Source organism: Buchnera aphidicola (Symydobius americanus) (genome assembly GCF_964059135.1).
Lineage (GTDB): Bacteria > Pseudomonadota > Gammaproteobacteria > Enterobacterales > Enterobacteriaceae > Buchnera_L > Buchnera_L aphidicola_AJ.
The window spans coordinates 288,358-346,028 of sequence record NZ_OZ060393.1; the positions used below are offsets into that span (position 1 = coordinate 288,358).

Genomic DNA, 57,671 nt, shown 5'->3' on the forward strand with positions numbered 1-57,671 from the left:
CAATCATGAAATACACCGCACATAACACTCCTTTTACTTTATCACCAATCCTAATATTTCTGATTGATAACATATCTGATCTATATATAACAGCTTCTACAAATTCTCTCACCAATAAAATAATATATGTATTTTTAATTAACTTGACTGTACCTATAATAATTTGACCTTTCTGATTATAAAATTCATCAAGCATGATTAACTGTTTTTCTTCTTGAACTTTTTTAAAAATAATTTTTTTAGCTTCTTTAGTATTTATGTGATGTAGGGTTATTGAAGTGATTTGATCTTGTATGAAATCATTTAATTTTATTTTTTTTTTTTGGATTTTTGCTTTTTTAAAAGCTATTTGTCGATCTGGTTGAATAACTTTTGAAACGACCATCCAACGACGAAAAACATTAAAATCACCATTTATTTTATTAATAAATAATCGAATATCCTTAAAATACGAATACTTACATTTAATAGAAATAGACAATGCGTTTTCTAAAACTTCAAAAATTTTTTCTTGAGATAATAATTCTTTATCAGAAATAGACTTTACAAGAAATAAAATTTCTTTATTCATTAATAACCTCAAAACACTAAAATATAAAAAATATCAATACAAAAAAATACATATATCAAATCGAAAAAAAATAATTCTAAAAATAATAAAATCATAATTTATAAAAATAAAAATTAATTAATGATATTTTGAAAATATTTTATACCGAGAATGGGATTTGAACCCATAAGCTATAATCAATAGCACTACCCCCTCAAAGTAGCGTGTTTACCTATTTTCACCATCTCGGTATAATAATAAAGTTAAATAACACAATAAAATATTCAAAATAATGCAAAATAATCTTATATAATTATCATTAAAATAATTTATTATGTTTTAAATAATATAAAATATTTCATATATTTAAACAATTAATGAAAATTTTTTAAATATTTTTAATTTTATCAAAAAAAAAAAAAAAATAATTTAATATTATTAAACTCTATGACTGTTTAAAATGGATATTAAAAAACACAAAATCAAAAAACATGCTGCAAAAATGTTTTTTATCTTATAAATTAAAGTATTTTTAAAAATAGATTTATTTAACGATTGCAAATGATGATTATTTAAAGAATAAGATAAATTATTATTTCTTTCTGAATTGCATACAATTAAAAAAATTAAAGAACATGAAATAAAAACAAATAAAAATAAAATTATATTATACATAATTGTATTATAATATGCTAATGGAATTAAAATAATTAATATATGATATTTAAAATTTTAAAATATATAAATATTTTTTAAAAAATCTTTTTTTTTAATAAAATAATTATATAAAAAATTATAATTTTAAGGAAAATAATTTTAAAAAAACTAATTAATATTTAATTCCCAACCTATGGGATCTTTAATTGTTTTTCTAGACATTAAATCATTAATTTGATTAGAATCAATAGTTTCATATTTCATTAACGCATCTTTCATAGCATGCAAAATATCTAAATTTTCATGTAACAATTTTTTAGCTCGATTATAATTTTTTTGAATTAATAATTTGACTTCTTCATCAATAATTCTAGATGTTTCATTAGATAAATAGCTTGCGTATACAGATTGACTAAAAAATAGTTTATTTTCATCATCATCAGAATACAATAATGGACCAAGCTTTTCTGAAAAACCCCATTTAGTTATCATATTACGTGCTATTCGAGTTGCTACTTTAATATCATTCATTGCTCCGGTAGATACTTTATAGGGTCCATAAATAATTTCTTCTGCTAATCGACCGCCATATAAAGTTGATATTTGACTTTCTAATTTTTCTCTACTGATACTAACAGCATCAAATTCTGGTAAAAAAATTGTTACTCCTAAAGCAAGACCTCTTGGAACTATGGTTACTTTATGTGCCGGATCATGTTCTGGAACTAACCTTCCAATAATTACATGACCTGACTCATGATATGCAGTTAATTCTTTTTGGGTTTCAGTCATAATCATAGAACGTCTTTCAGACCCAATAATCATTTTATCTTTCGCTTTTTCAAAATCTGACATAGAAACAATTTGATGGTTTGATCTTGCTGCAAATAAAGCAGACTCATTCACTAAATTAGATAAATCAGCTCCAGAAAAACCAGGAGTTCCTCGAGCAATAATCATAGGATCTACATCAGGTGAAACAGGAATATTTTTCATATGTACTTTTAAAATTTTTTCTCTACCCCTAATATCCGGAAGTGAAACTATCACTTGACGATCAAACCTACCAGGTCTTAATAAAGCAGGATCTAAAACATCAGGTCTGTTTGTTGCAGCGATTAATATAATTCCCTCATTACCTTCAAATCCATCCATTTCAACTAACATTTGATTTAAAGTTTGTTCTCGCTCGTCATTTCCACCTCCTAAAGCACTACTCCTTTGACGACCAACAGCATCAATTTCATCAATAAAGATTATACAAGGTGCTGATTTTCTAGCATGATCAAATACATCTCTCACTCTAGATGCTCCTAAGCCTACAAACATTTCAACAAAATCTGAACCTGATAATGTTAAAAATGATACTTTTGCTTCTCCTGCAATAGCTTTTGCTAATAAAGTTTTACCAGTTCCTGGGGGACCAATCATTAAGATTCCTTTTGGAATTTTACACCCTAATTTTTCAAATCGTTTAGGTTCTTTAAGATATTCAACTAATTCCCTAACTTCTTCTTTAGCCTCATTACACCCAGCAACATCAGCAAAAGTAGTTTTAATTGGATTTTCAGAAAATATGTGCATTTTACTCTTCCCAAAAGAATTAGAATTCTTAAGGTGATTTTTTTTTACATGATTAAGCAAATAAACCCATATCCCAATTAATAACATGGTTGGAAACCAAGAAATAAAAATAGATAATAAAATATTTGTTTCTTTTGGAGCACGACCAGTAACAGTAATGCCATGTGATAATAATTGATTCAGTAATTTGCTATCATGTAATGGAATATAAGTAGTATATGTACTTTTGTCTTTTTTAATAATATCAATTAAACTACCATCTACATAAATTTCTTTAATTTCGTTTTTATTTATAGAAGATATAAATGTAGTATAATCAATATTATGATTTTTTTTATCAATTACATGAATACCAAAACATATAAGTATAAAAAAAAAGATTGTTATTAACCAAAAAATAAAACTTTTAGATATTTCATTCAAAAGATTAACCTCATCATTGTTATAATTATTAAAAAACACTTAAAAATTATTTTTTTTATTCATTGCTAATATAAATAATTCACGCGAACGATTTCGAGAAGCATGAGGTTTACAAATTTTTACTATTTTAAAAATAGAACGTATTTTATTTAAATAATTTTTGAATTTCTCTCCTTGAAAAATTTTAATTAAAAAAACACCTGTATTTGACAATATTTTTAAAGTAATATTAAGCGCAAAATTCGATAAAGAAAAAGCATTAGGTATATCAATTGAAGATATTCCTGTAATATTGGGAGACATATCCGACATAACTAAATCAATTTTACGAGATTTTAAAATATCTAATAAAGATTGAAATACTTCTGGTTTCGTGATATCACCATGTAAAAAAAATACTCCTTTTATTTTAATCATAGGATTGATGTCACAGGCTATAACTAATCCTTTATTTCCAATTTTTTTAATTGCATATTGTGACCAACTTCCAGGAGAAGAACCTAAATCTAAAACATATGCACTTCGTTTAAATATATTGTATTTTAAATTAATTTGATCCAACTTAAACCAGGCTCGAGAACGAATTCCACACAAATGAGTATGTTTCACATAAACATCACGAAAATGCTCCGATAACCAACGATTTGAACTATAAGATCGTTTTTTTTTCATACTTGTAAAATAAATTAAAAAATAATAATATTTATATTTTAAAACGAAAATCTTAAAATTAAATATTGATATGAATATTAAAAAATATTATTGAATAATAAAATATGAAATATTAAATATATTTAACACATAATACTTTATAATTTACTAAGCCTGATGGAGTTTCTATTGAAACAATATCAGATTCCATGGTTCCAATTAAACCTCGAGCTAAAGGGGAATTAATTGAAATTAAGTGATTTTTAAAATCAGCTTCATCATCTCCTACAATACGAACCTCTAAAAATTTATTAGTATCTATATTTAATATACTAACAGTGGAACCAAATATTACTTTTCCGTTAAATGGAATATTTTTAATATCAATAATTTGAACTGAATTTAATTTTAACTCAATATTTTTAATTTTTCTTTCATAAAACGCCTGTTGTTCCCTTGCTGCATGATATTCAGCATTTTCTTTTAAATCACCATGTTTTCTAGCTTTTGAAATCTCAGAAATAATTTCCGGTCTTTTATATCTTATAAGTTGATGTAATTCTTTTTGAAGTTTTTTGAAACCTGATAAGGTAATTGGGGTTTTAAACATAAATAAAATCCTACAAATATAATTAAAACATATAAATATAATAGACATATATTATCGAAAATAATACAATACTCTATATAATTAAATATATTTAACAATCTCAAATTAAAAATAAACCACTAAAATATCAAACATGTCATTCTAAAATAAAAAAATATTGATATAAAAAAAATCAAATAATTTATCTATAATAATTTAAAATCTTTTAATTGGTTGAAATATGAATACTTTAGAAATAGAATCTTGCATAAAAAAAGCAGTAGAATTAAATAATATATATATCATAGGTGACTTAAATCATATAAAAATTATTGCTATAGGAAATATATTTATTGGTATGAATAATGTTCAAAAACAACAAATTATTTATAAACCAATTACAAAATATATTATGAAAAAAAAAATTCATGCGATCTCGATTTATACTTTTACACTAAAAGAATGGGAGAAAAAAAAGGGTAATTTTTTTGTAAATTGATTAAATTAAATTAAGATGTAATTAATATAATTTTTATAAAATATTATATTAATAAAAGAAGGATAATAAATAGATATATCGTGTTACAATAAGTTAATTAAATGAAAAATGTGTAAGATTAAACAGAGGAATATAATGTATGTATGCAATATTTTCTAATGGCGGAAAACAATACCAAGCCAAAATCGGTCAAACTATTCGTTTAGAGAAAATTAATCTCAACCAAGGAAAACAAATTAAATTTCATAATATTTTGATGATAGTAGATAATAATAATATCCAAATTGGAAAACCAAAAATATTAAATTCTTTTGTTTTAGGAGATATTATACAACATGGAAAAAATAAAAAAATAAAAATCATTAAATTCAATCGCAGAAAACATTATAAAAAAACACAAGGACACAGACAAAATTTTACAGATATAAAAATTATAAGTATTCAACACTCTACAACATAAAAATACAAAGGAGAACGTATGGCGCATAAAAAAGCAGGTGGTTCAACAAGAAATGGAAGAGATTCAAGATCTAAAAGATTAGGGATTAAACATTTTGGGGGAGAACAAATTAAATCAGGATCAATTATTATTAGACAAAGAGGAACAAAATTTCATCCTGGAAATAATGTAAAAATAGGAAAAGACCATACAATATTTGCAACAAAATCAGGAAAAGTAAAATTCGAAATTAAAGGATTAAAACAAAAAAAATACATTAGTATTATTTAAATAAATCATTTTTATATTATGATATACCAATAAGATATATTATTATTCTTAAATAATAAAATAAATTAATTAAATATTAATAATTCATTATATAATAAAATGTAATAATATTACTTAGTATTAATTGCTATATAAAAAAATATCGTGAGACCTAAGTATTATGAAATTTCTAGATCAAATTAATATTCGTGTTATAGGTGGAAACGGAGGTAATGGATGCATTCACTTTAGAAGAGAAAAGTATATCCCTAAAGGTGGACCAGATGGTGGAAACGGAGGTAATGGAGGAAATATCTGGATACAAACCGATCAAAATTTAAATACATTAATTGATTATAGATTTAAAAAATATATTATTGCTCAAAATGGAGAGCATGGAAAATCAAAAAATCGATCTGGAAAAAATGGAAAAGATATTATTCTAAAAGTACCTCTCGGTACTAGAATAATCTCATTAGAAACCAGTGAAATTATTTCAGATTTAACAAAAAATAACCAAAAAATATTAATAGCAAAGGGTGGTTATAAAGGTATTGGAAATGTTCGTTTTAAATCTTCTACAAACCGTACCCCGTATCAAAATACTTTAGGAAAACCAGGAGAAAGTCGCGATATCAAGTTAGAATTAATTCTTATTGCAGATGTTGGAATATTAGGTTTACCTAATTCAGGGAAATCCACATTAATACAATCAATTTCTCAAGCTAAACCAAAAATAGGAGAATATCCTTTTACAACTTTGATTCCAAATTTAGGAACAGTTTATTTAAATAATCAAAAAAAATTTATTATTGCAGATATTCCGGGTATAATAAAAGGAGCTTCTTTAGGATTAGGTTTAGGTATAAACTTTTTAAAACATTTAGAAAGATGTCATGTAATATTACATTTAGTAGATTTTTCACCTAAAACTAATATTATTTTAAAAAACATCAATATTATTGAAACAGAACTTAAAGCATACAGCATGAAATTATATAATAAAATTCAATGGATAATTTTTAATAAAATTGATAAATTAACACCAAAAGAAATTAAAAAAAAAATTTCATGTGTAGAAAAAAAAATTAAAAAAAAGCCAAATATGTTCTTTATTTCTGGAATAAATAAAATTGGAACATATGAATTATCTGTTAAAATATTTCAATATCTCAAAAATGAATAAATATAACATTTTTATATAATTGATCTTTAATGATTTAAAATCCGGATAATCTAATATTCCGGATTATATAAAAATATATGAATGAATATAATGTTATCTTTTTGAAAATTGTGGTTTTTTTCTAGATTTTTTAAGTCCAATTTTTTTTCTTTCTACTTTACGAGAATCTCGAGTAACAAAACCCGCTTCCCTTAAGCTTGATCTAAATAATGAATCGTATTTTATTAAAACACGAGTAATTCCTTGTCGGATTGCTCCAGCTTGACCAGAAGTACCACCACCTTTCACTGTAATATATAAATTTATTTTATCTAACATATTAGTTAATTTTAATGGACTTAAAATCACCATACGAGTAATTTCCAGAGGAAAATATTGTAAAAAAGATCTTTTGTTAACTGTAATATTACCTAATCCTATTTTTAAAAAAACACGAGCAGAAGAACTTTTACGACGACCTGTAGCATAATATTGAAAATTAATCATTTTATAATATACCTAAATTATATATCTAAAAATTTGGGTTTTTGAGCGTAATGATTATGCTCATTAAAAGCATAAACCTTCAATTTACTAAATATTATTCGTCCCAATGGACCTTTTGGTAACATGCCTTTTACAGCATGAGAAATAATTCTTTCAGGGAAATTCAATAACATTTCTTGAAAAGATATTTTTTTTATACCACCAACATACCCAGTATGTCGATAATAAAATTTTTTTAGTTTCTTATTACCGGTGACTATAATTTTTGAAGCGTTTAAAACGATAATATAATCTCCAAAATCAAGATAAGGAGTATATTTTGTTTTATGTTTTCCTTTTAAATAATAAGCTATCTTTGAAGCAAATCTTCCTAAGATTTTATCAGTCGCATCTACATAATACCATTTTTTTTTAATATCATTACAATCGTTTGAAATAATTTTCATAATAACCACCTAAAATTCTTAAAATCAATAAATATTAAGTATATAAAATACATTTAAAATATTAAACACAATATATTTCTTTAAATTACAAAAAATTAATTAAATAGCGCTTTGATCAATAAATATGATACAATCAATATTTTCAAATTAAACAAAATATAAAACATATTATTTTAAAAAAATATATTTAAAATCAAAAAAAAAGAAATAAATAAGTATATTAATATAAAAAATAATATTTAAAACTTTACCGTTCTATTAGGTACAGAAAAATATGAACCTTAAAAATACTTTACTTGAATTAAGAAAAAAAATTAATATTATTGATAAAAAATTACTAATTTTATTATCTCAAAGAAGAAATATTGCAATTCAAATAGCAAAAAATAAAATTATTAATCAATACCCTATTCGAGATAAAAAAAGGGAAAAAGAATTACTTGAAAAATTAATTATTTTTGGAAAAAAAAAATTACTTTCTAAAAATTATATCCAAGAAATCTTTGAAAGAATTATTCAGGATTCTGTTATAATACAAAAAAAAATACAAAAAAATATCAATATATATGAATATTTAAAAACACCAACATTTTCTATTCTTGGACCTAAAGGATCTTACTCTTATATTGCTGCTACACAATATGCAAAAAAAAAATATGAAAATTTTCAAATTATTGAACATACCAATTTCTATAAAATTTTTCAAGCAGTAGAAAATAAACAATCAAATTATGGAATTATCCCCATTGAAAATCGTTCTTCTGGTTTTATTCAAGAAGTATATGATCTACTATATAATACCAATCTATATATCGTAGAAGAATTAATAATTCCTATTAATCATTGCTTACTAGTAAAACCAAGCACATATATTGAAGATATAAAAATTGTTTATAGCCATAGTCAACCATTCCAACAATGTAAAAATTTTATGGAAAAATTTCCAAACTGGAAAACGGAATATACTGAAAGTACTTCATGTGCAATTGAAAAAGTTTCTCGAAGCAAAAAAAATAATACTGCTGCAATCGGTAATGAAAATACTGGAATAATTCATGGATTACAATCTATTCGTAAAAACATTGCTAATTATCAAAACAACCAAACTCGTTTTATCGTGCTCACTAATGAAAAAATTCATACTGCTTCAATGAAGACATCAAAAATAATACTTATGATAAATATCCTTAAAAAACAATATAAATTATCTAATATATTACTATTATTTAAGATAAATAAAATATCGATTCTAAAAATCGAATCAAAAAAATATATTAATAAAAATTTTATAAAGGAAACATGCTATATTGAAATTCAAAAATTTCTAAAACAAAAAACCCTAGAAAATATATTATTTTTATTAAAAGAAAAAAATATATCTATAAAATTTATAGGATGTTATCCAACATAAAAATATTGTATTCCAAAATTTAAGGAATAAAATTAAAATATAATAATTATCATCATCATTGAGTAATAATTATGTTTAATAATATTAAAAAAAAATTTATATCAATAATTAAAAATATTTCTGGTCAAGGTAGAATTACAGAAAAAAATATTCAAAATACTTTAAGAGAAATTAGAATAACTTTATTAGAAGCAGATGTTCCATTAATAGTAATTAACAAATTTATAAAAAATGTAAAAAAGTTTGCAATTGGAAAACATGTTAATAATAGTTTAACTCCCGGTCAGGAATTTATTAAAATTATTAAAAATGAATTAATATCTATTATGGGAAAAGAAAAAAATAATATTATTTTTTCCAAAAAAAAAATATCTATATTTTTAATTATTGGATTACAAGGATCTGGAAAAACAACTACTGTAGGAAAATTAGGAAAATTTCTTAAAATTAAACATAATAAAAAAATCTTAGTTAGCTCTGCAGATACTTATAGACCGGCAGCAATAGAACAATTAAAAATTTTATCAAAAAAATCAAATATTGATTTTTTTCAACCAAAACAAAATAGTAATCCTATTGAAATTAGCAAGCAGGCTGTACAAGAAGCAAAAAATAAATTATATGATATTCTAATATTAGATACAGCTGGTCGATTACATATTGATAATAATATGATGCATGAAATCAAAAATATTCAAAATATTATAAAACCAACAGAAATCTTATTTGTATTAGATGCTATGATGGGACAAGATGCACTTCATACAGTAAAAGTATTTAATCAATTTATTTCAATATCAGGTATAATTTTAACTAAATTAGATAGTGATACTAGAAGTGGATCTGCTTTTTCAGTAAACTATATTGTGAAAAAACCCATTAAATTTATCGGTATAGGAGAAAAAATTAATGATTTAAAAATTTTCGAACCAAAAAAAATCGTTTCTCGTATTTTAGGAATGGAAAGTGTTTTATCTATTATAAAAAAAATCGATAAAAAAATCAATCGTCAAGATATAAAAAAAATAAATGAAAAAATTACAAAACAATATAAATTTAACTTAAATGATTTTAAATTACAGATTATACAGATGTCTAAAATAGGAGGTATAAAAAATATTATAAAACAATTGCCTATGAAATTATCAAACAACTATCAAATGCCAAAAAACCAAGAAAAAAAATTTTTAATAAAAATGGAAGCTATCATTAATTCAATGACACCACATGAAAGAAATAATCCAAATATTATTAAAGGATCAAGAAAAAGAAGAATAGCTAATGGATCAGGAACTAATGTACAAGAAGTTAATCAATTATTAAGAAAGTTTGATGAATCAAATAAAATGATGCAACATATAAAAAAAAAGGGAACACGAACAATATTACAAAATTTTAAAAATATTATCAAAAATATATTTTAATACATATTAAAATATAAAATTTTTTAATATTTTATACAATGTAAAAATATCTATCAAACAGAGGAAATATGGTAAAAATTAGATTAGTTTTACAAGGTTCTAAGAAAAAACCATTTTATAAAATAGTTGTAGCGGATAGTAGATTCCCAAGAAATGGAAGATTTATTGAACAAATTGGTTTTTTTAATCCAAATACCAAAGATCAAACAAAGAAAATTCATTTTAATGTTAATAGAATTCAATATTGGATTAAAAATGGAGCTAAATTGTCTGATAGAACAAAATATTTAATTAAACAAAATAATCTAATAGAAAAATAATCATATTAAAATATGGATCAATTAATTAAACCAATCATTATCGGAAAAATAGGAACTTGTTATGGAATTTTAGGATGGAATAAATTAACTTCTTATACTGAAAATAAAGAAAATATTTTAAAATATAATAAATTTTTTATACAAAAAAATAATCGATGGAAAAAAATAAGTATATTAAAAAAAAAAATACATTATAATACAATAATTATAAAAATTGATAACATTAATAATAGAGAAGATGCTAAAAAAATTACTAATAAATTAATTGCAATTGATGAAAAAACATTACCTGATTTAAAAAAAAACGAATATTATTGGAAAGATATTATAAATTGTGATGTATTTACAATAAATAAGAAATATTTAGGAAAAGTAGATTATATTATTCGAGAAAAAATTAATGATTTACTTAGTATAAAAAAAAATAAATACCAAAAAAATGCAATACTAATCCCATTTATTCAAAAAAAAATTATTAAAAATATTGATATTTTAAATAAAAAAATTTATATCAACCATCAATAATATATTATGAAATAATTACCTTAAAAGTTAAAAAATATGTGGATTGGAATCATCAGTATATTCCCAGAAATGTTTAATGCAATATTAAATTACGGAATTACCAGTAAAGCAATAAAAAAAAAAATTATTAGTATTAATATATGGAATCCAAGAAATTTTTCAAATTATAAACATCAAAAAGTAGACGATCGACCCTATGGTGGTGGATCTGGTATGTTAATGATGTTTGAACCATTAAAATTAGCTATTGCATATGCAAAATTAAAAGCTAAAAAAAAAGTAGTAGTAATATATTTATCACCCCAGGGAGAAAAAATAAACCAAAAAAAAATATATAAAATATCTAAATATAATAAAATTATATTAATCTGCGGAAGATATTTAGGAATAGATGAAAGAATTATAGAAAATGAAATTGATGAAGAATGGTCTATTGGTGATTATATACTAACAGGTGGTGAATTAGCTGCAATGGTTATTATCGACAGTATTTCTAGGTTACAACCGGGAATAATTAAAAAAAAATCATTGGAAGAAGAATCTTTTTCTAATGGAATACTAAACCATCCAAATTATACTCGACCAAAAAGCATTTTAGGAAAAAATGTTCCAAAAATATTATTATCAGGACATCATAAAAATATTAAAATATGGAAAATAACAGAATCATTAAGAAATACTATCATTAAAAGACCTGATTTATTAAAAAAAATAAAATTATCTCATAGGCAAAACAATATTCTAAAAAAATTAAAAAGTTATAAATAAAAATACAATAAAATATAAAACTCACATGTTATAATAAACTAAACAAAATACAATATGCAACCTAAAATAATCGAAGTTCTTGAAAAAGAACAAATGAATAAAAAAAATATACCAAAATTTCGGACTGGTGATACAATAGAAGTAAAAGTATGGGTTGTAGAATCCTCGAAAAAACGTTTACAATCTTTTGAAGGAATTGCAATTGCAATCAAAAAAAGAAATTTACAATCCTCTTTTACAATTAGAAAAATATCAAATGGAGAAGGAGTAGAAAGAGTCTTTCAAACTTATTCTAACATTATCGAAAGTATTCATATTAAAAAATTAGGTGCAGTACGAAAATCTAAATTATATTATTTAAGAAGCCGAATCGGTAAATCTGCTCGTATTAAAGAACGAATAAAATCAAAAGAATAATATTTAAGTAATTTTAACAAAAATAAATTATGCAGTCATGATATTGTATTGACTGCAAAAATGTAAAAATATAGTATAAATAATTATTTTATTCCACCGATAGTCAATTTATCTAATTTAATAGTAGGCTGACCTACTCCTACTGAAATTTGTTGACCATCCTTAATACAAATACCAGTACCATCATCCATTTTAAAATCATTCCCAACCATAGAAATTTGATTCATCACCTCTATTCCGGAGCCAATTAAAGTAACTCCCTTAATAGGAAAAGCAATTCTTCCATTTTTAATTAAAAAAGCTTCTGAAGTAGAAAAAACAAATTTTCCGGAAGTAATATCTACTTGACCCCCAGAAAAATTTACTGCAAATATTCCATAATCTATACTACTTATAATATCTGAAACAGATGAATTTCCAGGTAACATATACGTATTTGTCATTCTTGGTTTAGGAAGATGAGCATAAGATTCTCTGCGACCATTTCCAGTAGGTTTTTGATGCATCAACCTAGCAGTCAGCTTATCTTGCATATATTTTTTTAAAATTCCATTTTTAATTAATATATTATATTTTCCTGGAGTACCTTCATCATCTATATAAATTGATCCTCTAGTATTTAGCATAGTACCATCATCTACTATAGTACATAAAGAAGAGGTAATTTTCTGATTAATTTTTTTATAAAATATTGAACTTTTTTTCAAATTAAAATCACCCTCCAATCCGTGTCCAACTGCTTCATGTAATAATATTCCAGGCCAACCACATCCTAAAACCACCGGAAAAGTACCTGAAGGTGCATCTTTTGCAAATAAATTCGATACTGCAATTCGAACAGCTTGTTTTGTCCAAGTGTCTAATCTCATTTCTCCTAGTTCATTTTTTTCAAAGAAAAAATCATAACCTAACCTTCCCCCCCCACCGCTATAACCTTTTTCTATTACCCCTTGAGATTCTACAACAACAGAAATAGAAAGATACACTAAAGGTCTAATATCAGACGCAAATGTTTCATCCGTAGCAGATACCAAAATTTTTTCATCATAACCGCTTAAAATAGCATTTACCTTTATTACCCTATGATCTGTATGTCTCGCAATTTTATCTACATGATACAAAATAGATATTTTTTCGCTAACGGTTAATTGTTGTAATACAATACTATTAAGATAATTATTATTATTTTTATTTAAATTATTTAATAAACATGATGCATGTTTTTTATATTGTTTTTTCTTTCGCATAAAACTACATGCCATACTAAAACTATTTTGAATGGAATGTAATGTAATTTGATCAGAATATGAAAATCCTGTAGATTCTTGATGAATTACTCGTGCTCCAAAACCGGAATCAATGCTGTGTATTCCTTCTTTGATAATTTTATCATCTAGTATCCAAGATTCAGAAATAATAGATTGAAAATATATTTCTGCATAGTCTATTTTATACTTCATACAATCATATAAAATAGAAAATAAATCTTGATATTGAATTTTATTTATTTCTAAAAAGTAATCACTAACTAAATTAAATGACATATAATTTTCCAACAAATTTGAATTAATGAATTATCAATGAAAACCTTTACAAAAATAGTAAATATTACTAAAATGAATAATATAATTTTAATTAAAACTTATGTCATTTTAAATATGTCTCAATTTAACATTCTATTATTAAATGGACCAAATTTAAACTTATTAGGAACACGAGAATCCTTAATTTATGGAACCACTACATTAAATGAGATCATATATAAATTATCTCAAAGATCTAAACAAATTAACACCAATATTATACATTTTCAATCTAATGCAGAACATATGTTAGTTGAAAAAATACATGAATCCAAAAATATGGACTATATTATTATTAATCCAGCAGCATTTACGCATACAAGTATTGCGCTAAGAGATGCACTATTAGCAGTAAATATCCCCTTTATTGAAGTACATATTTCAAATATTTATTCTCGAGAAAATTTTCGTTCCCATTCATGGTTATCAGATATTTCTAGTGGAATTATTTCCGGTTTTGGAATTGATGGATATTATTGGGCATTAGAAACCGCCGTAAATCGATTAAAAAACAACTCAAAATAAATCTATTTATAACTTTATTAATATATAAAAATTTAAATCTTTCAAAATGTATAAAACGATCATTTTTGATAAATGTATATTCTGAATATCATTACTCAAAACTATACAAAATTGAAATTATAATTATATTAAAACATTTATATAATTATTAATAACTTTCAAATACTAATTTTAAAATATATTTAAATAATATAAATAAAAAACTATTATTTCAATATTAACATATATTTATTAAATTTAATATATCACTTGGTAAAGATATATTACAATCAATTAAAGTATAATTAATAGGATGAAAAAATTTAATTCGAATTGCATGCAATGCTTGTCTAGGAAAATTATAAACACTCTTAAATTGTTTTAAATCAATACCTTTAGGAATCAAATTTCTCATTTGATATATCCTATCTCCAATAATAGGATGTTTAATATGTAACATATGTACTCTAATTTGATGAGTTCTTCCAGTTTCTAATCTAATTTTCAGATGCGTATAATATTTAAATCTTTTAATAATTCTATAATGTGTAATTGATGGTTTCCCAGAAAGATGAGTCATCATACAAACTCTTTTCTTAAAATGTCTCATAATAGGAAAATTGATTGTACCTCCAGACAAAAAATTTCCTAATACTACTGCCTCGTACTCACGAATAATTTGTCTATTTTTTAATAAATAAACTAATCTGTTATAACTCAACAAATTTTTTGCCACAATCATCAAACCGGTAGTATTTTTATCCAATCTATGTAAAATACCAGCCCTAGGTATATTATGAAAAATCGAATCACGAAATAATAATGCGTTTAATAATGTTCCATGAGTATTACCAAAACCAGGATGGACTACCAAACCAGCAGGTTTATTTAAAATTAATAAATACTTATCTTCATAAACAATATCTAAAACAATATTTGAAAAAGAATCAATTGATTTTTCATTAATTAAAATAATTATTTCATCACCCAAACAAACACGTCGTTTAGGTATTTTAGTTATTATACAATTAACTAACACCTTCCCAGATAAAATAAGTTTTTTAAAAAAAGATCTAGAATATTTAGATAAAATATTCGATAAAAAAAGATCCAACCTTTTATTAAAAATATTATTTTCCAAAACTTTTAAAATAATTTTTTTTTTCATAATGTAAAAAATATTAAAATATTTAAAAAACAAAAAATTTTAAATATATTAAATATTATAAATAAATTAATTTGATAAAAATATAAATTATTATTAAAAAATCATAAAAAATACGTTATAAATATATTTAAATTTATAACTCATATAATATTTAACCTGATTCAGGAAATATATGCAATATACAACTAAAAAAATTCGTAAAATGTTTCTAGATTTTTTTAAAGAAAATAATCATAAAATAATAGAAAGTAGTTCTTTAATTCCTCAAAAAAATTCTAATTTATTGTTTACTAATGCTGGTATGAACCAATTTCAAAATATATTTTTAGGAAAAGAGAAATATCAATTTCAAAAAGTAGCAACTGTTCAAAAATGTTTACGAACAGGAGGAAAGCACAATGACCTGGAACAAGTAGGATACAGTCAATATCACCATACTTTTTTTGAGATGCTAGGTAATTTTAGTTTTGGAGATTATTTTAAAAAAGAAGCAATTTTATACGCATGGAAATTATTAACCGATAGAAATTGGTTTAATTTACCTAAAGAAAAAATTTTAGTAACCGTTTATCAAGACGATAATGAATCATATAATATATGGAAAAATTTAATTGGATTATCTGTAGAAAATATTATTCTGATAGGAAATACACCAAATAATCCTTATGTATCAGATAATTTTTGGCAAATGGGAGAAACAGGACCTTGTGGACCATGTACTGAAATATTTTTTAAAAAATCTAATGATATATTCAAAATATCCCATTTAAAAGATAAAAAAAAATATATAGAAATCTGGAATATCGTTTTTATACAATTTAACAGAATTAATCAAAATAAAATAATTCCTTTACCTATATTTTCTGTCGATACCGGCATGGGATTAGAGAGAATTGCTTCTATTTTACAAAATGTAAATTCAAATTATGAAATAGATATCTTTAAAGAATTAAAAAAATCAATTTTAAAAATTAATAACTTAAAAAAAATCAAACATACAAAATCATTAAATGTCATTTCAGATCACATTAGAGCATCAGTTTTTATTATACAAGAAAATATATTACCTGATAATGAACATCGAGGTTATGTATTAAGACGTATTATTCGAAGAGCATTAAGACATGGTGAAAAACTGGGCATAAAAAATCCATTTTTTTATAAAATAGTACCTGATGTAATAAAATGTATAAAAATATTTGGAGAAAAAATAAGATTCCAACAAAATAATATTAAAAATATCTTAAAAAAAGAAGAATTACAGTTTACAAAAACACTACAAACAGGACTAAAATTATTAAAATCTGAGATAAAAAAAATAAAAAATCATCAACTAGATGGAAAGACTGTATTTTACCTATATGATACAATAGGGTTCCCAATAGATTTAACCCAAGATATTTGTAAAGAATATCAAATTAATATCAACATAAATGAACTCAAGAATGAAATAAATAAAAAAAAAAGACAATCCAAACAAAATAAAAACAAAATCAAAAATCTTCCCAACGTCATTCAAAATACATATACTTCTACTTTTAAAGGATACAATCACAATAAAATTACTTGTATTGTAAAACAGATTTTCGTTAATCAACAAGCAGTAAACAAAATACTTCCAGAAGAAAAAGGAATAATTATATTAGATCGTAGTCCATTTTATGGAGAATCTGGTGGACAAATTGGAGACAGTGGAATTATTTACAATTCAAAATCTCTCTTTCATGTACAGAATACACAAAACTATGCAACTACTATTATACATATTGGTCAAATAAAAATAGGTTCATTAGAAATAAATGATCTTGTAACTGCCCACATTGACGAAAAAAAACGAAAATTAATTCAAAATAATCATTCTGCTACACACTTATTACAACATGCATTAAATAAAATACTAAAAAAAAATATTATCCAAAAAGGATCATATATTAGTGAAAAATACTTAAGATTTGATTTTTCTTACAATCAAGAAATTAGTATAAAAGAAATATTTTGTATAGAAAAATTAATTAATAAAAATATTCAAAAAAACATTAATATTTGTGATGACCATCTAAATTTTGAAGAAGCTAAGAATCAAGGTTATATTTTTTTTCAAAATAAAACATATAATTCTATAGTACGAACATTAAAAATAGGAAATATTTCAAAAGAATTATGCAAGGGAACACATGCTCATAATACAGGAAACATTGGATTATTTAAAATTATATACGAAAAAAGTATTTCAAGAGGGATACGTCGAATAGAAGCTGTTACAGGAAAAAAAGCATTAAAACATATTTATAATCAATATAAAAAAAATATTAATATTAATAAAATTCTAAAATCTAACCACGAATCTATTATTCCAAAAATCAAAAAATTAATTATAAACTATAAAAATCTAGAACAATCAAATAAACAATTAAATAAAAATATTATTGCAATTCAAACAAAAGAATTAATAAATAAAATAATACAAATAAAAAAAATTAATTTTTTAAATAGCGAAATTAAAATCAAGGATAGAAAATTATTAAAAAATATGATAGATCAATTAAAAAACAAAATACATACTGGAATAATTATTTTATTTTATAAAAAAATAAGCAAAAATATTTTTATGGTAGGAGTAACTAATAATTTAACTAATATAATACAATCCAATAAAATTATCGAAATTATTAAAAAATACGCTAACGGGTCGGGAGGAGGAAAAGCTGAAATAGCAGAATGTATTACTGAAAATATTAATAATTTAGATCAACTCATAAATTATATTAAAAAATGGATTGAACTAAAAATATAACCCTAGGAGTAAATATTTCAATAAATAATTAAAACTATAATTAATTATATAAATACATTATCATGCATCGTATTATTTAAAATTAAATATAATTTTGAAATTGTCAAAAAAAAACACCAAAAAATGGACCATGCATATTTTAATACTTCAGGGAAGAGAGAATGCTTATTTTAACTCGTAGAGTTGGAGAAACGCTCATTATTGGAAATGAGATAACTGTCACAGTACTCGGAGTTAAAGGTAATCAAGTTCGAATTGGTGTCAATGCTCCACAAAAAGTTTCAGTCCATCGTGAAGAAATTTATCAACAAATCAAAAACGAAAAATATAAATATAAACAATTTAAAACACATAAAAAAAAAATACATATATATTCATAAATATATATTTAAAATATATTATTAATTGTTAATAAAAAATAATATTGATATATTTTAAAAATACAATTACAATATATTGAAAACTTTATAAATAAAATTTTATTTATTAAAAAAATCATATTAGTGAGATGGCCGAGTGGCTTAAGGCGCTCCCCTGCTAAGGGAGTATACAATAATTATGTATCGAGGGTTCGAATCCCTCTCTCACTGTATAAAAATAAAAATCGCATCCGTAGCTCAGTAGGATAGAGCACTCGGCTACGAACCGAGCGGTCGGAGGTTCAAATCCTTCCGGATGCAAAAATTATTTTCATTTATTTATAATATTTAATAAATTTTTATTAAATATTATAAATAAATGAAAATAATAAAATATTAAAAATATAAATAATCAAAGAAAATAATTCATCAAATTCTATAAAAAAAATAATTCACTCCAAATGAACAAAAAAATCCCAAGAATTTTTTTTGAAAAAAAAATAAAAATCAATAATGAATATCTAATATTAAATGAAATGTATCACTACTGTGTAAACGTGCTACGAATTAAACTATATGAAATAATAGAAATATTTAATAATACAAATACAATATATTACGGAAGTGTCATAAAAATTTTTAATAAAAAAATGCTTATAAAAATCTTATCCAAAAAAAATATTAAATATCCGAAAAAAATTTACATACATTTAATTCAGGTAATATACAATTATGAAATAATGAAATTTATTATCCAAAAAGCAACTGAATTAGGAGTGAATGAAATTACTCCAATAATATCAAATAAATCTAATATAAAAATTACTTCAAAATATCATATTTCCAAAAAAATTAAACAATGGAAACAAGTAGCAATTACAGCATGTATACAATGTAAAAGAAATATCCTACCTAAAATTAATCAAATAACTAGTATGGAAAAATATGTCCAAATATCTAATAATACAAAAAATAAAACAAAAATTATTTTTCATCCTAACTCACAAATTCAATTACATGAAATAAAAAAAAAATATAAAAATATTGAATTGCTAATAGGTCCAAAATCAGGTTTTACCTTACAAGAAATCGAATATGCAATCAAAAATAATTTTATTAATATCTCTTTAGGAGAAAAAATATTAAAATCAGAAACTGCAAGCATAACAGCAATTGCGTTATTTCAATTAAAATATAAAAATTTATAATTAATTTATTAAAAAATTTAAAAATGATTCCATAAATATCAAGTATCTTTAAACATTTGAACAATTTATTATAAAAAATTAATTCATTAATTTAATACCAGAATACGTCCCAATTAAAGCTACATCTGCTGTTCTAGAAGCAAATAATCCCACCGTTACTACTCCCGATAAGGAATTAATATATTTTTCTATCATAACAGGATTATTTAAATTCAAATTATGTACATCTATTATAATATTTCCATTATCCGTTACAACTCCTTTCCGATATTTTGGAATACCCCCTAGTTTAATAATTTCTTGACATATATAAGAATATGAAAAAGGTATAACTTCTAACGGTAACGGAAAAGATCCTAAAATATTAACCTTTTTAGATTTATCAATTATACAAATAAATTGTCTAGCAGATGATGCAAGAATTTTTTCTTTAGTTAAAGCAGCACCTCCACCTTTAATCATTTGCATATCATAATTTATTTCATCTGCACTATCTATATATATCATTAAAGAAGGAATTGTATTGAGATCAAAAACTTTAATACCATATTTTTTTAAAATTATTGTAGTATCATTAGAACTTGAAACTACACCAAAAATATTTTTCTTGATATTACTTAACGCTTTAATAAAATATAATACAGTTGATCCAGAACCAATACCAATAATTGAATTATAAGAAATATAATCTAACACAGAAAACGCTGCATTTTTTTTTAATTGATCAAATTTCATAAAAATTATTTTAAATTATACAATTTAAAAATACCTACATTTTAGATAATATTGTTCTAATAGATTTATCGAATATAAGAAAAGAAAATTAATATTAAAAATATTTTTTCTGGGGTACCTGGATTCGAACCAGGGATGCCGGTATCAAAAACCGGTGCCTTACCTCTTGGCTATACCCCAAATATAAAATTTTAAATACGGGAGGCGAGATTTGAACTCGCAAACCTAAAAGGCGCCAGAACCTAAATCTGGTGCGTCTACCTATTTCGCCACTCCCGCTTTTATGGCTACGAAGGGAATTGAACCCATGACCCCAGCGTTATGAGTGCTGTGCTCTAACCAACTGAGCTACGTAGCCTATATATAAATTATGATTGTTAACTACATTTTCGTCAACAACTTTTTAAAAAATATTTTATATAAATATAATTTTACTACTTTTTAATTAAAATATATATTAATATATTTTTATCATAAACACTTAAAACATAATTATAACCAAAAATAGTTAATTAAATCAAATGAAATATCATAAAAAAAAAATAAATATTGGATTCATAGATAAAATAATTCAAAAATTTTTACATAATCATAATTCACCAATACATACTCGTTTCCCTCCTGAACCAAATGGATATCTCCATATCGGTCATGCTAAGTCAATCTTTCTTAATTTTGAAATTGCAAAAAATTATAACGGAAAATGCAACTTACGATTTGATGATACTAATCCTATTAAAGAAAATATAAAATATATTCATTCGATTAAAAGAGATATTCAATGGTTAGGATATCAATGGTATAAAGAAACAAAATATGCTTCTCAATATTTTCAAAAAATGTATGAATATGCAATTGAATTAATTAAAAAAAAATTAGCATATGTAGATCAATTAAATCAATTAGAAATTCGAAAATATCGAGGAACATTAGAAAAAGGGGGCATCAATAGCCCTTATAGAAATCAAACAATTGAAAAAAATCTAATATTATTCCAGGATATGAAAGAAGGAAAAATAAAAGAAGGTCAAGCTTGTCTAAGAGCTAAAATTAATATGAACTCTGCATGCATAATAATGAGAGATCCTGTATTATATAGAATTAAATTTAAAAAACATCATCAAACAAAAAATAAATGGTGTATTTATCCAACATATGATTTTGCTCATTGTATTTCAGATGCAATAGAAGGTATTACTCATTCTTTATGTACATTAGAATTTCAAGATAATAAAAAATTATATAATTGGATATTAGATAACATTAATATTAAACATCATCCAACTCAACACGAATATTCTAGATTAAACTTAGAATATTCAGTGCTTTCAAAAAGAAAATTACAAATACTAATTGATAATAATATCGTAAAAGATTGGAATGATCCTCGCATGCCAACTCTTTCAGGCTTAAGAAAAAGAGGATATACACCAACAGCAATAAAAAATTTTTGCAATAAAATTGGAATAACAAAACAAAATAATTTAATAGAAATGCAAATATTAGAATCTTGTATTAGAAAAGAGTTAAATCAAATAGCTTATCGTACAATGGCTATATTAAATCCTATAAAGGTCATTATATATAATCTTCCAAAAAATTATGAACAAAAAATTAATATATTAAATCATCCAAAAAATTTACAATTTGGAAAAAGAAAAATACATTTTACTAATGAAATATACATTGAAAAATCAGATTTTCAAGAAAAAGGAAATAATAAATATAAAAGATTAGTTTTAGGCGGAACAGTAAAATTAAAATATTCCTGTTTTATTACAGCTCAATATATACAAAAAGATAAAAATCAAAATATCAAAAAAATTTTTTGTACCTATCAAATAATAAATAAAATAAATTATAAAAAATATGGAATCATTCATTGGATTTCAAAAAAAAATACTATGCAAGCTGAATTTAGATTATATAATCATATATTTAATATTAAAAATCCTGATATAAAAAAAAATATATTATCATATATTAATCAACAATCGAAAATTATAAAATATGGCTTGATTCATAAATCAATAACTAAAAATCTAATGATAAAATTTTATCAATTTGAAAGAATAGGATACTTTTGTATCGATAAAAATTTTTGTTCTAATAAAAAAATCATTTTTCACCGTACTGTAACACTCAAAGAAAATTGGAATACATAATTTGAATATTATCAATAAAATAAGTACATATTTTAAAAATATTATATTTTAGGAAAAAAAATGTCAAAAATTAAAAAAATTACCGCAAGAGAAATAATTGATTCTAGAGGCAATCCAACAGTAGAAGCAGAAGTAGAATTAAAAGATGGATCAATTGGATTATTTTCTTGCCCATCTGGAGCATCTACTGGCTCAAAAGAAGCAATTGAACTTCGAGATTATGATAAAAATCGATTTTTTGGAAAAGGTGTATTAAAATCAATATCAATGATTAAAAACCAAATATTTTCAAAATTAAAAAATAAAGATGCAATGAATCAATTTGAAATTGATCAAATTATGTTAAAACTCGATGGTACTAATAATAAAAATTATCTAGGTGCAAATTCTATTTTAGCTGTATCAATGGCAACCGCAAAAGCGGCTGCAATATCTAAAAAAATACCATTATATGAATATATTGCAGAATTAAATAATACCCCAAAAGAATTTTCTATGCCATTACCAATGATTAATGTCATAAATGGAGGAAGTCATTCAAATAATAATATTGATATACAAGAATTTATGATACAACCCATTGGTGCAAAATCAATTAAAAAAGCAATTCAAATGGGTTGCGAAATATTTCATATATTAGGAAAAATTATAAAACAAAGAAATATGAGCACATCTGTTGGAGATGAAGGTGGATACGCTCCAAATTTACCATCAAATGAATCTGCATTAATCTTGTTAAAGGAAGCAATTGAACATTCTAAATATGAATTAGAAAAAGATATTACATTTGCAATAGATTGCGCAGCATCTGAATTATATAATCCAAATAATAAACAATACTGTTTAAAAAGTGAAAAGAAATCTTTTAATTCAAAAGAATTTAGTCATTTTATAAAAGATTTAACATTGAAATACCCAATTACTTCTATAGAAGATGGACAAAGTGAAAAAGATTGGAGTGGATTTTTATATCAAACTCAATTATTAGGGAAAAATATCCAAATAGTAGGAGACGATTTATTTGTAACCAATACTAAAAAACTTCAGGAGGGAATTGAAAAAGGAATAGGAAATTCTATATTAATTAAATTGAATCAAATTGGAACATTAACAGAAACATTATCTGCAATTAAAATGGCAAAAAAAGCAAAATATTCAGTAATTATATCTCATCGGTCAGGAGAAACAGAAGATAGTTCTATTGCTGATTTAGCTGTAGGTACAGCATCAGGACAAATAAAAACTGGATCTATGAGTCGATCAGACAGATTATGTAAATATAATCAACTAATTAGAATTGAAGAAAAACTAGGAAAATTTAATGCTCCATTTTTTGACATTAAATCAATAAAAAAATAAATACTATATTTAAAAAAAATAAAACTCTTAAAATAAAAACAATCAAATACTACACCGAAATATCAAATGTTTATTACCTAAAAATGTTTAAACCGGTGTAGTTAAAAATATAATAAGTAACAATTAAAAAAATACCCTATACGATAATATTTTAATATTAAGAAAAATTAAAAACTAATTAATGGAAATAAATAATATTTTAAATAATTAATATTTATCAACGATATAACATATTCCCTTAAAACATAAAAAATCAAATATAATATATAAAATAAAAAATAAAATACTTATACTTTAAATAATTACTTTTAAAATACTATGAATTTTTTAGATAATAAAAAATCTAATACTTTCTGAACAGAACAATCAGGAGATTGTATACCATCTAATATAATATCTGGATTCTTAGGTATTTCATATGCAGAATCTATACCGGTAAAATTTTTAATTTTAAAATTAACTACTTTTTTATATAAACCTTTTGGATCTCTTTTTTTACAAAGATAAATCGGAGTATTTACAAATATCTCTAAAAAACGATTTTTTTGTATCATATGTCTAACTTTTTCACGATCTGTTTGAAACGGAGAAATACAAGCAGAAATTACAAATAAACCAGCTTCCATCATAAGTTTGGCAATCTCCGCAATTCTTCTTATATTTTCTGTACGACCTTTATTACTAAAATCAAGATCAGAAGAAATACCCTTCCTAATATTATCTCCATCTAATAAAAATGTTTTTATACCTATTTTATATAAACTGCGCTCTAATAATTTAGCAATAGTAGATTTTCCTGATCCAGATAATCCTGTAAACCATAATAATATAGATTTATGACCATACAATTTTTCACGTTCAGTTGACGTAATTAATGAGTTACTCCATGTAACGTAAATATTATTAATATTACAGCTCATAAAAATATGCTCTAATTAATTGTTAATATTTTTAACATTCCAATCAGGAAAAAATTTACAAATTAATTTATTTAATTCTAATTCAAATGAATTATAGTAATTATTTTTTTTTGATGCAAGATGATAATTACATTTTTTTACCATACCTGCTCCAACTGTCATATTAGTTAAAATATCAATAAAAATTATTCCACCTAAATATTTATGGAGATAATAAGAATTAATAAATATAGGTTCTTCAAAAATAATTTCTATTAAACCAATAGAATTTAAAGATAATTGACTAGTAGTATTTTGTTTTAAAGTATCAGCATTAATCTCATAAAAAATATTTTTTATAATAATAGTAGTAATTTTCCCTAATATTTTAATTTTATATTTTTGATTTAAAAATAATGGGTTTTCAGACATCCAAATAATATTTAATAATGCAGATCGAGAAGTAATAAATTTTGCTGATGGATCAATTAATATGTCTCCTCTACTTAAATCAATATCATCTTCTAAAACTAACGAAATAGGAAGATATTCATCTACTGTTTGTAAATCACTATCAAAAGTAATAATTTTTGAAATTTTAGAATATGACTGAGTAAATAATGTTTTAATTTTCTTTCCAACAAATAATTTACCAGATAATAAAGTACCACAATAAAAACGATCCTTTTTATCTAAACGATTCACATATTGAATAGGAAAAATTAAATCTTTTTCATTATATCCAGAAAAAATATCAATACCTTCTAATGTATTAATTAATGTTTTTCCAGTATACCAAGGCATATTATTACTAATATTAATTATATTATCTCCTAATAATGCAGAAATTGGAACAAAATATATTTTAGGTATCACTGGTAAGTTTTTAGAAAAAATTAAAAAATTGCTTTTAATTTTCTGAAAAATATTTTCTTTAAAATTTACTAAATCCATTTTATTAATTGCAATAATAAAATATTTAATTCCTAACATAGACGAAATCAAACTATGTCTACAAGTTTGATTAGTTAATCCTTTTTGGGCATCAATTAAAATTACAGAAACATCAGAATGAGATGCAGCAGTTGCCATATTACGAGTATACTGTTTATGACCTGGACTATCTGCAATAATGAATTTCTTTGTATTAGTTGAAAAATATCGATACGCAACATCAATAGTAATACCCTGTTCTCTCTCTGCTTGTAATCCATCAACTAACAAAGAAAAATCAATCAATTCTTTTTGATTGTAATCAAATTTAAGATTGTTATTTAATGATAATAACTGATCGACATATACTTCGTTAATCTCATATAATAATCTACCAATTAAAGTACTTTTACCATCATCTACATTACCACATGTTAAAAATCTTAATAAACTTTTTTTTTGTTGTAAGGACCACCATTTCTGAAAATTAATTTTATTACTATTTTTTTCTTTCATAATATGATTCATATTGCACCTATTGCTTAAAAATACCCTTGTTTTTTCTTTGATTCCATAGAACTATTTTGGTCATAATCGATTGTTCTTCCAGAACGTTCGCTCGTATTAGAAATGAGAATTTCTTCTATAATTTCAGGAATAGTTTGTGCTTCTGATTCAATTGCATTTGTTAAAGGCCAACAACCTAAAGTACGAAATCTAATCATTTTATATTCAATTTGTTCATTTTCTTCTAAAGATATTCTATTATCATCAATCATTAATAAATTATTTTTTCTTTCTAAAACTGGTCGTAAACTCGAAAAATATAATGGTACAATTTCAATATTTTCAATAAAAATATATTGCCAAACATCTAATTCAGTCCAATTCGATAAAGGAAAAACCCTCATGCTTTCGCCAGAATTAATATTACCATTATAATTATTCCATAATTCCGGTCTTTGTTTTTTAGGATCCCAACGATGAAACGAATCTCGAAAAGAATAAATACGCTCTTTAGCTCGAGACTTTTCTTCATCACGTCTTGCTCCACCAAATGCTGCATCAAAATTATATTTTTCAATAGCTTGTTTTAAACTTTCTGTTTTCATAATATCAGTATATTTTCCAATATCATTTGATAACGGATTAATTCCTAAAGATAAACCCTGTTTATTTACATGTACAATTAAATTAGCTTGTAAATTATTTACAACTTGATTACGAAAATCATACATTTCACGAAACTTCCATCCAGTATCAACATGTAATAAAGGAAAGGGAAATCGAGCAGGATAAAAAGCTTTTTTGGCAAGATGTAACATTACTGAAGAATCTTTTCCTATGGAATATAACATCACGGGATTTTGAAACTCCGCAACTACCTCACGAAAAATATAAATACTTTCTGATTCTAATTGTTTTAAATGCGTAGAGCATTTTAATATCATTTTATTTTCCTATCATGTGTAATATCTAACAAAAAATAAATCGTTTAAATCACATTATTTATTATGAAACCACATACATTTTTTATGTAAATTGACTACATTACCAACAATCAATAATGATGGACTAGATATCTCTTTTGATAATATAAGCATATTTTTTAACTTTCCAATCAAAATTTTTTGCTGAAAGGTAGTACCTTTTTCAATAAATGCTATTGGTGTAGACATTGATTTTTTATATAAAATAAAATTATTATATATATTATTTATATTCATTTTACCCATATAAATTACTATAGTATCTTGATTTTTAGATAATGCTTTCCAATCAATATTACCCTTATTAATTACATGTCCTGTAATAAAAGTTACACTACTTGAATATAACCGATGAGTTAATGGAATACCAGAATATGCAGCAACACCAATAGCAGCAGTAATACCGGGGATAACTTGAAAAACAACACCAGCATCTTTTAAAGCTTCTAATTCCTCTCCCCCACGACCAAAAATAAAACCATCACCACCTTTTAATCTAACTACTTTTTTCCCTTTTCGAGCTAAAGAAATTAACATACAATTAATTTGATTTTGTGTAATACCACCCGCAACATCTAGACTTTTTCCTACAAAAACAAGTTTAGAGTCACGGCGGGCAAAATCTAAAATATCTTTATTAACTAATGAATCGTATAAAATTATATCCGCTACCTGTAATGCTTGTAATCCTTTTAAAGTTAATAAATCTTTATCTCCAGGACCTGCTCCAACTAATACTACTTGACCTTGATATTCATAATCCTTATGAAATGTTTTTTTTAAAATTTGAACCGCAGTTTCAGTATTTCCATTTAATATGTGATTTACAAAAATACTATTAAATAACTTGTACCAAAATTTTCTTTGAATAGAAATATTATGAAACTTTTTCTGTATTTTCTTCCTCCATTGCTGAGATACAATAGCAATATCTCCAAAATTATGTGGTAACATAGATTCTATCTTTTGTCTTAACATACAACATAAAACAGGAGCAGATCCTCCTGAAGATATAGATATTTTAATAGGATTACGATCAACAATAGCAGGAAAAATAATTGAACATTTTGATATATCATCAACAACATTAACTAATAAATATCTACGATTAGCTTGCTGAAAGATATAATTATTTAAAATATTATCACTTGTAGCTACGATAACAAAAAAAATTTTTTGCAATTGATTGGTATGAAAATTTTTACTAATCCAAAAAATTTTTTTTTGTTTATATAAAATATATAAATCGTTACATAATTCAAAAGCTACAATATTTATTATAGCGCCAGTACGTAATAATAAAAAAACCTTTCTAAATGCAACTTCGCCACCACCAACAACCAAAACTGGTCGCGATTTTAAATTTATAGAAATTGGGAGATAATTCACAAACACCTTTAAAATATATAAAATCATTATAAATATCAAAAAAAAAGAAAAAAAAAATAGATGTTATTTTGTATTAATCATCATGTAGACCGCATTCTCTTTTTAAACCAAAAAAACGAGTTTCTTCTTCTGAAATTCCGTTCGATTTACAAAATGTAGTATGAATATCCCCAACGGAAGAATATCCTTGCTTCAAAAGAGGGTGAAAATCTAAATGATTATTTTTAATATAATCAAATATATCTTGATCACTCCAATCTAATATAGGTAAAACCTTTAAAACATTTGAATGTATTTCAAGATAAGGTAAATTTTTTCGACTAATGGATTGCGTTCTTCTTAAACCTGAAAACCACGTACTTACTGATAATTTTTTAAAAGCTACTTTCATTGGATGTACTTTATTCATTACATTATAAAAATTAATACCATCGATACCTTTTTTCCATAATTTTCCATAGCGAGCTTCCTGCCAAGCCGGAGATAATGTAGAACGAAAAACTTTCAAGTTTAAATTAAATTTTATAATTAATTGATCAATAAATCGATAAGTTTCTGGAAATAAATATCCAGTATCAATTAATATAATAGGAATATTAGGACATTGCTGAATGATTAAATGCAAAGATACAATTGACTGAATTCCAAAACTAGAAGACAAAACATGTTGAGCTGGTAAATTTTTTAAAGACCATGCTATTCTTAACTTAGTAGGTAGTTTTTTTAACAAATTATTACATGCAGATAACATCATGTATTGGTCTTCCTTACTACAAGAAAATATACCTTTTAAATTTAATGTAGACACCTTTACCTCAATGAATTATTTACCAAAAATCAGAAATAGGATTTAAAATTTCTTTTACTATTTTAGAACGAATACAAAAATCGCCAAATCTTTCATTTATATTTCTTTCAGATGACCAACGATGAATTAAAATATCTAAATTTTTTATAATTTCTTCTGAATCAATATTCTCTAAATATAACTTAGCAATTCTAGTGCCAATATAATTACCACCAAGATATAAATTATATCTATTTATAGATTTCCCTATCAATCCTATCTCCGATAATAGAGATCTACCACATCCATTAGGACATCCTGAAATACGAAAAATTATATCTTCAGAAAACATATTATATTTAATTAAAATATGCTCCAAATGATCTAAAAAAAATGGTAATATTCGTTCACCTTCAGCCATAGCTAAAGGACAAGTAGGAAAAGACACACACGACATTGCGCTTAACCTAATTTTTGAATATTTTTGAATTAATCCGTAACTAATAGCAATATCATTAATTCTATCTTTTTCAGAGCTTGAAATATTTGCAATTACTAAATTTTGATTCGCAGTAATGATAAATTTCTTAGAGTGTATTTTAGCTATTTCGGATATTCCTGCTTTCAAAAAAATATTATTTGAATTAAATATCCGACCATTTGGAATAAATAAAATTAAATTCCAATTACCATAAATATCTTGTTTCCATCCAAATTGATCAGTTCTATTTAAAAAAATATATGGATATGACTGTTTAAATGTAATACAACTTCTTTTTTCAATTTCTTTTTTAAATATATCAAATCCAAAATTATTAATAGTATATCTAGTTTTAGCATTTTTACGATTACTTCTATTACCCCAATCCCTCTGAATAGTAATAATAGATTCTGCAATAGATAATATGTTATCAGATTGAATAAAACCTAATTCTTTTGCAAGAGATGGCCAAGTATTTTTATTATTATGATCAATAGATAATCCACCCCCAACTAATACATTAAATCCAATTAATTTATTTGAACGTATTATAGCAATAAAACTCATATCATTAGCATGTATATCAACATCATTATGAGGAGGAATAACTAATGCGGTTTTAAACTTTCTAGGTAAATATGTTTTTCCTAAAATTGGCTCATTTTCAGTAGTCGATATTTTTTTCTGATCTAACCAAATTTCAAAATAAGAATTAGTTTTTGGTAATAAATGATTAGATAATTTTTTAGTCCATTCATAAACTTCCTTATGAATCATAGTTTCGATCGGATTAGAGCTACATAATACATTTCGATTAACATCATTTGCTGTTGCGATAGAATCTAACTGTATATTATATAAAACTTTATGTATAGACTTAATATTTTTTTTTAAAATTCCATGTATTTGAAACGTTTGGCGATTAGTTAATCGAATTGTTCCATATAATGTATAATTTTTAACGTAATTATCAATTTCTAACCATTGTTTAGAAGTAATAATACCCCCAGGCAATCTACACCGAATCATCATGGAATAAAGTGGTTCTAATTTTTGTAAAAAACGTTCTCTTCGAAGATCACGATTATCCTGCTGATACATTCCATGAAACCGAATTAAAAAAGAACTATCTTCACTAAAAGCATTAGTTACTCCATGAGATTCTAATTCATGTTTAATATTACCTCTAAAATAATTACTGGCATATTTTAATTGTTCTTCTTTCGTAAATTGACAGTTCTTATTTTCATTTAAACAATTTTTTTTTGTCATTAATAAACATCTCTCTGATATCTTCGTTTAGACCGTAATTTATGTAAAAATTCTTTCGACTTCAAAATATTCATATTACCAAATCTTGAAAATACATTTAAAAATGCCAATTCAACATCGACAGCCATTTTTTTTGCATCTCCACAAATATAAATATATGCTCCATTCTTAACCCAATTCCAAATTTCTAATCCATTTTCTAAAATTTTATCCTGAACATAAACTACATTACTAAAATCACGTGACCAAGATAAATCTATTTTATGTAATATTCCTTGACGTAAATATCGCATCCATTCTAATTGATATAAAAAATCTTCAGTAAAATTTGTATTTCCAAAAAATATCCAATTTTTACCAATTGATTGATTATATGACCTTTCTTGCATAAAAGCTCGAAAAGGAGCAATTCCGGTACCAGATGCAACCATAATAATAGAATCTTTATCATTAGGTAGCCGAAAATTATTATTTTTAACCACAAAACATCGGATTTGATTATATTTCTTTAAAGAATTAGACAAATACTTAGAAGCACCACCAAAACGCAATCTATCTAAATAAAAATATTTTATAATTTTTACAGTAATATGAATTTCATTATTACATTCCAAAGAAGAAGAAGAAATCGAATACAATCTAGGCGATAATGGCCTAAAAAAATCTAATAATTGATCTACTTTAATGTCGACACATGGTTTGGAAAACCGTATCATATCTATTATAGACGTACAATTTACATAATTTAAAATTTTTTGACGATCATTTTTTATTTGATGCAAAAAAGTATTTTTAGTAAAATGAATATATTTATTAAAAAATACAATTGTATTCAAAGTTAACTCAAAATTTTTTTTTAATACTTCATGAATACTCATTTGTTGATTTTTAAAGTGTACCAATTGATTATATTGTATGTTTAATAAACTTAAAATTTCCTTTACTAAATCATCATCATTTTCATACCATACACCTAACGCATCACCTGGATTATATTTAATCTTAGAATCTTTAAAAATAATTTCAATATGTCTAACATCTTTACTAGAATTCCTTCCAGTAAGCTTCTGATTAACTGTTACAATACCAATAGCAGGATTATACTTATTATAAATAACTTCCTGATTTTTAAAAGAATAATTTTGATCATCATTTAAAACATCTTGATTAACAGTACTAAAAATATTTTTAATTTTATCTAATAAATTTTTTCTCCAAATCGTTGCTTGATCAAAATAATCAACATCAGAATCTACGCGCTCTAATAAAGAAATCCCTCCTAATTCTAATAATTTTTTATCTAAATTTTTAGCTGCTTGACAAAAAAGATTATAAGATTTATCTCCTAACCCAAAAACTGAAAAATAAGTTTTTTTCATGTTTAAAGAAGAATTAGACATTAAAAAATCATAAAACTCTATAGCTTCTTCTGGAGGTTCTCCTTCACCATGAGTAGAAACAATACATATCAAAATCTTTTCATTTTGAATTTTTTTTATCGGATAATCAGATGCATTAAATAAACGTGCATTAATATTATTATCAATGCACTCTTTTAATAAAAGCTCCGATAAACCTTTAGCATTTCCAGTTTGTGAAGCTGATACAATAGTCACCTGAAAATTATTATGAATATCCTTCAGTGTTTTACAATCACTTGATTGATTTGATCCTAAAGCCCAAAAATAACCAGATAACCAAGAAAGTTGTGATGAAGATAAATCTTTAATTAAAGATTTTAATATATTATTCTTATCTGAAGATAGTGGTGAAGATGTATCTAAAATATCTTGATTTTTCATTATAATAAAAAATTCAATAATTATTTAATGATTATATTTTATCTATTACAGAGAAAATAATCTATAATAAATCAAACAAACATGAATCATCTTTGATGCATATAATGTGAACATAAAATTTATATCACTCCATTAATTTAAAATTTAAAAAAAATTATTTCATATAAAATATATATTAAATCATTAAAAATGATATTTCTTAAGAAAATTAAAATAAAAAAAATGTAATTAATAGTATTATAATAAAAATATTTAATTAAATTCAACATTGATACAAAAATAGTAATATAATTAACAGTAAATATATGTAATCTATTTAAAATAATAAAAAAATAAATTATTTATAAAATATTTAACATTATGCATAAAAAAAAACTAGTAATATTACTTGATGGTTCTTATTATTTATATAAATCATATTATGGTTTTATGTCGTTAACCTCTAACACTCACAAAACCTCAGAAGCAATATATGGGATATTAAAAATTATTAGAAACATTTTAATACAATATGCACCACATAAATTAATTATAGTTTTTGATTCAAAAAAAAAAAACTTTAGACAAAAGATATTTCCAGAATATAAAAAAAATCGTATACCAATTCCAAAAGAATTAAAAATACAAATTCCAGTAATTTATAAGATTATCGATGATTTAGGAATACCAATATTAAGCATACCTCATGTTGAAGCAGATGATGTAATAGGAACATTATCTGTAATAGCACAAAAAAAAGGAGAAAATGTACTAATTGGAACAGCGGATAAAGATTTTTCACAATTAGTGAATGAAGATGTTAAAATATTTAATAATATCAACCATACTATCCTAGGACCTAAAGAAATAAAAAAAAAATATGGTGTTCCACCCAAATTAATAATTGATTTATTATCTTTAATGGGTGATAAAACAGATAATATACCAGGTATTTTTGGGATTGGCCAAAAAATAGCAACTAAATTATTATTAAATATTGGATGTATTATAAAAATTTATAAAAATATTAATCAAATTTTATCTTTACCAATTCGTAATATTAATAATATATTTAAAAAAGTAAAAGATGGAAAAAATAAAGCTTTTTTATCATATAAATTAGCAAAAATTAAAATTAATGTTAATTTAAATCAAGAATATGAAAAATTAATTTTTTTAAATAAAAATAAACAAATAAAATATATTTATTCAAAATATCAAGATCTTATAATTGATATTCAAAAGTATATAAAAAATATAAAATAATATTTTAAAAAAGATATATATATCATATTATATTAAAAAATAATTACACCAAGTATTTATCTTTAATAATAATTGATCTAATCCTATTTTTCTAAAAGAAGAAAATAAAATAATTTCAATATGTTTGAAATTAACACATAATTGTTTTTGAAGAGATTTTAATTGTAATTTTTGTGTATTTCTATTTAATTTATCACATTTTGTTAAGAGAAGAAGTAAATGGATTTTTTTTTTTTGTGATAAAGATAAAATAATATTATCAATGGGTCTAATTAATCGGCGAATATCAATTAATAATACTAAACCTTTTAAACAAGAGCGTTGATTTATATAATTAATAATTAAATCATATAAATAATTTTTATTAAATTTATAATTTACAGAATATCCATATCCAGGTAAATCCACTAAACGGAATTGAGAATTTACCTCAAAAAAATTAATCATTTTGGTACTTCCTGGATATTTACTGAATCGTGATAACATATTTTGATTAGTTAAACAATTTATTAAAGTTGATTTTCCTGAATTCGAATAACCAACAAGAGCAATTTCAAGACCGTTGTTATTAACATGAATACAATTAGAATGAATTGAACCTGTTAAAAAACGAGTAGCATGATAATTAATTAACATAATAAAATTATAATCTCATCAAATATAAATATATTTAAAATAATTATATTATAAAATATTTAATATAAAAATATAATATATAATCAATACAAATTTTCAAAATAATTATAATATCTTATAAAACATAAATATATGAAACAAGTTTAATGTTAAAATATAGGTAAAAAATGATTAAAAAATTAAGAAATATAGCAATTATTGCACATATTGATCATGGTAAAACTACACTACTTGATAAACTATTAGAACAATCAGGAACATTAAAAGAAAATGAAGAAAAAAATGATCGAATTATGGATTCCAATGAACTAGAAAAAGAAAAAGGAATTACTATATTATCTAAAAATACTGCTATTCATTGGAAAAATTATAGAATAAATATTATTGATACTCCAGGACACGCAGATTTTGGAGGAGAAGTCGAAAGGGTAATATCAATGGTAGATTCTGTATTACTCATCATTGATGCATTAGATGGACCTATGCCTCAAACACGATTTGTCACTAAAAAAGCATTTGAATATAATCTAAATCCAATTGTTATAATAAACAAAATTGATCGCCAATACGCTAGACCTGATTGGGTAATAGATCAAGTATTCGATTTATTCATTAATTTAAATGCAAACGATAGACAACTTGATTTTCCAATAGTTTATACTTCCGCCTTGCTTGGAACATCTGGTACAGATTATAATAACATGCAAAATAATATGAATGCAGTATATGAAGCTATTGTAAAATATACGCCAAAACCATCCGGAAATCCAAAAGGAAAATTACAGCTTCAAATATCTCAATTAGATTATAATAATTATCTTGGAATAATCGGTATTGGAAAAATTCAGAGAGGTACTATATATAGTAATCAATTAGTATCAATTATTAATCAATCAAAATCAATAAAACATGGAAAAATAGGAAAAATTTTAAAATACTTTGGTTTAGAAAAAATTGAAGTCGAACATGCTATTGCTGGTGAAATTATTGCAGTCACAGGTTTAAATCATTTAAAAATTTCTGATACAGTCTGTGATATCAATCATGTAGAAATTATACCGCCTGTAATTATTGAAGAACCAACAGTAAAAATGATATTTTCAGTAAATACTTCGCCTTTTTGTGGAAAAGAAGGAAAATACGTGACTGCAAATCAAATTTATAAAAGATTAAAAAAAGAAATCATGTATAATGTTGCAATGAGAATAGAAAAAACAAATGATTGTAATTCATTTTTAATTTCAGGAAGGGGGGAATTACACTTATCAATACTTATCGAAACTATGCGAAGAGAAGGATTTGAATTAGAAGTATCTCGACCACAAGTAATTTATAAATATAACAACAATATTAAAACTGAACCATTTGAAACAGTAGTAATAGATATTGATAACCGTCATCAAGGAATAATTATAGAATGTATGGGTGAAAAACAGGGAAAAATTAATAATATTATCCCTGATAATAAAGACAGGGTACGATTAGAATACATTATACCAAGTCGATCTTTGATAGGTTTTCGTAATCAATTTATGAATTTAACATCTGGAACGGGATTTTTTTATTCATCGTTTTTAAAATATGATACTTTTCAAAAAAATTATATAAATAATCGAAAAAATGGTGTATTAATTTCTAATGGAACAGGATTAACTACAGGATTTTCCCTTTTCAATTTACAAGATCGTGGCAAACTATTTGTAGGACATGCAACAAAAGTTTACGAAGGTCAAATAATTGGAATACATAACCGAAATAACGATTTAACTGTAAATTGTTTGACCGGTAAAAAACTCACTAATATGAGAGCATCCGGAACAGACGAAGCAATATCTCTTACTCCAATTATAAATATGACATTAGAAAAATCTTTAGGGTTTATTAATGATGACGAATTAATAGAAATTACTCCATCATCTATTAGGTTAAGAAAAAAATATTTATCTGAAAACGACAGAAAAATTGCAAATAGAAAAAAATAAATACAAAAATTATGTTTTTTTTAGTAAATTATAAATTAAATCATAATATTTATATTTTTGTATAGAAGTAGATAAACGTTCAGAAGAAACAATTTTTATTAAATCAAATACAGCTGTATCAAAATCATCATTAATAATTAAATAATCATAATTCTTATAATAACTAATTTCCAAAATTACTTTCTCCATTCTATGTTGAATTACATCACGATGATCTTGAGATCTTTTGCATAATCGTGAATATAATTCTTTTTTTGAAGGAGGTAATATAAAAATACTTTTTGAATTTTTAAACATTTGTTTAATTTTTATTGCACCTTGCCAATCAATATCAAGCAATATATCAAATCCTTTAGATAAAATTTTATGAACTATTTGATAAGATGTACCATAATAATTACCAAAAACCCTTGCATATTCTAAAAATTGATTTTCTTGAATCATTTTTTTAAAATGTTTAACGGAAATAAAATAATAATGTTTTCCATAATATTCTCCTGGACGTATAGTACGAGTAGTATATGAAATAGATTTATCAATATTTAATAAAAATTTACTTTTTAATACTGCTCGAATCAAGCTGGATTTTCCAGCTCCGCTAGGAGCGGAAATAATAAATACAGTGCCCTTTTTCATAATTTATTAGAACCCATGATAAATAAATATATTATCAATATATAATATATAATAATTAAAAAAAAATAAAATACCCATAATCAAGATTAATAAATTAATTTTAAAAAATATAGAAGAATGTTTAATTAAATCGAAATCTACTTGTTGGATCAACAGATAACCTAAAAACATTTTTTATATGAACTTTATTATTTAACATACATTGAATGAAAAAAAAATGATCTTTTAAACGTAAAACAAAAAATACAAAACCTACTTTTTTCCATAAAATACCATCATTCATTTCAATAGCTGAAAAAATACTTGGTGTAATATTTGAAATACCTAATAAAGTATGTAACTTTCGAGTTTTAATTCGCTTAAAATATACACGAGATATAATTTCTTGACCAAGATAACAACCTTTTTGATAATCGATACCATGAAACAAATCCAAATTGATCTCTTGAGGAAGAAATTTTTGAGATGTTTTTTTTGTAATATAAGGAATACCTGCAGCAATATCTAAAACATTCCATGTATTATCTTCAATTATAAAAAATGTACTCAACATATTTTTTTTTAGATTGATAAGATCCAGGTCTTGTGCGATTAATAAAAAACGTTCTTCTGGATCCTGAAACCATAATAATATAAACTCACGAATAAAAATAACTGGTTTACACATATTAGGTAAATCTGAAAAAAATACAGATAATATACGTCGAGCATTTAAACCAGATATTCCGAATAAAAAATAATTAGATAATGTAATAATTTGAATATCATAAAAAATAGTATATTTTTTAAGTTCTTTAATTTGATCATTAGAAATACTTTTTTTTTGAATATAAATATATCCATTTTGATAATGAAACAACCGTAATACACTTAATACCTTTCCGTGATGATTACAATGCGCACATAAAACGTGAGAGTCAATTTTTAAAAAATCCATATTAATAGTAAGCTGGTTTTGTAAACACATTTTACTATCCGAGCCAGATATAAATACTAAAGAATAATCATTAACATGAGTTAACGAACAGATTAAATGAGAAATATTATTTTTCTTCATATTCTAATTATTTTCGTAAAAAATATAATTTTATTATATATTTAAAAAAAATAATATTATAGAAATTAATTAAGTACTTTAGCATAGATAAAATATGATCTATATTAAAAAATAAATACATAATAGTAAAATAAAATATGTATAAGGCTAAAGGATAATTCAATGACAATAGATATATTAATTGAATATACAAAAAGACTGATTAAAAAAATTCAAAACTTCCGAAAAAGTATACAATATAAAAAAACAAAAGAAAGAATTAATGAAATTAATATAACATTAAATTACACAAAAAATAGATTAAATAAAAAAGATATTAAAAAAATACAAGATGAAAAAAAAACATTAAGTTTAATAATTATAAAAATTAAAAATATTAAAAAAAAAATCATAGAAATCAAAGAGTTAATTAAACTATCAATACAATTTAAAGATACCACTATACTTTTAGATATTAAAAGAGAATTAGATATTATTAACAATAAAATTAAAAAAATTGAAATTCATCACATATTTTTAGGGAAATATGATTATTGTAATTGTTATCTTGATATACAATCTGGTTCGGGAGGTATAGACGCTCAAGACTGGTCACAAATTCTATTAAGAATGTACTTAAAATGGCTAGATAAAAAAAAATTTAAAGTAAAAATTATGCAAGAATCATACGGAGAAATTGCAGGTATTAAATCCGCAACAATAAAAGTTATTGGAAAATATGCATTCGGTTGGCTAAGGACAGAAACCGGTATTCATAGATTAATTCGAAAAAGTCCATTTAATTCTGGTAGTCGACGACATACTTCATTCAGTTCAGCATTTGTATACCCAGAAATAGATAATACAATTAAAATTAATATTAACCCTGCTGATCTAAGGATCGATGTATATCGATCATCTGGAGCAGGAGGACAACATGTTAATCGAACAGAATCTGCAGTGCGAATTACTCATTTACCTACATTAACAGTCACACAATGTCAAAATGAACGTTCTCAGCATAAAAATAAAGAACAAGCAATGAAACAAATGAGAGCAAAACTATATAATTTAGAAATAAAAAAAAAAAATCAAGAAAAAAAAATTATCGAAAATAATAAATCTTCTATTCGATGGGGGAACCAAATTAGATCCTATGTCCTTGACCAATCTCGCATTAAAGATCTGAGAACTGGAATTGAAACACATAATATTCAATCAGTATTAAATGGAGAATTAGATATTTTTATTCAAACAAGTTTAAAAATAGGATTATAAAAATGTCACATAAAAATAACATCAATGAAAATCATACTAATACATGTAATGAATATGAAATGAGAAATAAAAAACTCAATCAAATTCGTAAACAGGGATTTAATTTCCCAAATAATTTTAAACCAAATACCAATATAAATTATATCAATAAAAAATATACTGATAAAAGCAATACAGAACTTCATGAAAAAAAAATCGAGATTCAAATAGCAGGAAGAATGATGAAACAACGCATTATGGGTAAAGCATCTTTTATTACATTAAAAGATATGAATGAAGAAATACAGATTTACGTAACAGAAAAAAAAATATCTTTAGAAATTTATCAAAATAAATTTAAAAAATGGGATCTTGGTGACATTCTAGGCGTTCAGGGTGTATTATTTAAAACTAAAACGAATGAACTATCCATATATTGCGAAAAAATTTATTTACTATCAAAATCATTAAGACCTCTGCCGAATAAATTTCATGGTCTATTAGATAAAGAAATGCGATATCGAAGAAGATACCTTGACTTAATAACCAATAAAAACTCAATTAAAATTTTTCAAAAAAGATCAAAAATATTAACTATTATTAGAAATTTTATGGAAAAATACAATTTTATAGAAGTTGAAACCCCTATGATGCAAAATATTCCAGGAGGAGCTACAGCCCGTCCTTTTATTACGTATCACAATAGTTTAAATACAAAAATGTATTTAAGAATATCTCCCGAATTATACCTAAAAAGATTAATTATTGGAGGATTTAAAAAAATATACGAAATTAATCGAAACTTCAGAAATGAGGGAATATCGTCAAAACATAATCCAGAATTTACCATGATGGAATTATATATGGCTTATTCAAATTACAAAGACTTAATGGAATTTACAGAAAAATTATTAAAGGTAATTATAAAAACAACCCTAGGATCCTACAATATTAAATATCATAAATATTTAATTAATTTCTATAAACCCTTTAAAATATTTACTATGAAAGAATCCATAATTCATTTTAATCCCAATATCCATGAATCAGATTTAAAAGAATTAAAAAAAATTCAAAACATTGCATTACAATATGATATAAAGATTCAAAAAACATGGAGTATAGGGAAAATTACTACAAAAATATTTGAAGTTACCACAGAAAAAAAAATTATCCAACCAACATTTATTACAGAATATCCAATCGAAGTTTCTCCGTTAGCAAAAAGAAATAATCAATATAAAAATATTGCTGATAGATTTGAATTATTTATTGGCGGTATGGAGATAGGAAATGGATTTTCCGAATTAAACGATCCAGAAGAACAAAAGTCAAGATTTTTAAAACAAAACGAAAAGCATTATAATCCCCAAGAGGAAAAAACGTTTTATGATAAAGAATATATTATTGCCATGGAATACGGTTTACCACCTACATCTGGACTAGGCATAGGAATTGATAGATTAATTATGCTTATTACTAATCAAAAAAATATACGTGATGTAATTTTATTTCCAACATTACGACCTGTTTAAATTTATTATAAAAATATTACAAATTATTTATCGCCGAGGAAAATATGAACCAACCAAAAAAAATACAAACATCTTTTAATAATAGACAAATCTTATCACTTGTCAAACAATATGGCAGTCCAATCTGGGTGTATAATGCAAAAACTATTAATCAAAAAATAAATACATTAAGAAAATTTGATATTATTCGTTTCGCTCAAAAATCATGCTCCAATATTCATATATTGCGGCTATTAAATAAATTAAATGTACAAATTGATGCTGTTTCATTAGGCGAAATAGAAAGAGCATTACTTGCAGGATACAAACCCGAAAAAGATGAAATCATTTTTACTGCAGATATCTTTGATAAAGAAACATTAAAAAAAATCATTGATTTAAACATTACAGTAAATGCAGGATCAATCGATATGTTAGAACAACTCGGTAAAAAATCACCCGGTCATAGAGTTTGGATACGTATTAATCCGAAATTCGGACATGGACATAACAATAAAACAAATACTGGGGGAGAAAATAGTAAACATGGAATATGGAATCCAGAATTAGCATTACCAGTAATTAAAAAATACAAACTTCATCTAGTAGGTTTACATATGCATATTGGATCCGGAGTAGATTATTATCACCTAAAAAAAGTTTGTTCCGCAATGGAGTCATGTGCCATATTATTGAATCAAAATATTCAAACTATTTCAGCTGGTGGAGGATTACCTGTTCCCTATAAAGAAAAAGAATCCCCAATTGATATTAATAATTATTTTTCATTATGGAATAAAACTCGTAAAAAAATATCAAATTATTTTGGAAATAATATTAAATTAGAAATTGAACCTGGAAGATTTATAACAGCAGAATCAGGTATTTTAATTACAAAAGTATATGTATCTAAAACAACAAAAAATAAAAAATTTATTTTAATTGATGCAGGATTTAATGATTTAATGCGACCAGTAATGTATGGTAGTTATCACCAAATCTCTATCATAACAGCAGATAATAGAATACTAGATTATACTAGAACTATGAAAACTATTATCGGAGGTCCAATATGTGAATCAGGAGATATTTTTACTCAAAATCAACAAGGAGAAATAGAAGAAAGAGATCTACCAGAAATAAAAATCGGAGACTATATAATTTTTCATAATACTGGGGCATACGGTTCATCAATGTCATCAAACTATAATACAAGACCGCTTATACCAGAAATATTAATTGAAAATAATCTTCCTAAAATAATTAGAAGAAAACAAACAATTACAGAATTATTACAATTAGAAATAGACACTTATTAAATTATTCCATATTTTTATAAATTATTTAAAATAAAAAATATGATAATATATTTCCCTCAAATAAAACCTATATTAATTTCAATCGGATTTATATGCATATATTGGTATGGAATTACATATATTATAGGTCTAATTATATCAATATGGTATGGAAAAAAATATATTAAAACAATCAAAAATAACAAATGGAACAATCAAGATATTGAAACATTAATATATAACAGTTTTATTGGAGCGGTTATTGGTGGTCGTCTGGGATATTGTTTTTTTTATCACAATACACATGTCTTACAAAATACATTATACATATTTCAAATTTGGAATGGAGGAATGTCATTTCATGGAGGATTAATTGGAATAATTATTTCAATATTTGTATCTTCAAAAAAAATAAAAAAAAATTTTTTTGAAATTTCTGATGTTCTATCTGTAATAGCACCAATAAGTTTAGGTATAGGAAGAATTGGAAACTTCATTAATGAAGAATTATGGGGGAAAGTTACTACATATGCTCCGATTTCTATATTGTTTAAAAAATCGAAATTAGAAGATTTAATCTTTATTTTTGAAAATCAAAAATATCAAGTTCTATTTATAAAGTATCATAATTTACCTAGACACCCTTCCCAAATATATGCAATGATATTGGAAGGAATAATATTATTTTTAATCATGAATAAATATCAAAAAAAATATTATTTAAAAGGTTTCATATCAAGCATGTTTATAATAAATTATAGTTTATTAAGATTTTTAAACGAATTATTTCGAGAACCAGATATACAAATTGGATTATTTTGGAATGTTTTTAGCATGGGACAAATATTTTCTATAATAATGTGTATCACTGGTATTATAAATATAATTATATTAAAAAATAATTATAAAAACCTTAATTAAATTAATGTTAAAAATCAATATGAAATGTAATTTACAATAAAAAATAAAAAAAATGATTAATTTTATCTAATGTATAAAAAAAATATGCAAAAAAAACATAAAAAAGTTTATATAAAAACATGGGGTTGTCAAATGAACGAGTATGATTCATTGATGATCAAAAATATATTAACAGATAAAAAAAAATACATTATTACTCAAGATTATTACGAAGCTAATATTTTAATTTTAAATACTTGCTCCATTCGAGAAAAAGCTCAAGAAAAATTATTTCACCAATTGGGAAGATGGAAATATATAAAATTAAAAAATCCTGATACAATTATTGCAGTAGGTGGTTGTGTAGCAGTTCAAGAAGGAAAAAAAATTTTAAATAGAGCAAAATATGTAGATATTATTTTTGGTACTCAAACACTGCACCGACTACCAGATATGATTAATCAAAAAATTAAAGAAAAACAATCTATTATAGATATTAGTTTTCCTAAAATAGAAAAATTTAAAAAAATTTATATATCAAAAAATATAAATTATTCAGCTTCAGTATCCATCATGGAGGGATGTAATAAATATTGTTCTTTTTGTATTGTACCTTATACTAGAGGAAAAGAAATCAGTAGACCGTATAATCAAATAATTAATGAAGTTTCATTATTAGCAAAAAACGGAATTAAAGAAATTATCTTATTAGGACAAAATGTTAATTCATACTGCGATAAATATACAAGTCATGAAAAATACACGTTTTCAAAATTATTAAAAAATATTTCATACATTAATAATATTGAACGTATTAGATTTATTACCAGCAATCCCATGCACTTTACAGATGATATTATTGAAATTTATTATAACACACCTAAGGTAGTCAGTTTTTTGCATTTACCTATACAAAGCGGATCTAATAGAATTTTAAGATTAATGAAGCGATCATATTCAGTTCAAGAATATGAAGAAATTATAAAAAAATTAAAAAAAGCTAGACCAAATATACAAATTAGTTCAGATTTTATTGTAGGTTTTCCGGGCGAAACAGAGAGTGATTTTCAAAAAACTATGGAAATTATCTCTAAAATTAATTTTGATACAAGTTTTAGCTTTATATATTCCCCAAGACCTGGAACACCAGCATCCAAATTATCAGATAACATTAATATTAATGAAAAAAAAAATAGATTGCAGATTTTACAAAAACAAATTAAAAAACAAACACTATATTGGAGTAAAAAAATGTTACAAACAAAACAAAATATACTAATAGAAAAATATTTTGATAAAGATAAAAATATTTTATCTGGAAGAACAGAAAACAATAGAACTGTGATTTTTGAAGGGGAAAAAAAAAATTTAGGAAAAATTGCTACAGTATATATAACAGAAATAAAAAATAATTTATTAATAGGAAAATATATCCAATAATTATTTATAAATATTATAAAAATAATTAAAAAATAAATAAATTATTTCATCAATATATTAATATCTATGTAAAATACAATAGTTTTAAAAAAATATTAAAAATATGAGAAAAATTAAATTAAATCTACAAATTAAATGTCATAAAGAAAACCATATTCCTAAAAAAAAAAAAATTAAAACTTGGATAAAATCAATTATTAAAAAAAAATGCGAAATTACAATTCGTATTGTAAATATTTCAAAAATTAAAAAATTAAATTTTCTATATCGAAATAAAAATCAATCAACTAATATACTATCTTTTCCTTTTGATTCACCAAAACATATCAAATCTAAGATATTAGGAGATCTTGTAATCTGTGCAAGCATTATAAAAAAAGAAGCAATTTTACAAAATAAAACAATAGATGTGCATTGGGCGCACATAATTATACATGGAACATTACACTTATTGGGATATAATCATAATAATTTAAATACATCAAGTATAATGGAAAAAATCGAAATTAAAGCAATGATAAATTTAGGATATAATGATCCATATTTGATATAAAAATTGTAAATTTAAAAAATATTGATATAAAAATATAATAGTATGTAAGGAAATACAATAAAGATATGAATAAAAAAAATAAAAAAAAAAATAATAAAAAAAAAGAACAAGGTTTTTTTTCAATATTAATCAAAAAATTATTTCAAGAAAAACCAAAAAACCGAGAAGAATTAATAGAATTAATCCGAAATTCAGAGCAACATGAATTAATTGATGAAACTACCTGTAATATGCTAGAAGGAGTAATGGATATTGCTAAACAAACTATACAAGAAATTATGATACCTCGAACAAATATGATTACTATACAATCAAATTTTTCTTTTAATAAATGCTTAGATATTATTATAAAATCTGCTCATTCTAGATTTCCAGTAATGAGTAATGATAATAATTATGTCCAGGGATTTCTAATGGCAAAAGATTTATTACCTTTTATCACAAAATCATCTGAATTATTTTGTATGAAAAACATTTTAAGACCTCCAATTATCGTTCCTGAAAGTAAATATGTAGATAGTATGCTTAAAGAATTTAGAATAAATCGATATCATATGGCGATAGTAATTAACGAGTTTGGATACGTTTCAGGATTAGTAACTATTGAAGATATTTTAGAACTGATTGTCGGAGATATTGAAGACGAATATGATAATAAACAAGAAATTGATATTCATAAAATTAATCAATCTACATTTATTATAGGAGCTCTTACTCCAATTAAGATATTTAATAAAATTTTTAAGTCAAATCTAAACGATACAACAGTAGATACTATTGGAGGTTATATTATTCAAAAATTTCAATATCTTCCTAAAATAGGAGAAGAAATAATAATCTCAGGATATCGTTTTAAAATATATATGAAAAATAATAGTAAAATTATAAAATTAAAAGTAATTACTCCTAATCAAATTAATATCACCTATGATTGAATAAAAAATATTCAAACATTTTTAATGAAAAATTAAATATGAAAAAACAATACGACCCACAGAATATAGAAAAAAAAGTACAAGAATACTGGAAAATAAAAAATACATTTCAAGTGTTCGAAGATTCAAAAAAAAAAAAATATTATTGCCTAGCAATGCTACCGTACCCATCCGGAAAATTACACATGGGACATGTAAGAAACTATACAATTAGTGATGTAATTGCTCGATTTCAAAGAATGTTAGGAAAAAATGTTTTACATCCAATCGGATGGGATGCATTTGGATTACCTGCAGAAGAAGCTGCATTGAAAAATCATCTGATACCATCAAAATGGACAGAAAAAAATATAAATTTTATGAAAAAACAACTTCAAAGATTAGGATTTAGTTATGATTGGAGTCGAGAAATTAAAACCTGTGATCCAGAGTACTACCAATGGGAACAGTGGTTTTTTAATAAAATATATCAAAAAAATATGGTCTATAAAAAAAAATCATTGGTTAACTGGTGCCCGCAAGATAAAACAGTTTTAGCGAATGAACAAGTAATTAATGGTCAATGCTGGAGATGTCAGTCGGATATTATCTTAAAACATATCCCTCAATGGTTTATTAGAATTACTAACTATGCTGAAAAATTATTAAAAGATTTAAAGTTATTAACACAATGGCCAAAAAAAATTATAAAAATGCAAGAAAATTGGATCGGAAAATCTTCAGGATTTGAAATATCTTTAAATATATTAAATACAAAAGAAATAATTAAAATTTATACTAATCAATTACACCTTATTATGGGAGTAACATTCATTGCAATTTCTCCTGAACATACTTTATCTCAAGAAATATCTCAAACAAATGAAACAATAAAACATTTTCTCCAAACACTTTACAAAAAAAACTATTTTTATTTAGATAAAAACAACATAAATATTGTTGGAAAAAAAATTGAAAAATATGCTATTCACCCTATTACAAATGAATTACTTCCGATTTGGATAACAAATTATACATCAATAGAATATAATACAGATAGTAGACTTTCAATACCAGGACATAATAAGTATGATTGGCAGTGTGCTAAAAAATATCAGATTAACATTAAAAATGTTATTTCATGCTATCAACCAAACCAATTTAATATACATCATTTCTCTGAAAACAATAAAGGTATTTTATGTAATTCTGGAATATTTAATGGTTTAAATGAACAAGAAGCATCAAATAAAATATTTAAAATATTAAATCAAAAAAAAATCATTCAAAAAAAAAATAACTTTAAATTGAAAGATTGGAGTATATCAAGACAAAGATATTGGGGAGCACCTATACCAATGATGAAAAATCAATATGGAAAAATTCTTCCCATCCCTAATGAAAAACTACCAATCATTTTGCCTAAAATTAATAATATGGATGATTTAAAAAATATTAAAAATATTTACAAAAATTGGTCTAAAATTAAAATCAAGAATGAACATTTTATAAAAGAAACTGATACATTTGATACATTTATGGAGTCATCGTGGTATTATATTCGATATACTTCTCCACATTTAAAAACAAAAATGTTAGATCAAAAAGCAGCAAACTATTGGCTTCCTATTGATCAATATATAGGAGGTATTGAACATGCTATTATGCATTTAATATATTTCAGATTTTATCATAAATTATTATACGATCTTAATCTAGTATCATGTAAAGAACCAGTAAAAAAACTACTCTGTCAGGGTATGGTACTTTCTGATGCATTTTATTATATTAATAAAAAAAATCAAAAAACATGGATTTCATATAAAGAATTAAAAATTCAAAAAAATCAACAAGGAGAAACGAAAAATATTCAAACAATTCATGGAAAAAAAATTATCCATGCTGGAATGATTAAGATGTCAAAATCTAAAAAAAATGGAGTTGAACCCGAATTAATGATTAAAAAATACGGAGCAGATACAATTAGATTGTTTATCATGTTCGCTGCTCCAGTAGAAACGGAATTAGAATGGAATGAAGCAGGTGTAAAAGGAATGTATAGATTCTTACAAAAAATTTGGAATATATCTTATGAAACAAAATACAATATTAAAGAAAAAAACATTATTCCAAATAATTCCATTTTAATTAAAAAACTTCAATCGGAATTGAACAATACAATTAAAAAAGTTGATCATAATATTAAAATAAGACAATCTTTTAATACTGCAATATCAGAAATAATGAAATTCACAAATAGTATCATAAATTATCAAAAAAACAACCAATGTAATTATAATTTTATTAAAGAAGCATTAAATAATATTATTAAAATGTTATATCCATTCACTCCTCATATTAGTTTTTCCTTATGGAAAGAACTTAATAATGAAAAAACAATTGATTTTCAAGAATGGCCTAAATATAATGAAAAATATATTCTCAAAGAATATATAAATATTATAGTGCAAATTAATGGAAAAAAAAAAGATATTATAAAAACTAAATATAATAATTCAAAAGAAAATATTTTAAATATATTAAAAACAAACATTAAAACTAAAAAAATATTAAAAATAAATACAGTTCAAAGAATTATTTATATTCAAAACAAATTAATTAATTTAATTATTTAAAATAAAATGATCAATATTAAACAAAATGAATTAAAAAAAATATTATTACAAAATCAATATTTCTCTTATTTTATTATAGGAAAAGAATTCTTCATAACAGAAAAAATAGAAAGAAACATAACCTCATTTTTTAATAAAAAAGAATATTTAAACATCATAAAAATTAAAATATTTTTAAATAACGATTGGGAAAAAGTGTTGTTTGAATATTATCAAAAAAATTTATTTTTTTTAAAAAAAATATTAGTCTTAGATATACAAGAAAAAATCTTTAATAAAAATATAATATTTAATATTAAAAAAATATTAAAAATAAATAATCAAGCAATTATATCAATATTTAAATTTACTAAATATAATCCCGAAAATATTCTTGAATTTTTTATAAAAAATTTTAATAAATACAATTCTATTGTAATTCCAATAGAAAAAATGAATCAAACAAAAATTAAAGAATGGATAATTAAAAAATTAAAAAAAATTAATTTATATATAACAGAAAAAACACTTTATCTATTATTGGAATATCATAAAAATAACTTATTAATTTTATCAAAATTTTTAAATAATTTAAACTTAATTAATCACCCAAATTATCCGATAACACATAAAAAAATCACAAGTATGATTGAAGATGTTTCAAAATTTAACATGATAGATTGGATTAAATCATTATTATATAAAAACAAAATTGAAACATTAAAAATATTAAATTATTTTAAAAAAAAAAAAATAAACATATTAAATTTAACTAAACATATAAAACAAATTATATTTATTTTATTAAAAATTTATAAAAAAAATACATACAAAAACTATTTAAAAAATACCCCAGAATATTATATAGAAAAAAAAATTGTTAATTTAATCAAGCAATCAAATTATACATTTAATAAAAAAAAAATATATGATATTATAAATATACTAACCAAAATAGAAATCAATTTAAAAACATATAATAACGAATTCATTTGGATCAATTTACAAACATTAATTATGATATTTTAAAACATGAAATTATTATACGCTGTATTTGGAGGAACATTTGATCCATTTCATTATGGACATTTAATATCTTGCATACTATTATCAAATGAAATTAAAATTAAAAAAATTATAATTATACCAAACAATATTCCACCGCATAAAAAATTACCTAAGGCATCAAATCAAGATAGATTTAACATGATTAAATTATCTACTTCTAATAATAAATTATTTATAATTGATCCAATAGAATTAAAAAATAATCAAATTTCCTATACTATACAAACATTAAAAAAAATTAAAAAAAAAATAAATAATAATATCTCATTAGGATTCATTATCGGAGAAGATAATTTAAATACATTTTATACTTGGCATGATTGGGAAAGTTTTTTAAAAATCTGTCATATAATCATTTGTCCTAGAAAAACAAATCAAATAATTTTAAATCAACATCATATTCTGAATGATTGGATAAATCAGTATAAAATCCAGAATTATTATAATTTACATCGATATTCATCGGGATGTATATTTTTTTCTAATATTCCTAATATTAATATTTCTAGTACACAAATTAGAAATTTAAAAAAACAAAAGAAACATATTTCAAAGTTAGTTCACTGGAAAGTAGAAAAATATATTAATAAAAATAATTTATATAATAACTAACCTTATATACAATAAATATGCTAATAAAAATATTAAATCTAACAAGTTTTAGATGTCCAGATACCATGATATATTTAAAAAAAAATATAAAATATATTCAATTTCCAGAAATTGTACTAATAATATCAAACGATATTTCTACTACATGGGATATACCACTATTTTGTAATTTTATGAATTATAAATTGATAAAAAAATATATAAAAACAAAACCTTATCAATTCTTAATTCAAAAAAAAAAGGAAGAAATGCTTCATCGTATATAAAGAAAATTATTATAAAATTATTTAATTTATTTTAATAATATCATCAGCATTCTACGTATTGGTTCAGCCGCTCCCCATAACAATTGATCTCCTACAGTAAAAATAGATAAATATTTAGAACCAAAATTTAATTTCCTAATTCTACCTACAGCGATATCTAATGTCCCTGTAACGGAAAAAGGAGTTAACGAGTTAATAGTATCTTTAAAATTATTTGGAATAATCTTAATCCAAGAGTTATGATTTTGAATAATATTTATAATATCAACACAAGATATATCTTCTGTTAATTTAATTAAAAAAGATTGACTATGACATCTAAAAGCACCTACTCTAACACATACTCCATCAATTGGAATAAATACTTTTGAATTTAAAATTTTATTAGCTTCTTCTGAAACTTTTCGCTCCTCTTTAGTTTGACCACTTTCTGTAATAACATCAATCCATGGTAGTACATTACCGGCCAAAGGAGCTAAAAAATATTTTTTAGGAAATTGATCACTGGTTGATAACTGTGAAATTTTTTTCTCAATATTTAATACAGAATTAGATGATTGATTTAAAGGAATAGAAACTTCATTATATAAAAAACCCATTTGCTTTAACAATTCCATAATATAATTTGCACCAGCACCAGAAGCAGCTTGATAAGTAGAAAAATTAATCCATTCTATTAAATTTCTAGAAAATAAACCACCTAAAGCCATCAACATTAAACTAACAGTGCAATTTCCGCCGACAAATGTTTTAACCCCTGAACGTATTGCTGAATGAATTAAATCAATATTAATTGGATCTAATACAATCACAGAATTACTATTCATTCTTAAATAAGAAGATGAATCTAGCCAATACCCCTTCCATCCAGTCGATCGCAATTTTTGATAAACAATATTAGTATATTCTGCACCTTGACACGTTAAAATAATGTGCATTTTTTTTAAATCTTGAATATCATATGCATTTTTTAAATAACTACGAGATATTCCTTTTATAATTGGACTTTTTTCACCTACTTGAGATGTTGAAAAAAAAATAGGATTAATTTTACCAAAATTATTTTCTTCAATTAATCTTTGTATTAAAACTGAACCAACCATACCTCTCCAACCAATAAAACCAACAAATTTTTTCATATATTTTTTCTACGAATATTGAAATAAATTAAAAATATAATTACTAATTACAGTAAAAATATTAATAACCTAATAAAATAAATTTCGTTCCCAAAAAATAAAAATAAATAATACTTAAAATATTTAATTTAAATCATGTTAATAGATTATAATAAATATTAAATATATGTATAATAATAATATATTAGAACATATTTATTAAATAAAAATAAAATAATTATTCTATAATTATATAAAATTTAAATTACAAATAAAATATAATTTAATATATTTTATTTATAATATCATTAATTATAAAAATTGAAAATATGTTTATGAAATAAACCAAAATAAAATGGTAAAAAAATGAATGAAATAATTTCTACAACTATATTGTTAATATTAATTATGGATCCATTAGGCAATCTCCCAATTGTAATGTCAATATTAAAATATTTACATCCAAAAAGAAGAAATATAGTACTTATTCGAGAAATGATTATTGCTTTAATGATTATGATATTATTTTTGTTAATGGGAGAAAAAACATTATCTATACTAGATTTAAGAACAGAAACAGTATCAATATCCGGAGGAATTATACTATTTTTAATAGCAATAAAAATGATTTTTCCTGATGAAAATAAAAAAAACGAAATCATTAATAAATCAGAACCATTCTTAGTACCTTTAGCAATTCCTTTAGTAGCTGGTCCATCATTACTCGCAACACTTATGCTATTATCGCATCAATATTCTAATCAAATATTTTCATTATCCATATCATTAATAATTGCGTGGAGTATTACAGTAATTATTCTATTATTATCTGGGAGTTTTCTTAAAGTTCTAGGAAAAAGAGGAGTAAACGCATTAGAAAGGTTAATGGGATTAATATTGATTATGTTATCAACACAAATGTTTCTTGATGGAGTAACACATTGGTTTAAATTATAATATAAAAAATATTATTTAACATAATATTAAAAATACAAGTATAATATTTACATTTATTATATATAATATATACTTTCAGGAAACAGATAAAAGTATAATAAAATAATCAAAAATGTATTTATTATAAAAAAATAATTAATCATTAATAACATTTAATAAATATTAAAAAGGAAAAAATATGATTGAAATGAAAGAATTAAATTTAAAAAACAAAACAGTATTAATAAGAGTAGATTTTAATGTTCCAATTCATAATAATCGAATTACATCTGATGCTAGAATTCGAGCAAGCATACCAACAATTGAACTTGCATTGAAACAAAATGCAAAAGTAATCATCATGTCTCATTTAGGAAGACCTAAAGAAGGACAATATCAAAAAATATTTTCCTTATTACCCATTGTAGAATATTTAAAAAAAGTATTTATTAATACTAATATTTACTTTTCAGAAAAGTTAAAAAAAATATGTATGAATCCTGGAGATTTACTAGTTTTAGAAAATGTTAGATTTAATGCAGGAGAAAAAAACAATGATATTCATTTATCTAAACAATATGCATCTTTATGTGATGTATTTGTTATGGATGCTTTTGGTAGTGCGCACAGAAAAGAATCTTCTACATTTGGAGTGGGTATGTTTGCTAAAATAGCATGCGCTGGACCATTATTCGTATCAGAAATAAAAGCGTTACGTACAGCATTAAAAAATCCGAATAGACCAATGATTGCTATTGTAGGCGGATCAAAAATATCAACAAAATTTCAATTACTACAATCCCTATCAAAAATAGCAGATACTGTAATAGTGGGAGGAGGTATAGCTAATACTTTTCTAGCTATTGATTACAATATTGGAAAATCTTTACACGAAAAAGAATTTATTAACACAGCAAAAAAAATCAGAGATAAATATAATATTCTAATACCAGTAGATTCTAGAGTAGGAACAGAATTTTCAAAACTATCAAATGCAATTGTAAAAAAACCATTTGAAATTCAAGAAGAAGAAGAAATTATGGATTTAGGTGATAAAAGTATGTCTAATATAGAAAATATTATAAAAAAAGCAAAAACCATTCTTTGGAATGGACCATTAGGAGTATTTGAATTCCCTAAATTCCGAATAGGAACAGAAAGATTAGCAAAAAGTATTGCTCAAAGTGATGCATTTTCTATTGCAGGTGGTGGAGAAACATTATCCGTAATTGATATGCTAAATATTCAAGATCAAATATCTTATATTTCTACAGGTGGAGCTGCTTTTCTACAATTCGTGGAAGGTCAAAAACTACCAACAATATCCATGTTAGAAGCAGTCAAAAAAACTATTGAAAATTTAAAATAATATTAAAAATACTTATATAATAAAATATATATTTAACAATCATGAATTAATTCAAGGAATAAAAATGTATAAAAATTTAAATGATATTAAAACGGGTGTAATCTTCGGAAAAGATATTCAAAAATTATTACAATTTGCAAAATATAAACAATTCGCAATACCAGCCATCAATTGTGCTAACATTGACACAATTAATATTGTTTTAAAAACTGCTTCTAAAATGAAATCTCCTGTAATTATTCAATTTTCTTACGGAGGTTCTTTATTTATGTCTGGAACAAAAATACAAGATATTTCAAATCATAAACAGGCAATATTAGGAGCACTATCAGGAGCAAATCATATACATTTAATGGCTAAATATTATAAAATACCTGTAATTTTACATACAGACCATTGTCATAGAGAAATTCTTCCGTGGATAAATGGTTTGTTAAAATTGGGAGAAAAGAATTTCAAAAAACATGGATACCCTATTTTTTCATCACATATGATTGATTTATCTAAAGAAAATATAACAAATAATATAAAAACTTGTGAAAATTATTTACATAAAATGAAACAAATTAATATGTTTCTTGAAATAGAATTAGGATGTACAGGAGGAGAAGAAGATGGAATAAATAATGAAAATATAGATTCATCTTTATTATATACAAGTCCTAAGGAAGTAAATTATGCATATGAAAAATTAATTAAAATTAGTCCAAACTTTACTATTGCGGCTTCTTTTGGAAATGTACACGGAGTTTATCAACCAGGTAATATTTCTTTAAAACCAAATATTTTAAAAGAATCACAAAAATATGTTTCAAAAAAACACAATTTATATGCTATTAATCCTATTAATTTCGTATTTCATGGAGGATCTGGATCGGATTCATCAGATATAAAAAAAGCTATTAAATATGGCGTAATCAAAATGAATGTAGATACAGATATACAATGGGCATCATGGAATGGTATTTTAAAATATTATCAAAAAAATAAACTATACTTAAAAAGCCAACTAGGTAACCCACAAGGAATAAATCAACCAAATAAAAAATACTATGACCCAAGAAGCTGGATAAAATCATCACAAAATTCTATTGAAAAAAAATTAGAAAAAATCTTTAAAGAACTTAACTCTTATAATTTAATTTAAATAAAAAATATAATTCACTAACATAAATACATTAGGAATAAAAATGGAAAGATTTAATTTTATGAATAATATAAAATATTTTATATTGTGGGCAATACAACATCAAGAATTAGTATTTAACTACTTTATTAACGCAACTATGGCAATTATAATTATTGTAATTGGTTCATTTACATCAAAAATTTTATCCAATGGCCTAAATAAAATCCTGATATCTCGAAATGTAGACATTACAATTTGCGATTTTCTTACGGCTTTATCGAAATATGTAGTGATTACATTAACCATAGTAATTGCTTTAGGAAGGATTGGAGTACAAACTACATCCGTGATTGCAATATTAGGAGCAGCTGGTATGGCAGCTGGACTAGCCTTACAAGGAGCACTTTCAAATTTTGCAGCCGGAATACTATTAGTAGTTTTAAGTCCATTAAAAAATGGAGAATATATAGTAGTTAAAAATGTTGCAGGTACGGTATTAAATGTACATATTTTTTATACAACATTGCGTACATTAGATGGTAAAATAGTCATTATACCTAACAATAAAATTACATCCGATAATATTATCAACTATTCTAGAGAACCAGCAAGAAGAAACGAATTTATGATTAACGTATCTTACAATACTAATATTGATTTAGTGATTAATACATTAAAACAAGTCATTTCTAAAGAACCGAGGGTATTAAAAGATAAAGATATTGTAGTAGGATTAAGTGAACTCGCCCCTTCATCTATGAATTTTATAGTAAGATGTTGGAGTTATACTAATGATCTAAACGCAGTATATTGGGATTTAATGTCTAATTTTAAAAAAGCACTTGATAAAAATAAAATTGATCCGCCTTATCCACAATTACAAATGTATATTAAAAACAAACATCAAAAAATTGAAATTTCATAAACATATAATTATTAATTATATAATTTAATACATTACCTACTTTAAATCAAACAGATTATGTTAAAAATATATCAATCAAATAATACTAATTTATTAATAGACAAAACATGTGATATTATTAAAAAATATTCATCAAATAATGCTTTTATAAAAGAAAATTTTATTGTTCAAAATAACCAATTACAAGAATGGATTAAATACAGAATAGCAAAAAAAAATGGTATTCTAGCTAATGTAGAATTTTTTACATTCAAAAATTTTATTTTAAAAATATTAAATTATAACAAAAAAGATAAATCATATAAATATGATAATTTTTCATATTATTTAACTTGGGAAATTATGAACATTGCCGAATATAAGAATATCTCATACTTTATAAAAAAAAAAGATAATCAAACAAAAAAAATGATATTCTCCACATACATGGCTAAGTTATTTAATCAATACTCATATTACCAACCTAATTGGAATCACGATCTAAAAAAAAATAAAAAAAAAATTTTTTTGATAAACAAAAATGGCAAATTACACTTTGGGAAAATTGCTTACAAAACATAGAACATAAACAATCAGGCATTATCATTAATCAATATCAAATAATCGAAATTTTATCAAAAAATAAAAATCAAATATATGATAAAAAATA

The 57,671-nt window shown here is 23.5% G+C and carries 56 protein-coding genes and 6 tRNA genes (2 of these 62 only partly in view); 37 read left to right on the forward strand and 25 right to left on the reverse strand.

Annotated elements, in window-relative coordinates; translation table 11 throughout:
- The 6 genes from nusA to greA all read right to left on the reverse strand — a co-directional run.
- Positions 1-571, reverse strand: the 5' end (the start) of a protein-coding gene (nusA, locus tag AB4W55_RS01310; RefSeq protein ID WP_367672240.1) for a transcription termination factor NusA. It extends 713 nt beyond the left edge of the window; 571 of the gene's 1,284 nt are visible here — the first part of the coding sequence; the start codon lies at positions 569-571; the stop codon falls past the left edge of the window.
- A gap of 142 nt (positions 572-713) precedes the next feature.
- Positions 714-801 (reverse strand) — tRNA-Leu (locus tag AB4W55_RS01315).
- Between the two features lie 187 nt (positions 802-988).
- Entirely contained in the window at positions 989-1,225 is a 237-nt protein-coding gene (gene secG / locus AB4W55_RS01320) for a preprotein translocase subunit SecG (protein WP_367672242.1), read from the reverse strand.
- 150 nt (positions 1,226-1,375) lie between these two features.
- The gene (ftsH, locus tag AB4W55_RS01325) at positions 1,376-3,253 is read right to left on the reverse strand and encodes an ATP-dependent zinc metalloprotease FtsH (protein WP_367672244.1); all 1,878 of its coding nucleotides are present in this window, start codon (positions 3,251-3,253) and stop codon (positions 1,376-1,378) included.
- Positions 3,254-3,886 (reverse strand): RlmE family RNA methyltransferase, encoded by a 633-nt coding sequence (locus AB4W55_RS01330; RefSeq protein ID WP_367672246.1) that lies wholly within the window; start codon positions 3,884-3,886, stop codon positions 3,254-3,256.
- Positions 3,887-3,998: 112 nt separating this feature from the next.
- Entirely contained in the window at positions 3,999-4,475 is a 477-nt protein-coding gene (gene greA / locus AB4W55_RS01335; RefSeq protein WP_367672248.1) for a transcription elongation factor GreA, read from the reverse strand.
- A gap of 220 nt (positions 4,476-4,695) precedes the next feature.
- On the opposite strand from greA, the gene AB4W55_RS01340 reads away from it, so the two are divergent.
- The 4 genes from AB4W55_RS01340 (at position 4,696) to cgtA (ending at position 6,848) form a co-directional block, all read left to right on the forward strand.
- Complete coding sequence (locus AB4W55_RS01340) at positions 4,696-4,953, forward strand: BolA family protein (RefSeq protein WP_367672250.1); 258 nt, start codon at positions 4,696-4,698, stop codon at positions 4,951-4,953.
- Between the two features lie 139 nt (positions 4,954-5,092).
- Positions 5,093-5,413 (forward strand): 50S ribosomal protein L21, encoded by a 321-nt coding sequence (gene rplU, locus AB4W55_RS01345; protein WP_367672252.1) that lies wholly within the window; start codon positions 5,093-5,095, stop codon positions 5,411-5,413.
- Positions 5,414-5,431: 18 nt separating this feature from the next.
- Entirely contained in the window at positions 5,432-5,683 is a 252-nt protein-coding gene (rpmA, locus tag AB4W55_RS01350) for a 50S ribosomal protein L27 (RefSeq protein ID WP_367672254.1), read from the forward strand.
- Between the two features lie 160 nt (positions 5,684-5,843).
- Positions 5,844-6,848, forward strand: a complete 1,005-nt coding sequence (gene cgtA / locus AB4W55_RS01355; RefSeq protein ID WP_367672256.1) for an Obg family GTPase CgtA — start codon at positions 5,844-5,846, stop codon at positions 6,846-6,848.
- 93 nt (positions 6,849-6,941) lie between these two features.
- On the opposite strand, the gene rpsI is transcribed toward cgtA, so the two are convergent.
- Both rpsI and rplM read right to left on the reverse strand, forming a co-directional pair.
- Entirely contained in the window at positions 6,942-7,334 is a 393-nt protein-coding gene (gene rpsI / locus AB4W55_RS01360; RefSeq protein WP_367672258.1) for a 30S ribosomal protein S9, read from the reverse strand.
- Positions 7,335-7,351: 17 nt separating this feature from the next.
- Positions 7,352-7,780, reverse strand: coding sequence for a 50S ribosomal protein L13 (rplM, locus tag AB4W55_RS01365; protein ID WP_367672260.1), 429 nt, complete (start codon positions 7,778-7,780; stop codon positions 7,352-7,354).
- A 274-nt stretch (positions 7,781-8,054) separates the two neighbouring features.
- Here rplM and AB4W55_RS01370 point away from each other — a divergent pair, with 274 nt between their 5' ends.
- The 6 genes from AB4W55_RS01370 to rplS all read left to right on the forward strand — a co-directional run bounded on the left by AB4W55_RS01370 (position 8,055) and on the right by rplS (position 12,645).
- Entirely contained in the window at positions 8,055-9,191 is a 1,137-nt protein-coding gene (locus tag AB4W55_RS01370) for a chorismate mutase (RefSeq protein WP_367672262.1), read from the forward strand.
- A gap of 71 nt (positions 9,192-9,262) precedes the next feature.
- Positions 9,263-10,615 (forward strand): signal recognition particle protein, encoded by a 1,353-nt coding sequence (gene ffh, locus AB4W55_RS01375; RefSeq protein ID WP_367672264.1) that lies wholly within the window; start codon positions 9,263-9,265, stop codon positions 10,613-10,615.
- A gap of 68 nt (positions 10,616-10,683) precedes the next feature.
- Positions 10,684-10,935 carry a 30S ribosomal protein S16 gene (gene rpsP, locus AB4W55_RS01380; protein WP_367672266.1) on the forward strand — a complete coding sequence of 84 codons (252 nt, stop codon included), beginning with the start codon at positions 10,684-10,686 and terminating at the stop codon, positions 10,933-10,935.
- A gap of 12 nt (positions 10,936-10,947) precedes the next feature.
- On the forward strand, positions 10,948-11,460 hold the full coding sequence (gene rimM, locus AB4W55_RS01385) for a ribosome maturation factor RimM (RefSeq protein WP_367672268.1): 513 nt from the start codon (positions 10,948-10,950) through the stop codon (positions 11,458-11,460).
- Between the two features lie 36 nt (positions 11,461-11,496).
- Complete coding sequence (trmD, locus tag AB4W55_RS01390; protein ID WP_367672270.1) at positions 11,497-12,228, forward strand: tRNA (guanosine(37)-N1)-methyltransferase TrmD; 732 nt, start codon at positions 11,497-11,499, stop codon at positions 12,226-12,228.
- Positions 12,229-12,282: 54 nt separating this feature from the next.
- Entirely contained in the window at positions 12,283-12,645 is a 363-nt protein-coding gene (rplS, locus tag AB4W55_RS01395; RefSeq protein ID WP_367672271.1) for a 50S ribosomal protein L19, read from the forward strand.
- Between the two features lie 83 nt (positions 12,646-12,728).
- Here rplS and tldD read toward each other — a convergent pair whose 3' ends face one another.
- Positions 12,729-14,189 (reverse strand): metalloprotease TldD, encoded by a 1,461-nt coding sequence (gene tldD, locus AB4W55_RS01400; RefSeq protein WP_367672272.1) that lies wholly within the window; start codon positions 14,187-14,189, stop codon positions 12,729-12,731.
- A gap of 114 nt (positions 14,190-14,303) precedes the next feature.
- Between tldD and aroQ the strand changes: the two genes are divergently transcribed.
- A complete protein-coding gene (gene aroQ / locus AB4W55_RS01405) occupies positions 14,304-14,753 on the forward strand; it encodes a type II 3-dehydroquinate dehydratase (protein ID WP_367672794.1) in 450 nt (149 codons plus the stop codon).
- Between the two features lie 217 nt (positions 14,754-14,970).
- Here aroQ and rluD read toward each other — a convergent pair whose 3' ends face one another.
- Positions 14,971-15,900: a 23S rRNA pseudouridine(1911/1915/1917) synthase RluD gene (gene rluD / locus AB4W55_RS01410; RefSeq protein ID WP_367672273.1), complete on the reverse strand. Its 930-nt coding sequence runs from the start codon at positions 15,898-15,900 to the stop codon at positions 14,971-14,973.
- Between the two features lie 172 nt (positions 15,901-16,072).
- Here rluD and alaS point away from each other — a divergent pair, with 172 nt between their 5' ends.
- The 5 genes from alaS (at position 16,073) to AB4W55_RS01435 (ending at position 20,261) form a co-directional block, all read left to right on the forward strand.
- Complete coding sequence (alaS, locus tag AB4W55_RS01415) at positions 16,073-18,694, forward strand: alanine--tRNA ligase (protein ID WP_367672275.1); 2,622 nt, start codon at positions 16,073-16,075, stop codon at positions 18,692-18,694.
- A 161-nt stretch (positions 18,695-18,855) separates the two neighbouring features.
- A complete protein-coding gene (csrA, locus tag AB4W55_RS01420; protein WP_367672277.1) occupies positions 18,856-19,074 on the forward strand; it encodes a carbon storage regulator CsrA in 219 nt (72 codons plus the stop codon).
- A gap of 122 nt (positions 19,075-19,196) precedes the next feature.
- Positions 19,197-19,284, forward strand: a tRNA-Ser gene (locus AB4W55_RS01425).
- A 16-nt stretch (positions 19,285-19,300) separates the two neighbouring features.
- Positions 19,301-19,374 (forward strand) — tRNA-Arg (locus AB4W55_RS01430).
- Between the two features lie 140 nt (positions 19,375-19,514).
- Positions 19,515-20,261 (forward strand): 16S rRNA (uracil(1498)-N(3))-methyltransferase, encoded by a 747-nt coding sequence (locus AB4W55_RS01435; protein ID WP_367672278.1) that lies wholly within the window; start codon positions 19,515-19,517, stop codon positions 20,259-20,261.
- Positions 20,262-20,339: 78 nt separating this feature from the next.
- On the opposite strand, the gene rpiA is transcribed toward AB4W55_RS01435, so the two are convergent.
- The 4 genes from rpiA to AB4W55_RS01455 form a co-directional block, all read right to left on the reverse strand.
- On the reverse strand, positions 20,340-20,996 hold the full coding sequence (rpiA, locus tag AB4W55_RS01440; RefSeq protein WP_367672280.1) for a ribose-5-phosphate isomerase RpiA: 657 nt from the start codon (positions 20,994-20,996) through the stop codon (positions 20,340-20,342).
- Between the two features lie 109 nt (positions 20,997-21,105).
- Positions 21,106-21,176, reverse strand: a tRNA-Gln gene (locus AB4W55_RS01445).
- Positions 21,177-21,192: 16 nt separating this feature from the next.
- Positions 21,193-21,275: transfer RNA gene (locus AB4W55_RS01450), tRNA-Leu, on the reverse strand.
- A gap of 5 nt (positions 21,276-21,280) precedes the next feature.
- Positions 21,281-21,354: transfer RNA gene (locus tag AB4W55_RS01455), tRNA-Met, on the reverse strand.
- Positions 21,355-21,517: 163 nt separating this feature from the next.
- On the opposite strand from AB4W55_RS01455, the gene glnS reads away from it, so the two are divergent.
- Positions 21,518-23,161, forward strand: a complete 1,644-nt coding sequence (glnS, locus tag AB4W55_RS01460; RefSeq protein ID WP_367672282.1) for a glutamine--tRNA ligase — start codon at positions 21,518-21,520, stop codon at positions 23,159-23,161.
- Positions 23,162-23,221: 60 nt separating this feature from the next.
- On the forward strand, positions 23,222-24,520 hold the full coding sequence (eno, locus tag AB4W55_RS01465; protein WP_367672284.1) for a phosphopyruvate hydratase: 1,299 nt from the start codon (positions 23,222-23,224) through the stop codon (positions 24,518-24,520).
- A gap of 308 nt (positions 24,521-24,828) precedes the next feature.
- Here the strand turns inward: eno and cysC are convergent, their stop codons facing one another.
- The 7 genes from cysC to AB4W55_RS01500 form a co-directional block, all read right to left on the reverse strand.
- Entirely contained in the window at positions 24,829-25,440 is a 612-nt protein-coding gene (cysC, locus tag AB4W55_RS01470) for an adenylyl-sulfate kinase (protein WP_367672285.1), read from the reverse strand.
- Between the two features lie 15 nt (positions 25,441-25,455).
- Positions 25,456-26,880, reverse strand: coding sequence for a GTP-binding protein (locus AB4W55_RS01475; RefSeq protein ID WP_367672286.1), 1,425 nt, complete (start codon positions 26,878-26,880; stop codon positions 25,456-25,458).
- A gap of 14 nt (positions 26,881-26,894) precedes the next feature.
- Entirely contained in the window at positions 26,895-27,803 is a 909-nt protein-coding gene (gene cysD / locus AB4W55_RS01480) for a sulfate adenylyltransferase subunit CysD (RefSeq protein WP_367672288.1), read from the reverse strand.
- Between the two features lie 54 nt (positions 27,804-27,857).
- On the reverse strand, positions 27,858-29,231 hold the full coding sequence (gene cysG, locus AB4W55_RS01485) for a siroheme synthase CysG (protein WP_367672290.1): 1,374 nt from the start codon (positions 29,229-29,231) through the stop codon (positions 27,858-27,860).
- Positions 29,232-29,304: 73 nt separating this feature from the next.
- Entirely contained in the window at positions 29,305-30,039 is a 735-nt protein-coding gene (locus AB4W55_RS01490; protein ID WP_367672291.1) for a phosphoadenylyl-sulfate reductase, read from the reverse strand.
- 19 nt (positions 30,040-30,058) lie between these two features.
- Positions 30,059-31,771, reverse strand: a complete 1,713-nt coding sequence (gene cysI, locus AB4W55_RS01495) for an assimilatory sulfite reductase (NADPH) hemoprotein subunit (RefSeq protein ID WP_367672292.1) — start codon at positions 31,769-31,771, stop codon at positions 30,059-30,061.
- The gene (locus AB4W55_RS01500) at positions 31,771-33,573 is read right to left on the reverse strand and encodes an assimilatory sulfite reductase (NADPH) flavoprotein subunit (RefSeq protein ID WP_367672293.1); all 1,803 of its coding nucleotides are present in this window, start codon (positions 33,571-33,573) and stop codon (positions 31,771-31,773) included. Before AB4W55_RS01500 ends, cysI begins: the two co-directional genes overlap by 1 nt.
- A gap of 360 nt (positions 33,574-33,933) precedes the next feature.
- On the opposite strand from AB4W55_RS01500, the gene AB4W55_RS01505 reads away from it, so the two are divergent.
- Complete coding sequence (locus AB4W55_RS01505; RefSeq protein ID WP_367672294.1) at positions 33,934-34,818, forward strand: 5'-3' exonuclease H3TH domain-containing protein; 885 nt, start codon at positions 33,934-33,936, stop codon at positions 34,816-34,818.
- Positions 34,819-34,845: 27 nt separating this feature from the next.
- Here AB4W55_RS01505 and yihA read toward each other — a convergent pair whose 3' ends face one another.
- Positions 34,846-35,454 carry a ribosome biogenesis GTP-binding protein YihA/YsxC gene (yihA, locus tag AB4W55_RS01510; protein ID WP_367672296.1) on the reverse strand — a complete coding sequence of 203 codons (609 nt, stop codon included), beginning with the start codon at positions 35,452-35,454 and terminating at the stop codon, positions 34,846-34,848.
- Between the two features lie 167 nt (positions 35,455-35,621).
- Between yihA and typA the strand changes: the two genes are divergently transcribed.
- Positions 35,622-37,436, forward strand: a complete 1,815-nt coding sequence (gene typA, locus AB4W55_RS01515) for a translational GTPase TypA (RefSeq protein WP_367672298.1) — start codon at positions 35,622-35,624, stop codon at positions 37,434-37,436.
- Positions 37,437-37,445: 9 nt separating this feature from the next.
- On the opposite strand, the gene gmk is transcribed toward typA, so the two are convergent.
- Both gmk and ygfZ read right to left on the reverse strand, forming a co-directional pair.
- On the reverse strand, positions 37,446-38,072 hold the full coding sequence (gene gmk / locus AB4W55_RS01520; protein ID WP_367672300.1) for a guanylate kinase: 627 nt from the start codon (positions 38,070-38,072) through the stop codon (positions 37,446-37,448).
- 121 nt (positions 38,073-38,193) lie between these two features.
- On the reverse strand, positions 38,194-39,129 hold the full coding sequence (ygfZ, locus tag AB4W55_RS01525) for a tRNA-modifying protein YgfZ (protein ID WP_367672301.1): 936 nt from the start codon (positions 39,127-39,129) through the stop codon (positions 38,194-38,196).
- A 162-nt stretch (positions 39,130-39,291) separates the two neighbouring features.
- On the opposite strand from ygfZ, the gene prfB reads away from it, so the two are divergent.
- The 11 genes from prfB to AB4W55_RS01580 all read left to right on the forward strand — a co-directional run bounded on the left by prfB (position 39,292) and on the right by AB4W55_RS01580 (position 51,545).
- Positions 39,292-40,386: a peptide chain release factor 2 gene (prfB, locus tag AB4W55_RS01530; RefSeq protein WP_367672303.1), complete on the forward strand. Its 1,095-nt coding sequence runs from the start codon at positions 39,292-39,294 to the stop codon at positions 40,384-40,386.
- A gap of 2 nt (positions 40,387-40,388) precedes the next feature.
- Positions 40,389-41,900, forward strand: a complete 1,512-nt coding sequence (gene lysS / locus AB4W55_RS01535) for a lysine--tRNA ligase (RefSeq protein WP_367672304.1) — start codon at positions 40,389-40,391, stop codon at positions 41,898-41,900.
- Between the two features lie 44 nt (positions 41,901-41,944).
- Positions 41,945-43,198: a diaminopimelate decarboxylase gene (gene lysA, locus AB4W55_RS01540; protein WP_367672306.1), complete on the forward strand. Its 1,254-nt coding sequence runs from the start codon at positions 41,945-41,947 to the stop codon at positions 43,196-43,198.
- A 39-nt stretch (positions 43,199-43,237) separates the two neighbouring features.
- Positions 43,238-44,098, forward strand: coding sequence for a prolipoprotein diacylglyceryl transferase (gene lgt, locus AB4W55_RS01545; RefSeq protein WP_367672308.1), 861 nt, complete (start codon positions 43,238-43,240; stop codon positions 44,096-44,098).
- An 84-nt stretch (positions 44,099-44,182) separates the two neighbouring features.
- Positions 44,183-45,517 (forward strand): tRNA (N6-isopentenyl adenosine(37)-C2)-methylthiotransferase MiaB, encoded by a 1,335-nt coding sequence (miaB, locus tag AB4W55_RS01550; protein WP_367672310.1) that lies wholly within the window; start codon positions 44,183-44,185, stop codon positions 45,515-45,517.
- A gap of 103 nt (positions 45,518-45,620) precedes the next feature.
- Positions 45,621-46,070, forward strand: coding sequence for an rRNA maturation RNase YbeY (ybeY, locus tag AB4W55_RS01555; protein ID WP_367672312.1), 450 nt, complete (start codon positions 45,621-45,623; stop codon positions 46,068-46,070).
- A gap of 65 nt (positions 46,071-46,135) precedes the next feature.
- On the forward strand, positions 46,136-47,005 hold the full coding sequence (gene corC, locus AB4W55_RS01560) for a CNNM family magnesium/cobalt transport protein CorC (protein ID WP_367672314.1): 870 nt from the start codon (positions 46,136-46,138) through the stop codon (positions 47,003-47,005).
- Between the two features lie 38 nt (positions 47,006-47,043).
- Positions 47,044-49,620, forward strand: coding sequence for a leucine--tRNA ligase (leuS, locus tag AB4W55_RS01565; RefSeq protein WP_367672315.1), 2,577 nt, complete (start codon positions 47,044-47,046; stop codon positions 49,618-49,620).
- A 6-nt stretch (positions 49,621-49,626) separates the two neighbouring features.
- Positions 49,627-50,628 (forward strand): hypothetical protein, encoded by a 1,002-nt coding sequence (locus AB4W55_RS01570; protein ID WP_367672316.1) that lies wholly within the window; start codon positions 49,627-49,629, stop codon positions 50,626-50,628.
- Positions 50,629-50,631: 3 nt separating this feature from the next.
- Positions 50,632-51,279 (forward strand): nicotinate-nucleotide adenylyltransferase, encoded by a 648-nt coding sequence (gene nadD / locus AB4W55_RS01575; protein ID WP_367672318.1) that lies wholly within the window; start codon positions 50,632-50,634, stop codon positions 51,277-51,279.
- A gap of 17 nt (positions 51,280-51,296) precedes the next feature.
- Positions 51,297-51,545 (forward strand): sulfurtransferase TusA family protein, encoded by a 249-nt coding sequence (locus AB4W55_RS01580; protein ID WP_367672320.1) that lies wholly within the window; start codon positions 51,297-51,299, stop codon positions 51,543-51,545.
- Between the two features lie 26 nt (positions 51,546-51,571).
- Here the strand turns inward: AB4W55_RS01580 and asd are convergent, their stop codons facing one another.
- Positions 51,572-52,684 (reverse strand): aspartate-semialdehyde dehydrogenase, encoded by a 1,113-nt coding sequence (gene asd / locus AB4W55_RS01585; RefSeq protein WP_367672321.1) that lies wholly within the window; start codon positions 52,682-52,684, stop codon positions 51,572-51,574.
- Positions 52,685-53,029: 345 nt separating this feature from the next.
- Between asd and AB4W55_RS01590 the strand changes: the two genes are divergently transcribed.
- The 6 genes from AB4W55_RS01590 to AB4W55_RS01615 form a co-directional block, all read left to right on the forward strand.
- The gene (locus AB4W55_RS01590; RefSeq protein ID WP_367672322.1) at positions 53,030-53,620 is read left to right on the forward strand and encodes a YhgN family NAAT transporter; all 591 of its coding nucleotides are present in this window, start codon (positions 53,030-53,032) and stop codon (positions 53,618-53,620) included.
- Positions 53,621-53,798: 178 nt separating this feature from the next.
- Complete coding sequence (locus AB4W55_RS01595; RefSeq protein WP_367672323.1) at positions 53,799-54,968, forward strand: phosphoglycerate kinase; 1,170 nt, start codon at positions 53,799-53,801, stop codon at positions 54,966-54,968.
- A 64-nt stretch (positions 54,969-55,032) separates the two neighbouring features.
- Positions 55,033-56,115 carry a class II fructose-bisphosphate aldolase gene (gene fbaA / locus AB4W55_RS01600; protein ID WP_367672325.1) on the forward strand — a complete coding sequence of 361 codons (1,083 nt, stop codon included), beginning with the start codon at positions 55,033-55,035 and terminating at the stop codon, positions 56,113-56,115.
- 43 nt (positions 56,116-56,158) lie between these two features.
- Positions 56,159-57,022, forward strand: a complete 864-nt coding sequence (gene mscS / locus AB4W55_RS01605) for a small-conductance mechanosensitive channel MscS (RefSeq protein ID WP_367672326.1) — start codon at positions 56,159-56,161, stop codon at positions 57,020-57,022.
- 57 nt (positions 57,023-57,079) lie between these two features.
- Positions 57,080-57,583 carry an exodeoxyribonuclease V subunit gamma gene (locus tag AB4W55_RS01610; protein WP_367672327.1) on the forward strand — a complete coding sequence of 168 codons (504 nt, stop codon included), beginning with the start codon at positions 57,080-57,082 and terminating at the stop codon, positions 57,581-57,583.
- Positions 57,580-57,671, forward strand: partial view of a hypothetical protein gene (locus AB4W55_RS01615; RefSeq protein WP_367672796.1) — the 5' end (the start) only. Its footprint extends 2,641 nt past the window's final position; the window shows 92 of its 2,733 coding nt (coding positions 1-92); the start codon lies at positions 57,580-57,582; its stop codon lies off the right edge, out of view. The genes AB4W55_RS01610 and AB4W55_RS01615 overlap by 4 nt, the downstream gene beginning before the upstream one ends.

What these genes read in the sequence shown, in the direction of transcription:
- rplS (WP_367672271.1), top strand. Translation starts at nt 12,283, where the DNA reads ATGCAACCTAAAATAATCGAAGTTCTTGAAAAAGAACAAATGAATAAA.
- alaS (WP_367672275.1), top strand. Translation starts at nt 16,073, where the DNA reads ATGCAATATACAACTAAAAAAATTCGTAAAATGTTTCTAGATTTTTTT.
- cysC (WP_367672285.1), bottom strand. Translation starts at nt 25,440, where the DNA reads ATGAGCTGTAATATTAATAATATTTACGTTACATGGAGTAACTCATTA.
- yihA (WP_367672296.1), bottom strand. Translation starts at nt 35,454, where the DNA reads ATGTTAATTAATTATCATGCTACTCGTTTTTTAACAGGTTCAATTCAT.
- glnS (WP_367672282.1), top strand. Translation starts at nt 21,518, where the DNA reads ATGAAATATCATAAAAAAAAAATAAATATTGGATTCATAGATAAAATA.
- ygfZ (WP_367672301.1), bottom strand. Translation starts at nt 39,129, where the DNA reads ATGAAGAAAAATAATATTTCTCATTTAATCTGTTCGTTAACTCATGTT.
- typA (WP_367672298.1), top strand. Translation starts at nt 35,622, where the DNA reads ATGATTAAAAAATTAAGAAATATAGCAATTATTGCACATATTGATCAT.
- rpmA (WP_367672254.1), top strand. Translation starts at nt 5,432, where the DNA reads ATGGCGCATAAAAAAGCAGGTGGTTCAACAAGAAATGGAAGAGATTCA.
- csrA (WP_367672277.1), top strand. Translation starts at nt 18,856, where the DNA reads ATGCTTATTTTAACTCGTAGAGTTGGAGAAACGCTCATTATTGGAAAT.
- AB4W55_RS01610 (WP_367672327.1), top strand. Translation starts at nt 57,080, where the DNA reads ATGTTAAAAATATATCAATCAAATAATACTAATTTATTAATAGACAAA.
- lgt (WP_367672308.1), top strand. Translation starts at nt 43,238, where the DNA reads ATGATAATATATTTCCCTCAAATAAAACCTATATTAATTTCAATCGGA.
- AB4W55_RS01505 (WP_367672294.1), top strand. Translation starts at nt 33,934, where the DNA reads ATGCATAAAAAAAAACTAGTAATATTACTTGATGGTTCTTATTATTTA.
- miaB (WP_367672310.1), top strand. Translation starts at nt 44,183, where the DNA reads ATGCAAAAAAAACATAAAAAAGTTTATATAAAAACATGGGGTTGTCAA.
- fbaA (WP_367672325.1), top strand. Translation starts at nt 55,033, where the DNA reads ATGTATAAAAATTTAAATGATATTAAAACGGGTGTAATCTTCGGAAAA.
- aroQ (WP_367672794.1), top strand. Translation starts at nt 14,304, where the DNA reads ATGTCTCAATTTAACATTCTATTATTAAATGGACCAAATTTAAACTTA.
- rpsI (WP_367672258.1), bottom strand. Translation starts at nt 7,334, where the DNA reads ATGATTAATTTTCAATATTATGCTACAGGTCGTCGTAAAAGTTCTTCT.
- lysS (WP_367672304.1), top strand. Translation starts at nt 40,389, where the DNA reads ATGTCACATAAAAATAACATCAATGAAAATCATACTAATACATGTAAT.
- cysD (WP_367672288.1), bottom strand. Translation starts at nt 27,803, where the DNA reads ATGATATTAAAATGCTCTACGCATTTAAAACAATTAGAATCAGAAAGT.
- cgtA (WP_367672256.1), top strand. Translation starts at nt 5,844, where the DNA reads ATGAAATTTCTAGATCAAATTAATATTCGTGTTATAGGTGGAAACGGA.
- leuS (WP_367672315.1), top strand. Translation starts at nt 47,044, where the DNA reads ATGAAAAAACAATACGACCCACAGAATATAGAAAAAAAAGTACAAGAA.
- rpsP (WP_367672266.1), top strand. Translation starts at nt 10,684, where the DNA reads ATGGTAAAAATTAGATTAGTTTTACAAGGTTCTAAGAAAAAACCATTT.
- tldD (WP_367672272.1), bottom strand. Translation starts at nt 14,189, where the DNA reads ATGTCATTTAATTTAGTTAGTGATTACTTTTTAGAAATAAATAAAATT.
- AB4W55_RS01595 (WP_367672323.1), top strand. Translation starts at nt 53,799, where the DNA reads ATGATTGAAATGAAAGAATTAAATTTAAAAAACAAAACAGTATTAATA.
- nadD (WP_367672318.1), top strand. Translation starts at nt 50,632, where the DNA reads ATGAAATTATTATACGCTGTATTTGGAGGAACATTTGATCCATTTCAT.
- AB4W55_RS01590 (WP_367672322.1), top strand. Translation starts at nt 53,030, where the DNA reads ATGAATGAAATAATTTCTACAACTATATTGTTAATATTAATTATGGAT.
- gmk (WP_367672300.1), bottom strand. Translation starts at nt 38,072, where the DNA reads ATGAAAAAGGGCACTGTATTTATTATTTCCGCTCCTAGCGGAGCTGGA.
- prfB (WP_367672303.1), top strand. Translation starts at nt 39,292, where the DNA reads ATGACAATAGATATATTAATTGAATATACAAAAAGACTGATTAAAAAA.
- rimM (WP_367672268.1), top strand. Translation starts at nt 10,948, where the DNA reads ATGGATCAATTAATTAAACCAATCATTATCGGAAAAATAGGAACTTGT.
- ybeY (WP_367672312.1), top strand. Translation starts at nt 45,621, where the DNA reads ATGAGAAAAATTAAATTAAATCTACAAATTAAATGTCATAAAGAAAAC.
- greA (WP_367672248.1), bottom strand. Translation starts at nt 4,475, where the DNA reads ATGTTTAAAACCCCAATTACCTTATCAGGTTTCAAAAAACTTCAAAAA.
- AB4W55_RS01475 (WP_367672286.1), bottom strand. Translation starts at nt 26,880, where the DNA reads ATGAATCATATTATGAAAGAAAAAAATAGTAATAAAATTAATTTTCAG.
- rluD (WP_367672273.1), bottom strand. Translation starts at nt 15,900, where the DNA reads ATGAAAAAAAAAATTATTTTAAAAGTTTTGGAAAATAATATTTTTAAT.
- AB4W55_RS01500 (WP_367672293.1), bottom strand. Translation starts at nt 33,573, where the DNA reads ATGAAAAATCAAGATATTTTAGATACATCTTCACCACTATCTTCAGAT.
- AB4W55_RS01330 (WP_367672246.1), bottom strand. Translation starts at nt 3,886, where the DNA reads ATGAAAAAAAAACGATCTTATAGTTCAAATCGTTGGTTATCGGAGCAT.
- rpiA (WP_367672280.1), bottom strand. Translation starts at nt 20,996, where the DNA reads ATGAAATTTGATCAATTAAAAAAAAATGCAGCGTTTTCTGTGTTAGAT.
- rplM (WP_367672260.1), bottom strand. Translation starts at nt 7,780, where the DNA reads ATGAAAATTATTTCAAACGATTGTAATGATATTAAAAAAAAATGGTAT.
- secG (WP_367672242.1), bottom strand. Translation starts at nt 1,225, where the DNA reads ATGTATAATATAATTTTATTTTTATTTGTTTTTATTTCATGTTCTTTA.
- AB4W55_RS01435 (WP_367672278.1), top strand. Translation starts at nt 19,515, where the DNA reads ATGAACAAAAAAATCCCAAGAATTTTTTTTGAAAAAAAAATAAAAATC.
- corC (WP_367672314.1), top strand. Translation starts at nt 46,136, where the DNA reads ATGAATAAAAAAAATAAAAAAAAAAATAATAAAAAAAAAGAACAAGGT.
- AB4W55_RS01370 (WP_367672262.1), top strand. Translation starts at nt 8,055, where the DNA reads ATGAACCTTAAAAATACTTTACTTGAATTAAGAAAAAAAATTAATATT.
- trmD (WP_367672270.1), top strand. Translation starts at nt 11,497, where the DNA reads ATGTGGATTGGAATCATCAGTATATTCCCAGAAATGTTTAATGCAATA.
- AB4W55_RS01570 (WP_367672316.1), top strand. Translation starts at nt 49,627, where the DNA reads ATGATCAATATTAAACAAAATGAATTAAAAAAAATATTATTACAAAAT.
- AB4W55_RS01580 (WP_367672320.1), top strand. Translation starts at nt 51,297, where the DNA reads ATGCTAATAAAAATATTAAATCTAACAAGTTTTAGATGTCCAGATACC.
- eno (WP_367672284.1), top strand. Translation starts at nt 23,222, where the DNA reads ATGTCAAAAATTAAAAAAATTACCGCAAGAGAAATAATTGATTCTAGA.
- AB4W55_RS01340 (WP_367672250.1), top strand. Translation starts at nt 4,696, where the DNA reads ATGAATACTTTAGAAATAGAATCTTGCATAAAAAAAGCAGTAGAATTA.
- asd (WP_367672321.1), bottom strand. Translation starts at nt 52,684, where the DNA reads ATGAAAAAATTTGTTGGTTTTATTGGTTGGAGAGGTATGGTTGGTTCA.
- mscS (WP_367672326.1), top strand. Translation starts at nt 56,159, where the DNA reads ATGGAAAGATTTAATTTTATGAATAATATAAAATATTTTATATTGTGG.
- rplU (WP_367672252.1), top strand. Translation starts at nt 5,093, where the DNA reads ATGTATGCAATATTTTCTAATGGCGGAAAACAATACCAAGCCAAAATC.
- lysA (WP_367672306.1), top strand. Translation starts at nt 41,945, where the DNA reads ATGAACCAACCAAAAAAAATACAAACATCTTTTAATAATAGACAAATC.
- cysI (WP_367672292.1), bottom strand. Translation starts at nt 31,771, where the DNA reads ATGACAAAAAAAAATTGTTTAAATGAAAATAAGAACTGTCAATTTACG.
- ffh (WP_367672264.1), top strand. Translation starts at nt 9,263, where the DNA reads ATGTTTAATAATATTAAAAAAAAATTTATATCAATAATTAAAAATATT.